Here is a 56,818-nt window from a genome sequence, read left to right as displayed (position 1 = left end):
CCGATACCGATGACGTCTGGTGGCGAAACCCGCGCATCGCGCTCGAATCGCCGATTACGTCGGCGTGCCGGTTCGAGAACGAACCGTTCTGGGTCAACGCAGAGGGGTTTCACCTTCCTGCGCCGAACAAGTACCTTGAATCGATCGACATTTCGAATTTCGAGGCGCGAGCGCGCACCCGTGCAGCCATTATCGTGCCGGTCCATATGGCCTTTGGTCAGATCGGCGCGGTCAGCTTCGATCCCGACGATTCGGAAAAGACCGACCTGTCGGAGGAATTCGCCCGCAACGGCGACAAGTTCGGCATCTATGCCCGCGCGTTCATCGAAAGCTATTCGCGGATCATGGGCGCGATCCAGGCGCTTCCGCCCGGTTCGCGCCTGTCGAAGCGCGAGGTGGAGTGCCTGCGCTGGGCCGCGATCGGCAAGACCGACATGGAAATCTCCATGATCATGTCGCGCAGCCGGGCGACGGTGCGTTTTCACATCCACAATGCCTCGACCAAGCTGAATGCCGTCAACCGGAGCCAGACCGTCTTCAAGGCGGCGCAGCTCGGTTACATCTCGCTCGGCTGATTTTTACGTCATGCGCACATTTACCCGCCTCGCCGCCACGCGCGGCGGGTGGCCGCGTGCGCGCGCAACGCGCGTTCAAGGCGCGACCTGCGACAAGTGCCTAGCGTTTTTAGGAGCCTGCGCAGACCGGCCGATTGCGCTTTAACCGTGGAGACACAAATCGACTCAAGCCGGTAACCATGCCGGCGCCGGAGGGGACACACATGAAAGCGATCGCCGAGGGCCTGTTCACGGACGAGCCCGATCCGCGCCTTGTTGGCGGGAAGGATCGCGAAAGCGGCCGGATCGTGTTTCCCTGTCCGGAAAACGATCGCTTCGAACCCGTGCCGCTTTCGCGGACCGGTACCTTGTGGAGCTATACGATCCAGCGGTTCCGTCCCAAGAGCCCGCCCTACACCGGGCCGGAGGCGTTCACCCCGTTCCCCGTCGCCTATGTCGAGCTGCCGGGCGAAACCATTGTCGAGGCGCGGCTGGTCGACGTCGATTTCGGCGATATCGCAATCGGGATGCCGCTCGTGTTCACACCGACCCCTCTTGACCCGCAAGCGGCCGATCCGGTCATGATCCCGGCATTTCGTCCGGCGGAGGCAGCGTAATGCGCGACGTTTTCATCCTGGGCATAGGCATCCACCCCTTCGGCCGGACCGAGGGCATGACCGGCGTGGACCAGGGCGTCTATGCCGTGCGGCAGGCGCTGTCCGATGCGGGGCTGGAGTGGAAGGACATCCAGTTCGCCTATGGCGCGTCCGATGCGGCTGGCAATCCTGACACGATGGTCGATCAGCTTGGCCTGACGGGTGTTCAGTTCATCAACGTGCGCAATGGCTGCGCGGCGGGCGGATCGGCGCTGTTCTCGGCGCAGATGGCGATCAAGTCGGGCGAATGCGACATCGGCCTTGCCGTCGGTTTCGACAAGCATCCGCGCGGCGCGTTCGATGCCAAGCCGTCCGAATACAACCTGCCCGAATGGTACGGCGATGCCGGATACATGGTGACGACGCAGTTCTTCGCGAACAAGATCATGCGCTACATGCACCTTAACGGGATCAGCCGCGAAACGCTGGGCCGCGTCGCCGAAAAGGCGTTCCGCAACGGTGAGAAAGCACCCCACGCATGGCGCCGCCAGCCGGTGCCGCTGGACGAAATTCTCGACGCTCCGATGGTGTCGGACCCCTATTCGAAATACATGTTCTGCTCCCCCGCCGAAGGGGGCGTCGCGCTTATCCTCGGCAGCGAGAAAAAGGCCCGCGAACTGGGCGTGCCGCTGGTCCGGCTGAAGGCCGCGACGATGCGCACCCGCCCGCCGGGCAGCTTCGAGGTCTTTGCCCCGTCCGTCGATATCGAACGCGGCGGCAGCGCGACCAACATCGCCAGCCGCGATGCCTTCGCGATTGCCGGAGTCGGCCCCAAGGACATCGACGTCGCCCAGCTTCAGGATACCGAGGCGGGCGCGGAACTGATGCACATGGCCGAAAACGGGTTTTGCGCCGATGGCGACCAGGAAAAGTGGCTGGCCGAAGGGCTGACCGAAATTGGCGGCAAGCTGCCGGTCAACACCGATGGCGGCTGCCTTGCCTGCGGCGAACCGATCGGTGCGTCGGGTCTGCGACAGGTTTACGAAAACGTGGTTCAGCTGCGCGGGCAGGGCGGGGCGCGACAAGTGCCGGGCGATCCGAAGACCGCTTACAGTCATGTCTATGGTGCACCCGGCGTATCCGCGGTGACCATTCTGGAGCGTTGAGATGGATATCGAGCTGACCCCGGAAGAGGAAAGCTTCCGCGAGGAAGTCCGGGACTTCCTCAATGCGAACCTCACCGACCGCATCCGCGAAGGTGCAGCCAGTTCGCCGACCGTGTTCGTCGAACCCGACATAGGGCAGGACTGGAACGCGGTGCTGAACGAACAGGGCTGGCTGGGGTATCAGTGGCCGAAGGAAGACGGCGGCACGGGCTGGACCCCGGTGCAGCGGTACATCTTCGAAAAGGAATGCGCGCTGGCCGGGGCGCCGAACCTGACCGTGCTGGGCCTGAAGCTCGTCGCGCCGGTGATTTTCAATTTCGGCACGCAAGAGCAGAAGGACAAGTACCTGCCCCGCATCCTGGCGGGTGAGGATTACTGGTGCCAGGGCTTTTCCGAACCGAACGCGGGATCCGATCTCGCCTCGCTCCAGACCCGCGCGGTCAGGCAGGGCGACAAGTACGTACTCAACGGATCGAAGATCTGGACCACGCACGCGCACTGGGCGAACAAGATGTTCGTGCTGGCCCGCACCGATGCCACGGTCAAGAAACAGGCCGGCATCAGCTTCTTCCTAGTCGACATGGACCAGCCGGGCATCTCGGTCCGCCCGATCCTGACGCTGGCCGGCGATCACGAAGTGAACCAGGTCTTCATGGAAGACGTGGAAGTCCCCGCCGACGACCTTGTCGGTGAAGAGGGGCAGGGCTGGACCATCGCCAAGTTCTTGCTGGAAAACGAACGCGGCGGTTCGTGCCACGCGCCCAAGCTGCTGTTCGATCTCGACCAGATCGAGACGATGGCGACGGACGTGCCTGACGGGCGCGGCGGCAAGCTGGCCGACGATCTCGACTGGCGCCGCCGCCTTGCAAAGCTGCGCCTGCGCATCCAGTCTCTCGAAGTGATCGAGCTGAAGATCCTGTCGCGCATCGCCAAGGGGCAGAAGCCGGGGCCGCAGACTTCGCTGACCAAGCTTCTGGCATCGAACCTGCGGCAGGACGTTGACCTTCTGGCCGTCGACCTGTTCGGTCCGGCGGGCCTGCAACTGCCGACCGCGCGCCCGCTGTATGGCGAAAACGCACCGGCTCCGTTCCGCTGCGAAAAGGCGCAGGTCGCCGCAGCTCGCTATCTTAACAGCCGTGCGTGGACGATCTTCGGCGGCACCGACGAAGTCCAGCGCACGATCATCGCCAAGACCGTGCTTGGCCTCTAAAAGAATTCCATACTCGGGAGAGAGACATGCAACTCAGCCGTGAAGACTTGCTGGAGGCCTATCGCAGGATGAAAATCATCCGCGATTTCGAGGACTTCCTCCACGAAGAGATCGCCAAGGGCGAAATCGCGGGCTTTACCCACCTCTATGCGGGGCAGGAAGCCGTCGCCGTGGGCGTCTGCGAACACCTGACCGACAATGACAAGATCGTCTCGACCCACCGCGGCCACGGCCACTGCCTTGCCAAGGGCTGCGACGTCGAAGCCATGATGAAGGAAATCTGGGGTAGCCGCGAAGGCCTGTGCAAGGGCAAGGGCGGTTCGATGCATATCGCCGACGTCGATAAGGGCATGCTGGGCGCCAACGGCATCGTCGGCGCAGGCGCGCCGATCGCGGTAGGCGCCGCCATCGCCGCGAAGATCGACGGCAAGGACGAAAACGGCAAGCTGCGTGTCGCCATTGCGTTTTCGGGCGACGGTGCCTGCAACCAGGGTACGACGTTCGAGGCGATGAACATGGCCGTCGTCACGCACGCCCCGGCAATCTTCGTGTTCGAGAACAACCATTATTCCGAACATACCGGCTTTGAATATGCGGTCGGCACCGACAAGGACATCGCCAGCCGCGCCGAGGCCTTCGGCATGAAGGTCTGGCGCGCCGACGGCACCGATTTCAGCGCGGTCCACGACACCATGAGCGAGGTTCTGGAATATGTCCGCGCGGGCAACGGCCCCGCCGCGGTCGAGTTCGATACCGAGCGTTTCTACGGCCACTTCGAAGGCGATCCGCAGCGTTACCGCGCCAAGGGCGAACTGGACCGCATCCGGGCAGAGCGCGACTGCATCAAGAAATTCCGCGAGACGGTGACCGAGGCGAAGCTGCTCGAAGGCGAGGAGCTCGACAAGATCGACGCCGAAGTCGCCACCCGGATCGAGAAGGCCGTCGAAGCGGCCCGCAAGGCCGAGCGGCCCACCGCCGAAGACGTCCTCGTCGACGTTTACATCGATTATTGAGCGGGAGAGCGAAACAATGGCTATCAAAATGTATCGCGACGCCGTTCGTGACACCATCTTCGAAGAAATGAAACGCGACTCCGACGTCGTCGTCCTTGGCGAAGACGTCGTTGGCGGCATGGGCACCGCAGGCGGACCCGAGGCGATCGGCGGTATCTGGTCGACCAGCGGCGGTTTCTACGAGGCGTTCGGCCCCGACCGCGTAATCGACACGCCGATTTCGGAAAGCGCCATCGTCGGCGCGGCGGGCGGGCTTGCGCTGTCGGGCAAGCGTCCGATCGCGGAACTGATGTTCGCCGACTTCATCGGCGTCAGCCTCGACCAGATCTGGAACCAGATCGCCAAGTTCCGCTACATGTTCGGCGGCAAGACCAAGTGCCCGGCGATCATCCGCTGCATCTATGGTGCAGGCTATAACGCGGCGGCACAGCACAGCCAGAGCCCGCATGCCATCCTGACCGGGATGCCGGGCCTCAAGGTCGTCATGCCGTCCACGCCTGCGGACGTGGCAGGCCTGATGCGCCAGGCGATCCGTGACGATGACCCGGTCATCTTCATGGAACACAAGGCGCTTTACGGCATCAAGGGCGAAGTGCCCGACGATCTGGATTATACCATCCCCTTCGGCCACGCGCGCCTGACACGGGCCGGACAGGACGTGACCATCCTTGCCACCGGCATGATGGTCGGCATGGCCGAGCGGGCTGCCGACAAGCTGGCTGAAGACGGCATCGGCGCGGACGTCATCGACCTTCGCACCACCAGCCCGCTGGACGAGGAAGCGATCCTCGATTCGGTCGAAGTGACCGGGCGGCTGGTGATCGTGGACGAAGCTCCGCCGCGTTGCAGCCTTGCGACCGATCTTGCCGCGATTGTCGCGAACAAGGCCTTCGCCAGCCTGAAGGCACCGATCGAGATGGTGACCGCGCCGCACACCCCGATCCCGTTCGCGCGGGAACTGGAAAGCGCATATTTGCCGAACCCCGACAAGATCGAGGCCGCCGTGCGCAAGGCCTTGGCCTACAATTAAAGGAGGCACGGATAATGTCTAAGATACGTGCTTTCACGATGCCGAAATGGGGCATCGAAATGACGGAAGGGACCATCGCCGAATGGAAGTTCGGCGAGGGCGACAGCTTTTCCAAGGGCGACCTGATCTGCCTTATCGAAACGGACAAGATCACTAACGAGGTCGAGGCCGAATACGACGCGACCGTTCGCAAGATCGTCGTGCCCAGCAGCGATCAGCCCGAACCGGTCGGCGCGCTTCTGGCCGTGTTCGACGACGGTTCCGCCAGCGATGACGACATCGCCAGGTTCGTGAACGACTTCGTCCCCGCACAGGGCGGCGTTGCCGAGGGCAAGCAGAAGAAGAAAGAGGGCGAACCCAAGGAAGCCGCGATCGAAGGGCACGAGGACAAGCCCAAGGCGGTCACGATCGACACCAACCGCCCGATCAGCCCCGAGGCGCTGAAACTGGCCGAGGCCGAAGGCGTCGACATTTCGGACATCGAAGGTTCGGGCCGCGAAGGCCGCATCACATTCCAGGACGTGCAGCAGGCGCTGCGCGGACCTTCGACGGCATCACCCAAGGGTACGGCTGTTCTTCCGGAAGAAACCGACGTCTTCGCATCGCCGCTGGCGCGCCGCATCGCGGCGATTCACGGGATCGAGCTTGGCTCGATCAAGGGCACCGGCGCGCGCGGGCGCATCTCGAAGAAGGACGTTCTCGCCAAGGTGCCGGAAGACACCGGTTCTTCCGCTCCCGCATCGTTCGGCGCGCCTTTCGAGGCCGTGGCGAACGAGGCGAAGGTCATCCCCTTCGACAAGATCCGCAAGGTCGTCGCCAAGCGGCTGACCGCCGCCAAGCAGAACATCCCGCACTTCTACCTTCGCGTCAGCGTCAGGGCGGACAAGATGCTGGAACTGCGCAAGACGGCGAACCTTGTCCTTGGCACCAAGGCATCGGTCAACGACTACATCGTCATGGGGGCGGCCAAGGCGCTGGCCAAACATCCCGAAGTCAACGTGCAATTGCATGGCGAGGAGATCCATTCCTTCGCGCATGCTGACGTTGCCGTGGCCGTGGCCAGTCCCAAGGGCCTTGTCACGCCGATCGTCCGGCAGGCGAACCGCATGCGGATCGACCAGATCGCGGCGAAGACCAAGGAGCTGATCGGCAAGGCCGGCGAGGGCAAGCTAGGCTTTGAGGAAATGGACGGCGGCACGTTCACCGTCTCCAACCTAGGCATGTTCGGGATCGAGAATTTCGACGCCATCATCAATCCGCCGCAGGGCGCGATCCTTGCCGTTGGCGGGGCGGAGCGCCGCGCGGTCGAAACCGATGACGGCGGGATCGAGTTCGCGACGATGATCTCGTTCACCTTGTCGGTCGACCACCGCGCAATCGACGGTGCGCTGGGCGCGCAGTTCCTCTCCACGTTCAAGGGGCTTCTCGAAAACCCCGAAGAACTCTTCGCATAAGGGAGGCTGCCATGCCCAAGGCCAACACAATCGCGGGTATCGGCCCGATCATGCAGAACGCCTACCTGCCGGAGGATTTCGACGCGGCGCTGAAGTACTGGACCGAGACAATGGGTGTCGGTCCTTTCTTCCTGCTCGAAAACATCCGGCTGGGCGACATGAAGTGCATGGGCGAACCGACGGACGCGGTCTTCACCGTTGCCATCGCCTACTGGAACGACATGCAGATCGAACTGGTGCGCCCCGACAACGATGCCCCCGCGCACTACACCGGCAAGTACAAGGTGCATGATCGCATGCATCACACCTGCCAGGTGGTCGAGGACATCGAGGTCGCCCGCAAGGCTGTCGAGGACGCAGGCGCGACGATCGTGGTCGAAGGCAAGGTCGGCGAGACCGGCTATGTCATCTATGCCGATCCCGGCTTTGGCGCAGGCGGCCTCGTGGAATTCGTCCAGCTTGCCGAAGGTGGGCCTGAATTCTTCGCGATGATGAAGGATGCGGCGGAAAACTGGGACGGCAGCGACCCGGTCCGCAAGCTGGGCTGATCAGGCCGCAGAGCCAGAAACCAAAAGAGCCGCCGGGATGACCGGCGGCTCTTCTCGTATCAGGTGCAGCGGTCCATCGCTTCTGCCGCCAGTCGGGCAAGCCGGGGGAAGGCCTCGGCGCGTTCCTTCGCCTGTGCGTTGGCGGCGGTGCCGCGGATAACGCGGCCCTTGATGCCGTGGAAGATCGCGGCTAACCGGAAGAACTGGAACGCGATGTAGAAGTCCCAGTTCGGAATGCTGTCACGCCCCATGCGCTTGCAATAGGCGGCAACGTATTCATCCTCGCTCGGAATGTTCAACGCGGCAAGGTCCGCCCCTTCGAGGCCCGCCACGATGTCGGGCGGCATGCGGTACATCATCGCGTGATAGGCAAAGTCGGCGAGCGGGTGGCCCAGCGTCGACAGTTCCCAGTCCAGCACTGCCAGAACGCGCGGTTCGGTCGGGTGGAAGATCATGTTGTCGCAGCGCATGTCGCCGTGGACGACGGTGGTCTCGTCACCATCCGGGATGTTTTCGGGCAGCCAGGCGACAAGGCGGTCCATGTCGTCGTTGCGGCCCGCTTCTTCGTCGGCAAGATACTGCTTGGACCAGCGGCCGATCTGGCGCGCGAAGTAGTTGCCCGGCTTGCCATAGTCGCCAAGGCCGACGGCCTCGTAATCGACGCTGTGGAGGTCGGCCATGACCTTGTTCATCGCATCGAAGTAGGCAGGCCGGTCCTCGCGGGATACTTCGGGGAAAGTCGCGTCCCAGAAGATGCGCCCTTCCACCATGCTCATCACGAAGAACCAGGTGCCGATGACATCGTCGTCGGTACAGATGCCGTAGACCTTGGGCACAGGAAAGCCTGCCTTGCCGAGGCCGGTCATGACCTTCGCCTCACGCTCCACCGCGTGTGCGCCTTTCAGCAGCTGGCCCGGTGGTTTGCGGCGCAGGACGTATTTCGCGCCCGGCGTGCTCAGCTTGTAGGTCGGGTTCGACTGCCCGCCCTTGAACTGTTCAATCGTCAGGGGGCCGGCAAAGCCTTCGACATTGTCTTCCATCCACGCGGTCAGGCTGTCTAAATCGACCTCGTAGCCCTCGCGAACCGGGGTGGTGCCGGTATTGGCCTCGGTGATGTCGTCAACCATGGCTCAATCCGCCTGCGCGTCGCGCCATTCGCGCTTGATCTTCTTGGCAAGCGACCATTTGTGGACCTCCGTCGGGCCGTCGTAGATACGGAAAGCGCGCACTTCGCGGAAGACCTGTTCGACGATCGTCTTGTCGGTCACGCCTGTGCCGCCCATGACCTGCACGCAGTTGTCGGCGATGCGCATCAGCGCTTCGGATACCGCGACCTTGGCCATGCTACTTTCCGTGGTGCCCAGATCGCCGGTGTCGAGCACGCTGGCGCACCAGTGGATCATCAGTTCGGCCTGCTGGATGTCGATCTTGTTCTGCGCCAGCATGAAGCCCACGCCTTCGTGATCGATCAGCGTCTTCCTGAACGCCTCGCGGCGGCAGGCGTAGTCGGTGGCGATTTCCTGCGCCCGGATGCACGCGCCAAGCCAGCGCATGCAGTGCGACAGGCGGGCGGGCGACAGGCGGACCTGAGCGTACTTGAACCCTTCGCCCGGCTGGCCCAGCAACTGGTCGGCCGGAACGCGCAGGTTCTCGATCTCGACCGTGGCGTGGCTGCCGGGCATCGAGGTGTCGATGGTGTTGGGCACGTCGACGATGCGGATGGCAGGATCGGGCAGATCGACCAGAAACATGCAAGCGCCGCCTTTGGAATCCTCTTCCTCGGACGCAGCCATGACGATGCCGACCTTCGCTCCGTCGGCGCCGGTGATGAAGGTCTTCTTGCCGTTGATGACCCAGTGATTGCCGTCCTTGCGGCAGGTCGTCTTCATCATCGAAGGATCGGAGCCCGCGCCGCCCCAATCGGCAGGTTCTGTCATGAAGAACGCACTGCGCGCATGGCCCGAGATCATGTTCTTCAGGAACCGGTCCTTCAGCTCGGGCGAACCGACGTGGCCAAGAAGGTACATGTTCCCCTCGTCAGGCGCCATCGTGTTGCAGGCCAGCGGGCCCAAGGGCGAAAGGCCGGACTTGATGAGAACGAGTGCCGTCTCGACCTGAGTAAGATGCGATCCATCGTCGAGGATATGCGGTGTCATCACGCCCGCCGCACGCGCCTTTTCGCGCATCTCGTCGACCATTTCATCCAGCGGCGCGCCATGATGGTCGCGCCGTGGGTCCTTTTCATAAGGTATCACGACTTCGCGAACGAAAGTCTCCACCTTGTCTGCGATAGCTTTTGCCCGATCGGTCATTCGTTTTCCCGCTTATAAAGTGCTGAGGAGGTGACCGCCATCGACCTCGATGACGGAGCCGGTCATGTATTGCGATGAATCCGAAGCGAGCAGCAGCAAGGGACCATCGAGATCGTCCAGATTGCCAAGCCTGCGCATCGAGATGCGTTTCACCATGGCCTGCCCGGCGCTGCTTTCGAAGAATTCGGCATTCATTTCGGTCTTGAAGTAACCCGGCGCGATGGCGTTCACCCTGATGCCGTAGCGCGCGAGTTCAAGCGCGGAGACCTTGGTCAGTTGCAGGGCTGCGGCTTTCGAAGCGGCATAAGTCGACACCATGCCGCCCTGCCGGATTCCGAGGATCGAGCCGATATTGATGATCGATCCGCCTGTGCCGCGCGCTTTCATCGCGCGTGCTACGGCCTGGGTCATCAGGAAGACGCCCTTGGCATTGGTGTCGACTACCGCATCCCAATCGTCCTCGCTCATGTCGAGCATGGCGCTTTCGCGCGTGATCCCGGCATTGTTCACGAGGATGTCGACCTGCGAGACGGCATCCGAGATGGACTCGATGCTCGCCGGATTGGTCACGTCGAGGCTGATCGCCTCGGCCCGCCCGCCCGCATCGTTTATGTCCTGGGCGAGAGCGGCCAGCGCCTCGATCCGTCTTGCGCCGATGAAGACCTTGGCACCAGCCTTGGCCAGCACCGTCGCGAAATGCGCGCCCAGCCCGCTTGATGCACCCGTGACGAGAGCCACCTTTCCGTGCAGATCGGCATTTATCTTCGTCATGGATCTCTCTGGCGACCTCTCTGGTATTTCTGGTAGAGTTATGGAACAAGATTGTGGAACAATCAAGGTGCAGGCGTTTATGAGCTTTCTGGACGAAGATGCGCAGGACACGGCCGGTTCCGAACCGGCCGGATCGTCACGCCGGGTCTACATCGGGATTATCAACGAGCTGGAGGCGCGGCGGCTGGTGCCGGGGCAGCGGTTAGCCGAAACCGATCTTGCGCGCCGATTCGAAGTCGGGCGGAACGCCGTGCGCGAGGCTATTCAGCATCTTGCCGCGCGCGGGGTGGTGGACCTCAGCGCCAATCGCTCTCCGGCTATCCGGCAATTGAGCGTGGAACAAAGCCTTGACGTTCTCGAAGTGGCTTGTGCCATGACGCAGCTGCTGGCTTGCAAGGCGGCGGAACGGTTCGATCCGCAGTGCCATGGTCAACAGCTCGACCGGGCATTGGCGGAACTGCAGGACACGGCCCGGCATGACGAGGGCGGGGCGTTTAATCGCGCCCGCCGGCAATTCTATCGCCTGCTCCTGTCGATTGCGGGCAACCACGAACTTCAGCGGCTTTTCCCAGCAGTTGGGATGCATATCATTCATGCGCAGTACGCGTCGCAGCGACTGCAGGATATCCGGCTTGCCGACTACATGCTGATCGCTGCCGCCGTGGCGGAAAACGACATCGACGCTGCACGGACCGCCGCGATCGGGCACACCCGGAACGTGCGCGCCCTGATCGAGAATTCGCAGCTCTAGTGGTAATTCCGGTGGCGTGAAGTCTGGCTGCCTGTGCGGCGGCGTTGGACGGGCTCCGTCCTTTCGACTGCGGTATTATACCGAGCAAGCGGCCATTTAAGGCAGATTCTGGCGAGCCGGTATCGGACTTTGCCTTGCGGGCGCTGATGGAAAGCCTTTAGCTCATGGTGTTCCACGCGATTTCGGCGGGCGATGTCTCGTCCCTTGCGAAATGCGCGCTTCGATAGCTGACCAAGGCAGAGCCACGATGACGACCACCTGCGACAAGTTCTACATCGACGGTGAATGGGTCGCCCCTGCCGCGCCGGGCAAAGTCCAGCCGGTCATCAGCCCCGTCAGCGAAGAGCAGATCGGCACGGTCAGCATGGGCGGGACCGAAGATGTCGAACGGGCGGTATCGGCCGCGCGCCGTGCCTTTCCGACGTTTTCGGCGACCTCTCCCGAAGAACGGGCGCAGATGCTGCAAAAGGTTCTCGCGCTGCTGGAGGAAAGGGCCGAGGATTTCGCACAGGCGATCACGCGCGAGATGGGTAGCGCGATTGCCTTTTCCCGCGCCGGGCAGGTGCCGTTCGGCATCGCGCACGTTCGCGCCGCGATCGAGGTCCTGGCCGATTTCCCGTTCCTTCGCCAGGAAGGGACGACGGCCATCGCGCGTGAACCGATCGGCGTGTGCGGGTTGATTACGCCCTGGAACTGGCCGCTTTACCAGGTCACGGCCAAAGTCGCCCCGGCACTGGCGACCGGCTGCACCATGGTGCTCAAGCCCAGCGAGCTTTCGCCGTTCAGCGCGCAGATGTTCGCGCAAGTCATCGATGACGCCGGCATTCCCGCCGGGGTCTTCAACATGATCATGGGTGGCGGCCCGGATGTCGGCGCCGCGCTTTCGAGCCACCCCGAAGTGGACATGGTGTCCATCACCGGATCGACGCGCGCGGGGATACAGGTGGCGCAGGCCGCCGCGCCGACCGTAAAGCGCGTGACGCAGGAACTGGGCGGAAAATCGCCCAACATCCTTCTGGACGATGCCGATTTCGCGCGCGTGGTTCCGCTTGGCGTCGGGGCTGCACTGCGCAACGTGGGGCAATCGTGCAGCGCGCCGACGCGCATGCTGGTGCCCAAAGAACGTCTTGCCGAAGTCGAGGAAATCGCGGCCGCTGCCGCGCAGGCGATGATCGTCGGCGACCCCGCGGACGAGGAAACGGTGCTCGGCCCTCTCGCCAACCGGCCGCAGTTCGACAAGGTCCAGTCTCTGATCGAAGTCGGCATCGCCGAAGGCGCGCGCCCGATCTGCGGCGGTCCCGGCCGGCCCGAGGGGCTGGAGCGTGGGTTCTTTGCCAAGGCGACCGTGTTCAGCGACGTGACCCAGGACCTGCGCATCGCGCGCGAGGAAATCTTCGGCCCTGTTCTCGTGCTCATCGGCTACGAGGACGAGGCAGACGCGGTCCGCATCGCGAACGACACCTGTTACGGCCTTGGCTCTCATGTGCAGTCGGCCGATCTGGAACGTGCGCGCCGCGTCGCAAGGCAGATCAGGGCCGGGCAAGTCCATATCAATCAACCCGCGTGGAGCGCGCACGCGGCCTTTGGCGGTTACAAGCAATCGGGCAATGGCCGCGAATATGGCGCGTTCGGTTTCGAGGAATACCTCGAGACAAAGGCCATGCTCGGCTATTTTCCCGAATGATCCGCCCGTCCGAAATTTACAGAACGAAGGAACCCTCACAGTGACCGAAACAGCGATACTCGAAACGGGGCGGGACGGGCAGGCCGCTGCGTCGATCAACGATCTGGAAACGCCCTGCCTCGTTCTCGACGTCGACAAGATGGACCGGAACGTGGCCCGCCTGCGCTCGCGGCTTGAGGGGTTCGGAGTATCGCTGCGCCCGCACCTGAAGACCGCCAAGTCGATCGAAGTGGCGCGCCGGGTGATGACATCGAACGAAGGCCCGGCCACGGTATCGACCCTTCGCGAGGCGGAGTTTTTCGCCGCCGCCGGGGTCAAGGACATCATTTACGCAGTGGGTATTGCCCCTGCAAAGCTGCCCAAGATCGCCGAATTGCGGCGCACCGGGTGCGATCTTGCCATCGTGCTGGACACGGTAGAGCAGGCCCGCGCCGTCGCGGACTTTTCGCGTGAGGCAGGCATGGCCATCCCCGCGTTGATCGAGATCGACTGCGACGGGCACCGCTCGGGCGTCCTGCCGCGCGATCGGCAGCGTCTCGTCGATATCGCCGCGGCCCTGACCGACGGGGCTGAGCTTCGCGGCGTCCTTACCCATGCCGGTGCCAGCTATGGCGCGCGGGGGGTAGAGGAACTGCGGCGCGCCGCCGAAGAGGAACGGCAGGCCGTCGTCGACGCCGCCACGATCCTGCGGGAGGCAGGCCACGAATGCCCTGTCGTCAGCATCGGGTCGACGCCGACGGCGCACCATGCCCAGAACCTTGATGGCGTCACCGAAGTGCGCGCCGGTGTTTTCGTGTTCTTCGATCTCGTCATGGCGGGCATCGGCATCTGCGATATCGACGATATCGCCGTCTCTGTGCTGGGCACGGTCATCGGCCACCAGGAAGAGAAAGGCTGGATCCTGATCGATGCGGGTTGGATGGCGATGTCACGCGACCGCGGCACGGCAAAACAGGACGTCGATCAGGGCTATGGCCTGGTCTGCGACATCGAGGGCAAGCCTTACGGCGACCTCATCCTTGCCGATGCGAACCAGGAACACGGCATCATCGCGGTTCGCGAAGGTTCCGATGCGAAGCTTCCCGACCTGAAGATCGGCGACCGGGTCCGCATCCTGCCCAATCACGCCTGCGCAACCGGCGCGCAGCATTCGTCCTATCACGTGGTGCGCGGCGGCAGCGATGCCGTCGAGGCCGAGTGGCCGCGTTTCGGAGGTTGGTGATGGCGACGAAGCACACGATTATCTCGACCGACAAGGCGCCCGCTCCGGCAGGGGCCTATTCGCAGGCGGTTCGCACGGGTCAGACCCTGTATATCTCGGGCCAGCTTCCGATCAGGGCCGACAAGGTGCCGCTGGACGACATGGCGCTGGAAGCACAGGCGCGGCAGGCCCTTGCGAACATGCTGGCGATCCTCGAGGCAGCCGGCGGATCGCCTGCGGACCTCGTGCGCGTCACCGCCTATATCGTAGGGGTCGAGAACTGGCCCAAGTTCAACGGCGTCTATGGCGAGATGCTGGGCGATGCACGCCCCGCGCGAACCGTGGTTCCGGTGCCGGAACTCCACTACGGTTATCTCGTCGAGGTGGACGCGATCGCGACACTTCCCGAAGGGATCTGATCGCGGGCTTCCCTGCAAGGGATCGGGGCGGAAAGGATCGGGTAGGGGCGGTAGATACTGCTCTTGCCCGCCTCGATTTTGAAACAATGCGCCAGTTTCTTCGCAAACTCGCCAATTGTATCGATCATCATGTGCGACATTATGCCTGCGACGTAATATCACCAGACGGAGGCGGATCATGGCAAGCAGTGCAACAATGCCGACAGCGCCGGCAGACTATGTCCCATCGGTGCAGACACCTGCGAAGGTGAAGTCCCGCCTTGCCAATATCGACGCCCTTCGCGGCTTCGTCATGGTCCTCATGCTGCTGGATCATCTGCGCGAAACCTGGTTCGTCAATTACATGGTCGCCGATCCGATCGACGCGGCGACCGTGATCCCCGCGATGGGTTTTGCCCGCTTTGCCGTCAGTTTCTGTGCCCCGATCTTCGTGGCGCTGACGGGGATGGGTGTCTACCTCTACAGCCTCAATCACACGGTGCAGGAAACGACATCGTACCTGGTAAAGCGCGGTGCGCTGCTGATCGTGATCGAGCTGGTCTATCTCTCTCCGCTCTACTGGGGAATCGTGCCGCAGCCGACGTTCTGGCTGCAGGTGATCTGGGCCATCGGCATCTGTATGATCGCGCTCGCCGCCCTGATGCGGCTGCCGCGCCCGGCGCTGATCGCGTTCGGCCTTGCCATCGTCTGCCTGCACAACCTGCTCGACCCGTTCCGGATGAGCGCGGACAACCCGCTCTTCCCGCTCTGGGCGATCCTGTATCAGCGCGACGTGATCCAGTTGCCCTTCGGCTTCGTCGCCAAGACGACGTACCCGATCCTGCCCTGGCTGGGTGTCATTTCGCTCGGCTATGCCGCAGGGGCCTGGTTCCGCCCGGACTATTCGGCAGAAAAGCGCAATCGCAACTTGCTGATGCTGGGTTTCGGCATGATCGCGGCCTTCATCCTGCTGCGCCTGCTCAACGTCTATGGCGACAAGCCCTGGTTCATGACCGAAGGCAATTCGGTGCGCAGCGTCATCAGCTTCATTTCGATGACGAAGTATCCGCCCTCGCTGCTGTTCCTGCTGCCCACGCTGGGCGGCGGCGCGCTGCTGCTGGTGTGGTTTGAAAAGATCGATGGCAGCATGTTGATCCGCACGCTGGCGCCCTTTGGCGCGGCTCCGATGTTCTTCTACCTGCTGCACCTCACCGTGCTGCGCATTCTCTATCACAGTGCGCTGGCGTTCTATGGCCCGAACAACGGCAACGCCTACATGTTCGACAACTACCACTGGGTGTTCCTGTGGTACCCGATCATGCTGGTCGTGCTCTACTTCCCGACCGTCTGGTACGCCGGGTTGAAGCGTCGCCGCCGCGATATCGCCTGGCTCAAGTATTTCTGACGACATGGCGCGCGCCTGCCCGGCGCGCGCCGACTTTTTCGCGGCCCGGTGTGATCTTCACCGATCCATCAGCACCGCGCGCCTGCCATGCCTTCACAGGAGATAAGTGTGACCACGACCACCGATTGTCCGACTTTCGTAGACCTGATCGCCCGTTCCAGCGGGACGGCACCAGCCGCCGATCCGTTCAACAGCGGTGCGCGCACCCTTGATGTAAAGGCCGGTCCCTGCCGCGTCATGGCGATCGCGCTCGATGCGGGCAGCGGCGAATCCGATGCCCTGGATGCCGATACTTTCGTGCTGGTGACGGACGGCGCGGTGCGCCTTTCCGGCGCCGACGGGACGGTCGATCTGGCCAAGGGCGAAAGCGCGGTCATCGCGCGCGGCACGCCGTTTTCGTGGGAGGCACAGGTGCCGGTCTCGATCATCGGCATGGCCTATCCCGATGGCGAGGGCGGGGCGGCGCAGATCATGGCGATCGACAACGACGCCGTGCTCAATCCGTCGAACCCGCCGTCGGATGAAGTCCTGATTTCCGAAAGGCCCTCTTGCCGTTCGAACAACCATTTCCTGTCCGCCGATGGCCAGTTCAGCTGCGGCGTGTGGGATTCAACGCCCTACACACGCAAGCCGATCTTTTTCCGCCACACCGAACTCATGCACTTGCTGGACGGTGAGATCGTCTTCGTCGACGCGGCGGGCACGTCGGCAACGTTCCGGAAAGGCGATACCCTGATTATCGAACAGGGCGCTGAAGTTTCCTGGGACAGCCAGGTCGACGTCGGCAAGATCTACGCGACGTTCAAACCCGCGGCCTGAGCCGCGTCGGTTCGGACCAAGCCGAACAGGCATCAGCCAGGGGCGCCGCCAAGCGTCCCTGGCTTTTTCGTGTCAGAGACCGCCGATTTCGAGCGGAGAGCCGTCGACCAGGCGCGACAGGCGGAAGGGTGTCGGGTCGACGCAGGGTTCGTCGTCCACCAGCAACTGGGACGCCAGCATGCCGATTCCCGGCCCCATGCCGAAACCATGGCCCGAACAACCCGCGGCCAGGACAAGGCCCTCGACCTGATCGACCTTGGAAATGACCGGGACCGCATCGGGCGAACAATCGACCAGCGCGCCCCACGCGCCTTCCATCTCGACATCGGCGAGCTGCGGAAACGTGGCGCGTACGTTCGCCATGATCTTGCGGACCAGCCATTGCTGCGGCGCGGGGTCGAGCACGCGGGTGCGTTCGAAGACCGTCTCGTCGTTGCGTAGCAGGGAGAGCAGCGATTCCGGCCCGGTCACGAACGAAGGGCCGACAGCCAGCCGGACGTTCTTCAGCCGCTTCATGAACTGGGGCAGGAATTCGCGCGAATAGCGCATGCCCTGCGGCGTCAGGTCGATGGTTGCCTTGCCGCTGATCGCCATTGTGTAACTGCCGTCCAGACGACGCGTCATCGCGAAATCGGGCGCATAGAGGCACGAGCCGACATCCTCGGTCGGCTTGGTGCGGATCGCCGTCTGACGCACGCCCGCCTGCGGAAAGCTGATGCCATGCGGGCGCAGGAAGCGCGATGCCCAGGCACCGGCCGCGCACAATACGGCGTTCGCCTTGATCAGGCCCTTTTCGGTGTGAACGCCGGTGATCCGGCCATTGGTGATGTCGAGCGAGCGCGCGGCGCAGTTCTGATGGATCGTCGCGCCATGCTTTCGCGCGCCAAGCGCGATGGCGGGGGCCGCAAGCGCGGGTTCGGCCTTGCCGTCGTTGGGCGAGGAAACGCCGCCGATCCATTTGCGCGGACCTTCGGGAATGTATTGCCGGATTTCCTCCGCGCTCAGGATTCGGGTTTCGACACCGTTTTCCAGGCCGAACGGGGTCCACTCGGCCCAGGCGGCAAGCTGTGCCTCGTTGTCGGTCGCGTAATAAAGGCCGCAGCGGCGAAAGCCGACGTCGTCGTCCAGTTCGGCCGAAAATTCATCCCACAGCCGCATCGCCACGGATGAAATCGCCATTTCGCGATAGTCGCGATTCTGCTGGCGGCACCAGCCCCAGTTGCGGCTGGATTGTTCGCAGGCCACGTGCCCCTTTTCGATCAGCGCGACCGAATGGCCGCCCCGCGCAAGGAAATATGCCGCCGAAACACCGACTATGCCGCCGCCGACGATGACGACGTCGACGGATTCGGGAAGGTGTTCGTCGCTGGCAATGCGTTCGACATAAGGTGACATCGTCTCTGGCCTCGACCAATCGTTCAGTACGGTTCATCGGACATTCCACCATCGCCCCGGCAGGTTATGTCGAAGATGCTCCGAAATACGTCGATTTCATGCGATTTGGTGCCCAGATCCGGTCATCGGCAAGGGGCAGGCCCTCTTTCGGCCCGTGTGATACGCCCATTTCCCCCGCGCGTGGGGGAAGGGGGAATGATGGCGCCTACCCTCAAATTCTCACGGGAAAAGCTGCGTCGGCGGCTGGCGCGAGGAGGGCGGATCGTCGCGGAAATGCCAAGCAGTGAACACATTACAATATTTCCTGCTGCGGCGCTGCGCAGATTTGATGAATATGGCGACCGGGAACCATCACACTTGCAAGGTGGATAGAGCAGCCGGTCGCCAGGCCGTGGCCCTTGCGCAATCGTGCAGGGGCGTTGGACGGGCGAACGACAAGCCGGGACCGTGAGCCCGGTGGATCGCCAAGCAGAGGGATTTTGGCCGAATGGTTGAAAACGCGGAGCCAACGACAACCGGCGACCTTGCCCTGTCCGTGCGCGATCTTACCGTCGCGCTGCCGAAGGGCATGGACCGGCTCTACGCGGTCGAGAACGTCTCCTTCGATCTTCAGCGCGGCAAGATCCTGTGCATCATCGGGGAATCGGGTTCCGGCAAGTCGGTCTCGGCCAATGCCATCATGGGGCTGCTGCCCAATGCGCTGCGCGTGCAGTCGGGCAGCATCGTGCTTGACGGCGTCGACGTCACAACTTCGCCGCCGCATGTCCTGCGCGATCTGCGCGGCCGGGTCGCTTCGATGATCTTCCAGGACCCGCTTTCCGCGCTCAACCCCCTGATGACCGTGGGTGCGCAGATCGAGGAAGTGATGGCGGCGCACGATGTCGGCACACCGCAATCGCGGGCCGAGAAGGCATTGTCGTTGCTGCGCGAGGTGAACCTGCCCGATCCCGAGGTGATGATTCACCAGTACCCGTTCCGCCTTTCCGGCGGACAGCGCCAGCGCGTGATGATCGCGATGGCGCTGGCTCTGGAACCGGCGGTGCTGATCGCGGACGAGCCGACCACCGCGCTCGACGTGACGACGCAGGCACAGATTCTCGAACTCATTCGCGAAATCCAGCAGCGCAAGGGCATGAGCGTGATGTTCATCACCCATGACTTCGGCGTCGTCGCCCAGATCGCGGACGATGTCGTGGTGATGGAAAAGGGCCACATCGTTGAACGGGGCAGCGCGCAGCAGGTGCTGAACGCGCCCGAACATCCCTATACCAAACAGCTGATCGCCGCCGTCCCGAAGATGCGCCGCGACGACCGCGAAACCGACGCGCCGGCAACGGGCGTTTCGCAATTGCTGGAAGTCGAAGGGCTGACCAAGACTTATCGGACCGCGCGCGGCATGTTCCAGCCGCCCCGCATCGTGAAGGCGGTGAACGACATTTCCTTCGATCTTGCGCCGGGACGCACGCTGGGCGTCGTCGGGGAATCGGGTTCGGGCAAGTCGTCGCTGGGCCGCGTGCTGATGAAGCTGCTCGACAACGAAGGCGGCTCGATCCGTTTCGAGGGGCAGGAGATCGCGGGCCTTTCGGAAAAAGCGTTCAAGCCGCTGCGCACGAAAATCCAGATGATCTTCCAGGACCCGTTCGCATCGCTGAACCCGCGCGCGACCATCGGTTACAGCCTGACGGTCGGACCGATCGCGCACGGCATGTCCAAGGCCGAGGCGCGGGAACAGGCGAAAGCGCTGCTCGAACGCGTCGGCCTTAACGCCAGCGCCTACGACCGGTATCCGCACGAGTTTTCCGGCGGCCAGCGTCAGCGTGTCGGCATTGCCCGCGCGTTGATGTTCAGGCCCAAGCTGCTCATCGCGGACGAGGCTGTGTCGGCGCTCGACGTGTCGATCCAGGCCCAGATCCTGGAACTGCTTCAGGAAATCCAGCGTGAAACCGGCGTGGCGATGATCTTCATCACCCACGACTTGCGCGTGGCAAGCCAGATCTGTGACGAAATCGCGGTCATGCAGAAGGGCCAGATCGTCGAATACGGGCCGCCTTCGCAGATCTTCATCGCGCCCCGATCCGAATACACACGCGAACTGGTGGCCGCCATTCCGGGCCGCGCCAGCGACCTTGCAGAAGCCGCGCAGGCAGGAAGCGTTCGATGACCGATACGAGCATGAAACAAGGGATCGGCCGGCGCGGCGTGCTGGCGGCGCTGGCCGTGGGCGGCGGCGGGATCATCGCGTATAATCTGCTGGGCAAGCCGGACGCGGATACCGCATCGGACGGGACGAATGCCGCGCGCGTGTCGCGGCGCGACCTTGATGAAGTCGTCGTCGGCCTGTCGCAGGAACCGACCGTTTTCAACCCGTTGATGGTCCATTCCGAGGCCGACGACGGGGTTCTGTTTTCCGTCTTCGACGCGCTCGTTCGGATGGACCCGCAGGGTCGTCTTCAGCCCAATCTGGCGGCGGAAGTTCCCAGCCTTGAAAACGGCGGCATTTCCGCCGACGGCCTCAACTGGCGGATCAAGCTGCGCGATGACGTGCGCTGGCACGATGGCCGTCCGTTTACGGCAGAGGACGTGAAGTTCACGCTGGAGCTGATTGTCAATCCCGATTTCCGCGCCTGGCGCACGTCGGGCCACTCGCTGGTGCGCGACATCACGGTCGTTTCGCCGACCGAGATCACCTGGCGCATGGAAGAGCCGTTTGCGCCCTACCTGTCGTTCCTGTGCGAAACCTTCATCGTGCCGCGTCACGTATTCGATGGGGCGGACGACCTCAATTCCATCCCCTTCAATCAGCATCCTGTGGGCACCGGTGCGTTCAAGTGGGGCGTGCGTGTTCCGGGCGATCACCTGGAACTCGTCGCCAACGAGGAATACTTTGGCGAGGGCCCGTATCTCGACCGCCTGATCTTCAAGTACATTCCCGACATCACCGTGCTCTACACCCAGTTCAAGAGCGGCGGGATCGATATGGTGGGCCAAGTCTACATCTCGCCCGACAACTACAAGGAAGCGAGCAAGCTTCCGGGCAAGGTGGTCGAGCCTGTCCTGTCGTCATCGGTCGAATCGTTCTACCTCAACCTCGGCCGGCCGCAGTTCCGCGAACTGGCCGTGCGCCGCGCGCTCTATCACGCGCTGGACCGGCGCTCGATCATCGATTCGCTTTACGACGGCGTACCCGAGGCGACCGAGACCTTCATGCCGAAGCAGTCGTTCTTCTATAATCCGAACCTGCCCGAACATCGCTTCGACCTTGCCGAGGCGCGCCGACTTCTGGACGAGGCAGGCTGGGTTCCGGGCAGCGATGGCATCCGCGCCAAGAACGGGGTGCGCCTGTCGTTCGAAAACTCGACGACGTCGGGCGACCACTTGCGCGAAATGGCGCAGCAATACATCCAGCAGACCTTCCGCGAGATCGGGGTCGAGATCACCATCGCGAACCTGCCATCTGCAGTGATGTGGGGCGATTTCTGGACGCAGTCGGAATTCGATTCCGTGCTCGTCGGCAGTACCTACCTGATCGGCGGAGATCCCGACGCGACCAACCGCCTGCACAGCCGGTCGATCAATGTTCAGGGCGGCAGCGGATCGAACAACGCACAGTACAAAAACGCGCGGGTCGACGCCTTGCTCGACAAGGGAGCACGCACTTTCGATCAGGAAGAACGCCGCGCGATCTATTTCGAGGTGCAGGAAATCGTGCGTCACGACCTGCCGCTGCTGCCGATCTTCCAATACCGCAACGTGTTCGGGCGCGATGCCGACATCAAGGGCTTTGAGGCCAACAGCAATACACGCACCGAATCGTGGCACGCCGCGGGCTGGTATCTGGCCGACGGCAACCGCAAGCCCGATGGCGACGCGGCCGCGCCCTCCAGCCAGACCAAGAAGGAGGGTTGAATGCTGCGCTTCCTGCTCAATCGCCTCGTGCAGATCGTCATCCTTCTGGTGATCGTCTCACTGATCGGATTCTTCATCCTGAACCTCATCCCCGGCGGCCCCTTGGCGCAATATGCGCTGGACCCCGGCATGACGGCGGACGACATGGAGCGTCTGAAGGAACAGCTTGGGCTCAACCGCCCGATCTGGGTCCAGTACCTCGACTGGGCCTGGCGCCTGGTTCAGGGCGACTGGGGGCATTCCTTCCGTGACGGTGCATCGGTGCTCGACGTGATTGCCCGGCACGTTCCGGCGACCTTGCTGCTGATGGGATCATCGACCGTGATTGCGATCGGTATCGGCACCTGGGTCGGCATTCGCGGGGCGACGCACCGTTATTCCACATTCGACAACGTGGCGACGATCGCCGCGATGGTCGCGCTGTCGATCCCGACGTTCTGGTTCGGCCTTGTCGGCATCTACATATTCTCGCTGCAGCTCGGCTGGCTGCCGGCGGGCAACATGTATTCTGTCGGTGACCAGTCGGTGCTGGACTACCTGCACCACCTGATCATGCCGAGCATCGTGCTGGCGCTGGTCCATATCGCGATCTGGAGCCGGTACATGCGCACCGCGACGCTGGACGTGATGAACCAGGATTTCGTCAAGACCGCGCGTGCCAAGGGGTTGAGCGAGCGGCGCATCCTGATGAAGCACATCGTCGGTAATGCGCTGCTGCCGATGATAACGCTGGCCGGGATGCAGCTTCCTGCCCTTTTGACGGGCGCGCTGGTGACCGAAACGGTGTTCACCTGGCCGGGCATGGGCCGCCTGTTCCTCGATTCTGTCAGTTACGGTGATTATCCCGTGGTCATGGGCCTGCTGATGTTTTCGGCCGTCCTCGTCATCTTCGGCAACCTCCTGGCCGACATCGCGGTCGCGATCGTCGATCCGCGCATCCGGTTGAGCTGATCATGAGCGCACAGACCATCACCACGCCCCCTCCCGAAAGGAACGAGCCGATGACCGCCGTTGCAGCCCCTGAGCAACAGGCCCGTTGGTGGGAAAGCCGTACGGCGCGCAAGTTCGCGAACCATCGCCTTGCGCTTCTGGGCCTTGCGATGATCACGATCCTGACGCTTGCCTGTTTCCTCGGGCCGGTGTTCCTGTCGCACGATCCGCTGTGGATCGATCTTGGCGTGCGGTTCACCCCGCCGCTGACCGACGGGTTCCTGTTCGGAACCGATCCGCTGGGCCGCGACATGCTGGCCCGGTTGCTCATGGCGGGCAGTGTTTCGCTGCTCGTCGCGTTTTCGGCGATGTTCATGTCGACGCTGCTGGGCACGTTCGTCGGGCTTGTCGCGGGATACCGGGGCGGCTGGATCGGTGCTGCGCTGATGCGCATGGTCGATGGCTTCCTGGCGTTTCCCTCGATCTTCCTGCTGCTCGCGCTTGCAGCCGCACTGAAGCCCACGCCCACGATGGTCACGATCATCATCGCCATTACCGGCTGGATGGAAGTGGCCCGCATCGTCGAAGCCGAAGTGCGATCGTTGCGCGAACGCGAATTCGTACAGGCAGGACGCATGCTCGGCCTTGGCAACTGGCACATCATGGTGCGCGAAATCCTGCCCAACGCGATGGGCCCGATCATCGTTGCGGCAACGCTTACCGTGGCCCGCGCCATCCTGCTCGAAGCCTACATCAGCTTCCTGGGCTATGGCATTCAGCCCCCGCTGCCCAGCTGGGGCAACATGCTGGGCGGCGCACAGCAGTACCTCGCCACCGCACCGTGGCTGGCGATCATCCCCGGTGTCGCGATCACGATCGCGGTGACCAGCTTCAACTTCGTCGGCGACGGCCTGCGCGACGCGCTGGACGTGCGCGACGACAAGGCCTGAGGGCTTCGGGCCCGAGCAGATCGGGCCCGATCCCAGCCGCAACCCGAATTCAAGGCGACCCATGACCCAATCCACGCCCTCCGCCCCCGTCTCCAACAAGGTCGTTCCGATGACGGCCGCGCACCTGCCGCAGGCGCTTGCGCTGTCGCAGGCAGTGAAGTGGCCCTACCGTCTGGAAGACTGGCAAGTCGCCTTCGAACTCGGCAATGCCTACGCGGTCGAACAGGATGGCGAACTTGTCGCCACGGCGCTGTGGTGGCCTTATGAACCGGACTATGCCTCGACCGGGATGATCATCGTTGCCGACAAGGCGCAGCGCCAGGGCATCGGCGCATTGCTTATGAAGGCGATGCTGGACGATGCCGCCGGGCGGAACATCATCCTCAATTCCACGGCCGAGGGCGAGGTGCTCTACACCCGCAACGGTTTCGTACCCTATGACGCGGTGCTGCAATTCCAGGACGTCCTGGCCGCGGCACCCGCGACCGATGCTTCTGTTCCGCTTCGCGCGATGACGGCGGCGGACCGCGATGCCGTTCTGGCGATCGATCGCGAAGGGTCCGGAATGGGCCGTAGCGCGATGGTCGACCGGCTTTGCGCCGATGGCGACGTTCTGGTCGTGGACCGGGACGGCGCGGTCAGCGGCTATGGCATCGTGCGCCGGTGGGGCCGCGGGGTCGTGGTCGGCCCGGTTATCGCCCGCGACGAAACCGATGCGAAGGCGCTGATCGGCGCGCTTGCGGCGGACCATGTCGGCACATTCGTCCGCATCGACGTGACCGAAAGCTGCGGTCTGGGTTCCTGGCTGGAAACGCTGGGCCTGCCGCAGGTTGGCCGGGTCATCACGATGGCGCGCGGGCAACGCCCGCAGCCCGGTCCGGCGGCGACTCTGTTCGCGCTATCCAACCAGTCGCTGGGATAGCCGCATTTCCTGCCGCCCGGCGGGCGATGTTCCGAAAAGGGGGCGAAAAAGGCGAGAATGTTCTTCGGGCACCCCTATCGACAGGTGAAAAGCCGGTAACAGCCCGAATAATCTACGGCTCAGTTCAAAACGCGAAAGGTAAACAGGTCGATGTTCAGGCCCAAGTATATAACCTTCGACTGCTACGGCACGATTATCAACTTTGCCATGGGCCCCACGGCTCGTGAAGTTTTTGCCGATCGTGTCAGCGCGGAAGAGATGGATGCATTCGTCGAATCCTTCCGTGGATACCGGTTGGATGAAGTCCTCGGGGCGTGGAAGCCGTTCTACGATGTCGTCGCCAACGCGGTGGCGCGCACCTGCAAGAAGCACGGCGTGACCTGCACCAAGGAAGACTTCGACGTGTTCTACAACGCGATCCCGACGTGGCAGCCGCATAGCGACGCTCCGGGGCCGCTGGCCCGCGTGGCGGAAAAGATCCCGCTCGTCATCCTCTCGAACTCGATGATCGACCTCATCCCGCACAGCGTGAAGAACATCGGCGTGCCGTTCCACGCGGCGCTGACCGCCGAAGAAGCGCAGTGCTACAAGCCGCGGATGGGCGCGTTCGAATTCATGTTCGACAAGCTTGGCTGCGGCCCGGAAGACATCATGCACGTGTCGTCCAGCCCGCGTTACGACCTGATGACGGCCTATGACCTTGGCATCGCCACGAAGGTCATGGTGACTCGCGGGCACGAGCCCAAGGTCGACGGCTACGACCTCAACTTCATCAAGGATTTCAGCGAACTGCCGGGGCTGGTCGGTCTCTGATCCACCTTCTCGGCTGGACCCGGTAACAACGGCGGGCGGCACTTGTGCAAGGCAGGTGCCGCCCGTTTCGTTTTGGCCGTTTCGTTTTCGTGGTGGCTCTAAACGGCGCCCGCCGGATTGCTGAGGCCGATGATCGCGACGAGGGCGAAGATCCCCACGGCGCAGGACGCCTCGAGCAAGAGCGAGGTGCCCAGCCGCCCGGCGGAACCCGGCGCGCCCGCTTCGTAAGCAGGGGTCAGTTTCCAGCGGTTGACCGCTGCAAAGGCCAGCATGGCGGCGAACAGGCCCAGCTTGACGATCAGCAAGAACGACCATGTGCTGGACCATGCAAATCCGTGCTGTGCGATTAGCCAGCCGTTGACCGTGCCGGTCACGGCCAGGGTGGCGACGATCACGGTCCCCGTGGCGGCAAAGGCGCGAAGGCGGGAGACCAATGTCACTCGTCCCGCGCCGGAGCGGATGAGCGATGCCAGGAACACGATCAGCGCGCCGAACCAGACCGCCGCGGCCAGCAGGTGGATCGCGTCGAACAGGCGCTGGACATGGCCCGTCATGCCTTCGGCCGCGCCGGGGTGCCCGGTCCAGACCCCGGCGATCGGAATTGCCGCCGCGATCAGGCCCAGGATCAGCGTTCGCGGCAGGAACGCCGCGGCCAGCAAGACGCCGATAGCGGCGGCCAGCCTTACGTCTAACACCGTGCCTATCGGAGTCGCCCCCGCGACGGCGGAGAACATTTCATAATCGAGGTCGCCCAGCGGCAGTGCGGCCATCGCCGCGACACTGGCGGCGGCCCACCATGCCGCGATGGCGGCCGCCGCGATCGCGCCTGCCGCCATGGCAAGGCGCAGTCCCTTGCCAGCCTCGACAGTGCCTGAAATGCGCAAGTAGAGGGGGATCCCGGCCAGTCCCAGCGCCACGACATAAAGCGCGGCGCGAGCCAGAACGACGTTCGTATCATCCATACCGAGACCCCCGACCCATTACTTCACCTTGAAGCTGTACTTGCCCTCGATGCGATGCTGATCGGCGGCAACCGCATGCCACTTCAGATCGTAAGTGCCCGCCGGAAGCGCGCGGGGCAGGACCACCGTCATTGTCTTGTCGGTCACTTCGGTCTTGAAACCCTTTACCGGCATCGGCTTGTGGTTCGCCATTCCGGGCATGCCGGTCATCGTGATTTCAACGCCGGAGATCGGCCCGACCAGCGTTTCGGAGAACGTGAGCGTTAGCTTTGTCGGCTTTGCAACGGTCGATTCCGCCTTGGGGTCGGCGGCGACCAGTCGCGGGTGGGCATAGGCCGAAACCGGGGCGGCAAGCGCGGCCAGCATGGTAAGGGCAGAGATGATGGACTTCATCGGATATTCCTTCGTCAGCGGTTCCGGCGGTACGATCTGGGCCGGCCATGCTTGATGATACGCGGTGCAAGGCGCTATCCCTTGAAATACTTTCGGGCTTCCGGCGGGCCGCCTGCATGAGGGATCGGGGTGCGGCGTGCGTATGACTGGATGAATATGACAGAGATGACAGAGAGCCAGGACAATGGATAGGATCGATACCATGCTCGCATCGCTGCGCGACGAGAGCGTTCCGGCCGGGCTGTCGCAGATCGACGGCGCGGTCATGGACGGCCTCGGCACGGTGCAGGAGCAGGCCTTTTCGCGCCGCGCGCTGACGCTGGCTGCCTGTATCGCGGCCAGCGCGGGTCTTGCACTTGGCCTTGATGGCGGATCGCCGGCGGCGGCCGAACCGTTGCTGGCGATGCCGGTGTCCGCGCCCTCGCACCTGCTGAACGGTTGATGCGCGGCCTGTCGCGTTATGTCACGGTAGCGCTCGTCGCGGTCGTCGCGGCGCTTGCCGCGCTGTGGATCGCGCAAGGCCTGCCGCGCGAAGAGGCAGCGAACGGCGGCCGCCTGCACGCGATCATGCACGAACAGCTGGACCTCGACCCCGGACAGGAAAAACAGATCCACGCGCTGGAGACGAGTTTCGCGCAGAAGCGCGAGACGCTGGAGGCCGAACTGGCCGCGGCAAACCGCGATCTGGCCAAGGCGGTGGCGAACGAACACGCCTATGGCCCCGCGGTGGAGCGCGCGGTCGATCGATCGCACATGGCGATGGGCGAACTGCAGAAGGCGACGCTCAGCCATGTCTTTGCGATGCGGGCCATCCTGCGTCCAGACCAGGCGCAGGTATACGACGAAGCCGTGGCCGAGGCCCTGACCCAACCCGCGCAAGACTAACGCCATCGTGGCCGATCCGCCCGAAGATACGCCGCCCGCATATGCCGACGACGGCGAAGCGGCGGCGGCAGCCATGCGCGGGCAGCAGGCGGCCTATAGCTGGCTGATGGACCGTCATCGCACAGCCGTCTTCCGGTTTGCCCGCGGACAGGTCGGTGACGAGGACGAGGCGCTCGACATCACGCAGGAATGTTTCGTGGCCGCCTTTGCCGCCCTGCGCCGATACGATCCGTCGCGGTCGTTTCGCACGTGGCTGCTGGCCATCGCGGTCAACAAGTGCCGCGACTGGGCCAGACGGCGGGCCGTCCGGCGCTTTTTCACCTTTGCGGCACCGCTGAACGAGGCCATGCCGGTCGCCGACACCGCGCCCGACCCGGAAAGCGCGGCGGCGTCGAACGAGGGCGTCAGGCGCATCCGCGAGGCACTGGCCGCATTGCCTGCAAACCTTCGCGAACCGCTCGTCCTCTGTACGATAGAGGGGATGAGCCAGGCCGAGGCCGCCGAGGTACTGGGCATCAACCGCAAGGCGGTCGAAACGCGCATCTATCGCGCCCGTGCGAAGCTTTCCGAAACGATCGGCTGAAGAATGATGTCGCATCGGTGAGGGATCGCGACCGAAGGCCCGTATAGAAGGGCATGACCTGCCCCGATTCCCTCAGCCGCCGCCGTTTCATCGCTGGTTCGGGCGCGCTTGCCGCCGCGCTTGGCAGCGGCGCGTTGTTTCCCGCATGGGCCCGCAACGGCACGCACGGCATGACCGCGACCAATATGCCTGAAGTGCTTTCGGGTGAGGATATTGCGCTTACCATCGGGAACAGCCGTTTTTCGACCGCGGGCCGCACGGGCCATGCCATCACCGTCAACGGAACGCTGCCTGCGCCGCTGATCCGCCTGCGCGAGGGGCAGAACGTGCGGCTGGCGGTGACCAACACGCTGGACGAACAATCCTCGATCCACTGGCATGGGCTGCTGCTGCCCTTCGATATGGACGGAGTGCCCGGGGTCAGCTTTCCGGGCATCGATGCGGGCGAAACCTTCGTCTACGATTTCCCGCTGATCCAGTCGGGTACTTACTGGTATCACAGCCATTCGGGCATGCAGGAAGCGATGGGGCTTTACGGGCCCATTGTCGTCGATCCGGCCGATGGCGCGCGCGATTATGACCGCGAACACGTCCTTGTCCTGTCCGATTTTTCGACCATGCATCCGCACGAACAGCTCCGCCGGCTGAAAGTGATGGGCGGATATTTCAATCAGCAGCGCCAGACCATCGCCGGCCTTTTGGCGGGCGAGGGGCAGGACCTGGCTGAACGGCTGGAATGGGCGCAGATGCGCATGGACCCGACCGACATTTCCGACGTCACAGGCGATACCTACACTTATCTGGTCAACGGCCATTCGAGCATGGAGAACTGGACCGGCATATTCCGGCCGGGTGAGCGGGTGAAGCTGCGCATCATCAACGCATCGTCGATGACGAATTTCAATTTCCGCCTGCCCGACCTGCCGATGACGGTGGTTGCCGCCGATGGGCTGGCGGTAAAGCCGGTCGAGACCGACGAATTGCAGATCGCCATTGCCGAGACCTACGACGTCGTCGTCACCCCGCGCGAGGAAGCGCACGGCATCATCGCCGAGGCCATCGACCGCAGCGGGCAGGTCCGTGGCACCCTGGCCACCCGCGTGGGACTGGCCGCACCGATCCCCGAAATCCGCAAGCGCCCGCTGCTGACGATGCGCGACATGGGGATGGACATGTCCGGCATGGACATGGGCGATACGCTCGACCTCAGCCAGCCCGACAGCGGGGCGATGGATCATTCGTCGATGTCGATGCGCGACCCCTCGGTCGCGCCCGAAGTGAAGATGGGGCCGGGCGTCGCCTCGCTTTCGCCGATGCCGGTCGACCGGCTGGGCGATATTCCCACCGGGCTGGAAGACGTGGGCCACCGCGTGCTGACATATGCGCAGCTGCGTTCCGCAGAGCCCAATCCCGATCCGCGCGTGCCAAGCCGCGAGGTCGACCTGCACCTCACCGCGAACATGGAACGGTACATGTGGTCGATCAACGGTGAGGATTTCAGCAATAGCCCGCCGCCGATCCCGTTCCGGTTGAACGAAAGGGTCCGCGTCAACCTCATCAACGATACGATGATGCCGCACCCGATCCACCTGCACGGCCATTTCTTCGAACTGGTCTCGGGCGAACCGGGCGACCGCGTGCTGAAGCATACCGTGAACGTGCTTCCGGGCGGCAAGGCATCGTTCGACCTGACGGCTGATGCGGTGGGCGACTGGGCATTTCACTGCCACATGCTGCTGCACATGCATTCCGGGATGATGCGTGTCGTCACCGTCCGCGACGAGGGGGGAGATGGCTGATGCGCCTGATCGCAACGCTCGCCAGCGCCAGCCTTGCCGCTATCGCCGCTCCGGCGACGGCGCAGGACCACTCGACGATGGATCACGGCGAGATGGACCACTCGCAAATGGACCATGGCGAGATGGATCACTCGACGATGGACCACGGTGAGATGGATCACTCGACGATGGATCACGGTGCCCTCGATCTATCCGCGATGGATCGCACAAATCCGGCGGACGAAACCGTGGAAAGCGTCGATCACGGCGCGATGGATCATTCCATGCATCACGGCATGGAAATGCCGACCGTTCCCGACCAGCCGGGCGACGCGCCCGCGCCGCTGCCTCCGACCGATCATGCCGCCGATGCGATCTTCGGGGCCGACGTCATGGCCGCATCGCGCGATCACCTTTACAGCGACATGGAATTCACCCGCCTCTTCATCGGGTTCGATCTGCTCGAATATCGGGTGGCAGACGGGCCGGACGGTTACGTGGTCGAGGGCAGTGCCTGGTATGGCGGCGACATCGACCGGGCCGTCCTGACATGGTCGGGCGAAGGCGAGTTCGGCGAAGCGCCCGAAACGGCCGAGCTGCAGGCCTATTGGCGCCACGCGTTGAACCCGTGGTTCAACCTTCAGCTTGGTGCGCGCCACGACATCCGGCCCGACCCGGAACGCACGTATGCCCTGATCGGGATAGAGGGTCTTGCGCCCTACTGGATCGAGGCGGATGCGCAGGCCTTCGTCTCCGACAAGGGTGACGTCCATCTGCGCGGCAAGGCGATGCACGACATGCGCATCACGCAGCGGCTAGTTTTCGAACCGGAGGTCGAGGTCGACGTCGCTTTGCAGGACGTGCCCGAACTGGGCATCGGCGCAGGGTTGGATTCGTTCGAACTGTCGGGCCGCTTGCGGTATGAGATCGAACGCAATTTCGCGCCCTATGTCGGTGTGTCTTGGGAACGCAAGGTCGGCGGCAGCGCCGATTTCGCCCGCGAAGAGGGTGAGAATCCTTCGCGCGTCACACTTCTTGCAGGGCTGCGTTTCTGGTTCTGAACGAAGTATCGGAAGCAGGCGCGATCCCGGCACAAAAATGTGGTCACAAGATCGAGAAACGGTAACATCTGCCCGACGGCTATGCCAATTTGGGCGGATGAGGAACATCTGCATCGCATTGTCCGCCGCCCTTTGTGTCCAGGCCGCACCGGCCATGGCCCAGGCGATTTCGGTCGAAGTCGACCGTTTCGAATTGCAGGCGGGGGAGGGGGACGATCCTTTCCTCTTCGATTCCACCGCCTCGATCGGCTCGGACAGCGTTGCCGCGGTATTCAAGGCCGAAGGCGGGCATGAGGACAGCCGTCTCGACGTGCAGGAAGTCGAAAGCAAGGCGATGATCGCCTTCATGCCGACGGATGGCACGACCCTTATGGCAGGTGTCAGGCACGACTTTCGCCGTGGAAGCGACCTGACCTTTGCGACCCTTGCGATCGAGCAGTCGCTCGGTTCGCTGCTCGAAGGGGAGCACTATCTCTTCCTGTCCGAAGACGGTGATGTGACCGGCGCGGCGCAGGTTCTGGCGGGGCTTCCGGTCATGCCGTCGCTGACGCTCGAGCCGCGTTTTGTGGTCAGCTGGTCGGCACAGGAAATCGCCGAAGAGGACACCGGAAGCGGCGTCACCGACGTCGAACTTTCAGTGCGCCTGCGACAGGCCATCGGGCCGATCTTCAACGTCTATGTCGGCGCGATGCATGAACGTCTTGTCGGCAATACCCGCGACATTGCCCGTGCCAACGGGGATCGCGCAAACGTCACGCGCGCCCTTGTCGGTGCGGGCCTATCGTTCTGAGCGACGCTCCCGATCGACAAAACTGAGGTTCATGCCGAATTGGCGGGCGAAACGACAGATCATGTTGCGCGGCAGATGGCATCGGCCATCACATTGTCATGCCTGACGGCTCTACCAACCGCGAGAATTCGGATTCGCCATGAACCCTGAGATCAAACGCATAGCCAGTGACGAAACCCTTCCCGAGGCGGCGGATGTCGTCGTCGTCGGGGGCGGGATTATCGGTACCTGTGCGGCGTACTACCTGGCCCGGCGCGGTCATTCGGTGGCGCTTCTCGAAAAGGGCTATCTCGGCTGCGAACAGTCCAGCCGGACCTGGGGCTGGTGTCGCCAGCAGAACCGCGACCGCCGCGAAATGCCGCTTGCCGGATTGTCGTTGCGGTTGTGGGACGCTTTCAACGAAGAGATCGGGCAGGACGTCGGCTTCCGGCGCACGGGCCTGATCTACGCGACCGATGACGAAAAGCAGCTTGCCGAATGGGCCGCGTGGCGCCCCATAGCGGAGGAGTTCGAGGTCAACACTTATATGCTCACCGCCAGCCAGGCGGCAGAGCGCATCCCGGAAAACCGCCGCAAGTGGGTTGGCGGCCTGCATTCGGTAGAGGATGGCAGGGGCGCGCCGGAATTGGCCGTGCCGGTCATCGGCGAAGGTGCGCGCAAGTTCGGCGCCACCATCCACCAGGGCTGTGCCGCCCGCGGCGTGGAGACGACCAATGGCCGCGTTTCGGCCGTCGTGACCGAGCAGGGCACGATCCGCACCCAGGCCGTCGTCTGCGCGGGCGGGGCATGGGCTTCGCGGTTCGTCCGCCCGCTGGGCATCCGTTTTCCGCAGGCCTGCGTGCGGCAGACCGCGCTGCGCACCAGGCCGACCGAAAACGTGGGCGAAGTGCTCTATTGCCCGGATTTCGCGATGACGCGCCGGTTGGACGGAAGCTACACCATCGCCATCAGCGGCAAGGCCACGCTGGAGATCACGCCCAAGGGCATCCGCTTCGCGCGCGAATTCATGCCCCAGTTCATCAAGCGCCTGAAATCGGTGGAACTGGCCGTGGGCAAGTCGTTCTTCACCGGCCCGGATTCGCTCAAGGCGGTGTTGAGCGACGATCCGACCATCTTCGAGAAGTGCCGGGTTCTCTCTCCCGAGCCGAAGGAAAAGCTGGTCCGGACCATGATGACCAATGTTCAGGAAACGTTTCCCGAACTGGCCGATCTGACCATCGATCACGCATGGGGCGCCTATATCGATTCGACGCCCGATGCCGTGCCGGTTATCTCCAGGACCGAAGTTGGCGGACTGGTAATCGCCGCGGGCAGTTCGGGGCATGGATTTGGCCTTGGCCCCGGTTACGCGACGCTGGCCGCCGATCTTGTCACCGATGAAACGCCATGTGTCGATCCGACCGATCTCAGGCTTTCGCGGTTCGAGGACGGCTCTGCGATCGAAGTGGGCTCGCTCTGATCGTCACGGCCCGGCGGATCGGGTATAAGATGGGCGAATGGGCCCGTTGAAAGAGAACGCTATGCAGCACCAGACCGAAATCGACGCGATCGCGCGGATCGTACCGGACATGAAAGCGATCAGGCGGGACCTGCACAGGCACCCCGAACTGGCCTACGAGGAACATCGCACGGCCGGCATCGTCGCGGACGAGCTGCGCAAGATCGCCGGTATCGAGGTCACCGAACAGGTCGGCGGTACTGGCGTCGTGGGCACTTTGCGGCGCGGCAGCTCTGGCCGGTCCATCGGTCTGCGGGCGGACATGGATGCGCTGGGTTTTCATGAAGAGACCGGTCTCGATTATGCCAGCGTCAATCCGGGCAAGTTTCACGGCTGCGGCCACGACGGGCATACCGCGATGTTGCTGGGCGCGGCGCTCCATGTCGCCAACGACGTCGATTTCGACGGGACCGTCCATTTCATCTTCCAGCCAGCCGAAGAGGGCATGGCCGGTGCGCGGCGCATGATTGTCGAAGGCCTGTTTGACCGCTTCCCCTGTGACGAGGTCTATGCCCTGCACAACTGGCCCGACCTGCCGGCGGGTCAGTTCCAGACGCGTGCCGGACCGATCATGGCAGCGGCGGACAAGTTCACGATCAGCGTCAAGGGCAAGGGCGGCCACGCGGCGCTTCCCCACCAGACGCCCGATGCCCTGCTGGCGGCGTCCGACCTGGTGCTGCAGCTCAACACGATCGTGTCCCGGCGCGTCCGCGCGTTTGAGGCGGCGGTCGTATCCGTCACGATGGTACAGGGCGGAACGACGCATAACATCCTGCCGGCCGAAGTCCGCATCATCGGCACGGCCCGGACATTCGCGCCGGACATCCGCGATACGATCGAGCAGGCGGTTCGCGACATGACCGGCGGCATCGCGCAAAGCCATGGCGTGACCGTCGAGCTGGATTACGACCGGTATTATCCGGCGACCGTCAACGATGCCGCCTGCGCGGAAAAGGCGCTGAACGCGGCGAAGGCCGTTGCCGGTCTGGAGGCGAGCATGGCGCCTGAGGCGGCGTTCACGTCCGAAGACTTCTCGTTCATGCTGGAAGCCTTGCCAGGCGCCTATTGCTGGCTGGGCCAGGGCAGCGAGGGCGGATCGCCTGCGCTGCACAATCCGCACTACGATTTCAACGACGCGGTTCTGGGCAACGGTATCGCCTGGTTCGCGCAAGTCGTGCGGCAGAACCTTGGTCCGTCGGCGGAATAGGCCCTATTCGCCGAACAGGTTCTCGATCGGGAACTGGTGCTTGATGAACGGGCTCTTGATGACGACGTAGCTGAAGTACTTGCCGATGCCGTAATCGCTTTCGAGCATGCCTTCGATGATCGAGTGGTAATGGGCGACCCCGCGGGTGACGAATTTCAGCAGGTAGTCGTAGCCGCCCGACACGAGGTGGCATTCCACGATTTCGTCGAGCTTGATGATACGGCTTTCGAACCGGCTGAAATCGCCGCGGCGGTGTTCGTTAAGGGTAACTTCGGTGAACACCGTCAGGAATTCACCGAATTTCTTCAGATCGATATGTGCGCCGTAGCCGGAGATGTATCCGGCCTTTTCCAGCCGCTTCACACGGGTGAGGCAGGGGCTGGGCGACAGGCCGACCGCGTCGGAAAGTTCGACATTCGTGATGCGACCCGATTCCTGGAGCCTTGCCAGGATCTTCAGATCGATACGATCGAGTTTCGGGCCGAACGACATTTCGCTCTCCTCAAGCAAGGGCCCGTCGAATCTCGGGCAATTCGAGTAGTTGGTCGAGCGATTTCTCTACACGGGCAAAGATATCATCCATCTCTGCATCGGAACAGCATAGCGCAGGCGCAAATCCGATCACGCCCTGTGGGAAACAGCGTACCACGACCCCGTTTTCCCAAGTAATCTGCGAAAGCTTCGGCCCGATCTGAAGCGCGGGATCGAACAGCGTCTTGGCGGACTTGTCGGCCACCAGCTCGATCGCGCCCAGCATGCCGCGCCCCCGCGAGTCGCCGACCAGCGGATGATCGGCCATCCGGTCGAGATGGTGCATGAACCGCTTGCCGGTCTGCACTCCGTTCGCAAGAAGGCCGTCTTCGTAAAGGCGGATAACCTCCAGCGCGACGGCGGCGCTGACCGGATGGCCCGAATACGTGAAGCCGTGGCCCACCGGTACATCAGGTGCGGTGCTGTCGGCGATGGACTGGTAGACATGGTCCGCCATCAGCATCGCGCCCATCGGCACGTAGCCCGACGTCAGCCCCTTGGCCAAAGTCATGAAATCGGGCGACACGCCTTCTGCTTCGCAGGCGAACATCGGGCCGGTGCGGCCAAAGCCAGTAATGACTTCGTCGACCAGCATCAGGATGCCCAGCCGGGTGCAAGTTTCGCGAATGGCCTTCAGCCAGCCGACCGGCGGCACGATGACCCCGCCCGATCCCTGGATCGGTTCGCAGAAGAACGCGGCGACATTTTCTGCGCCCAGTTCGGCGACTTTGGCTTCCAGTGCCTTTACCGTGGAATCGATCACGGCGGCATCGTCGTTCCCTTCGGGATGACGATAGGGGTAGGGCGATGCGATGTGGTGCTGCCACGGGCGGGGCAGGTCGAACCCGCGGTGGAAGATCGGCAGCGCGGTCATGCCCGCGCCGGTCGAGCTGGAGCCGTGGTAGCCCCATTCGAGCGAGATGAACTGCTTCTTGTTCGGCTTGCCGATCGCGTTGAAGTAATGCGTGATATAGCGGATGGCGCTGTCCACCGCATCGGACCCGCCCAGCGTGAAATAGACGTGGTCGAGCCCTTCGGGCGCAAGCTGTGCCAGTTTGCCGGCAAGGCGGATGGGGGCTTCTGCGCCGAAGGAGAAATAACCCGTCGCATAGGGCAGTTCGCGCAATTGCGCGGTCGCGGCCTCGACGATGCTGTCTTGGCCATAGCCCGCGTTCACGCACCACAGGCCCGCAAATGCGTCGAGGACGTCGCGCCCGTCGCTGTCGGTCAGCCACATGCCCTTGCCGCCGGTGAGCATCCGCACACCGTGCTGCTCGTGGCCGCGCAGGGCGGTGACGGGATGGATGAGGTGGTCGCGGTCGATATCGACGAGATCGCGATTATCGAGCGACGGCGGTGCGGAAGAAGTGACCTGGTTCATGCGGCCATCGTAATGCCGGGATCACCGCCCGTTTTGCCGAAATTCACCGCTTTGTGGCGGGTGGAAAGACCGCGATCCGTGATCCGGCGGCATTTTCTGCCGCCGGATCGAAAGTGCACTCGTCAGATGCCTGCGGCGATCGCCTTGCCGCACGTGACGGTATCGGCCTTGCCCTTGAGGTCAGCGGTACGGCCGGTCTCGCTCGCCAGCACGTCTTCGACCGACGCCATGATCGAGGCGGCGGCCGCATCTTCGCCCAGATGTTCCAGCATCATCGCCGCCGACCAGATCTGACCGACCGGGTTGGCAATTCCCTTGCCCGCGATATCGGGTGCCGAACCGTGGACGGGTTCGAACAGGGAAGGGTGCTTGCCGTCCGGATTGATATTGGCCGACGGCGCGACACCGATCGTGCCGGCACAGGCCGGGCCGAGGTCCGACAGGATGTCGCCGAACAGGTTCGAGGCGACGACAACGTCGAAACGCTGGGGATTCATCACGAACTGCGCGGTCAGGATGTCGATGTGGTACTTGTCGTGCGTCACGTCGGGATATTCGGCGCCGATGGCTTCGACCCGCTGGTCCCAGAACGGCATGGTGATCGCGATGCCGTTCGATTTGGTCGCGCTGGTGACGTGGCGCCGCTCGCGCTTGGTCGCCAGGTCGAAGGCAAAACGCAGCACGCGGTCGACACCGTGACGCGTCATCACCGTTTCCTGGATCACGATTTCGCGTTCGGTACCGGGGAACATGTGGCCGCCGACAGAGCTGTATTCGCCTTCGGTATTTTCTCGCACGACCCAGAAATCGATGTCGCCGGGACCGCGCCCCGCCAGCGGGCAGGGCACGCCCGGCATCAGGCGCACCGGACGCAAGTTGACGTATTGATCGTATTCGCGGCGGAACTGCAGGATCGACTGCCACAGCGATATGTGATCGGGCACCGTATCGGGCCAGCCGACCGCGCCGAAGAAGATCGCGTCGACATCGCCGATCTGGTCCTTCCAGTCGTCGGGCATCATCTGGCCATGCTTTGCGTAATATTCGGCGCAGGAAAAATCGTGCCACTGAAGGTCCATCGAGAAGCCGTGGCGCGCCGATGCCGCCTCCAGCGCACGGATGCCTTCGGGCATGACTTCCTTGCCGATCCCGTCTCCGGGTATCACGGCGATACGATAGTTGCGGTTGTCGGTCATCGTTGCGCGCTCACTGTTCTTGTCTTGTTGATCGGGTACATCTGGTTCAGGCGCCGAGCGCACCGATGTGGAAGGCCTTGGTTTCAAGGTATTCGTTGATCCCGTCGCGTCCGCCCTCGCGGCCAAGGCCCGATTGCTTGATGCCGCCGAACGGGGCCATTTCCATCGCGATGGACCCGGTGTTAAGCGCGACCATGCCGGTCTCAAGCTGCTCTGCAACGCGGAACGCACGGCCGATGTCGCGGGTGTAGAAATAGCTGGCGAGGCCATACTGCGTATCGTTGGCGAGCGCGATGCCGTCTTCTTCGCTTTCGAAGCGGAAAACGGGGGCGAGGGGGCCGAAGGTTTCCTCTGTCGCGAAACGCATGTCGCTGGTGGCACCGGTCAGCACGACCGGGCGAACGAAACGGTCGCCTTCGCGGCCCTGTCCGCTGGCAACGACGCGTGCACCCTTGTCGAGGGCGTCGGCGAGGTGGCCTGCAACCTTTTCGACCGCGCTGTCGTTGATAAGCGGCCCGGTCGTGGCACCATCTTCCATGCCGGGCGCAACGTTAAGCTTGGCGACTTCTGCGCCCAGGCGTTCGACGAAGGCGTCGTGGATGCCCGCTTGGACGATGATCCGGTTCGCGCAAACGCAGGTCTGGCCCGCGTTGCGGAACTTGCTTGCCATGGCCGCCGGAACCGCGACGTCAAGATCGGCATCGTCGAACACGATCAGCGGCGCGTTGCCGCCCAGTTCGAGGCTGAGGCGCTTGATGGTGTCCGCGCTCTGCTGCATCAACAGCGAACCCACCCGTGTCGAACCGGTAAAGGACAGCTTTCGCACGTCTGGGCTGGCCGTGATCGCGCGGCCGATGTCCTGCGGCATGCCGGTGACGACATGGAACACACCGGCGGGGATCCCTGCACGCAGGGCGAGTTCGGCGAGCGCCAAGGCCGAAAAGGGCGTCATTTCCGACGGCTTCACGACGACCGGGCAACCCGCGGCCAGGGCAGGCGCGCACTTGCGCGTAATCATCGCCGACGGGAAGTTCCACGGCGTGATGGCCGCCGATACACCGACCGGTTCGACCATGACGACGATCCGGCGATCGCGTTCGGGCGAGGGGATATTGTGCCCGCCGACGCGGCGGCCTTCTTCGGCGAACCACTTGATGAAGCTTGCCGCATAGCGGATCTCGCCCGCTGCCTCGGCCAGAGGCTTGCCCTGTTCGGCGGTCATGATGCGGGCAAGATCGTCCACGTTTTCAAGCACAAGGGCATGCCAGCGTTCGAGCAGGGTGCAGCGTTCGCCCGCGGTCATTGCCCGCCATGCCGGCCATGCCGCGACGGCGGCGGCGATCGCGGCTTCCGTTTCGGCCGTGCCGCAACCCGGCACCGTACCCACCGGCGCGCCGGTTGCGGGATCGATGACGGTGATGCTGTCCTTCGCGGACGTCATCCAGTCGCCATCGATCAGGGCCGCTTCGCGCAGCAGGGTACGATCGGAAAGTTCAAGTGTCATGATTGTGGTCTCTGTTATCCGTATGTCTGCGCCGCGATGGCGAACATGGTCGGGCTTTCGGGAAGGATCGGCGGGGTGCCGCGCACCATCATCGTGGCGGTATCCACTTTGGGAAGGCCGACCGAATCCAGCCATTTGGACATGCCGTGTCCTTCGACGACGTCGATGCGGCAAAAGTGTCCGGCCCTTTCGCCCAGCAACTGGGTGGCAAGCAGCTTGGCACCTTCGAAATCGGGGGCGATGATCGGTGCGATGACTCTGCCGCGGCCGAACCGGCGCGAAAGGGCAAAGCCGACCGGATCGTGATCGTGGCACAGCACATTGCCGGCACAATCCCGTACGAAGGCGCTGAACAGGACCGATCGGTCGATGCCCGTGGCCGTGTTGTAGATCTGGGCAAGATCGGGTTCGGACTTGCCCATCGGGCGCACCCGCTCTCCGTCGCGGGGAACTGCCAGCGGCATGCTGGGCGCGGGGCCCTGGTGCTGATGGATGATGTTGTAAGGCGTGAAGCCCAGCGAATAGTAGAGCGACATGCGTTCGGGCGTGCCGCAGATAAGGATGTTTACGCCAGGGCCGAGCCGGTCGAGCATCGCGATCATCAAGGTGCGCGCGATGTTGCTGCCCCTGAGGTCCGCCGCTTCGATCAGCATGCCGAGCGATGCGTAGTTGTCGCGGTACCGGAAGGCCAGGATCGTGCCGACGACACGATCGTCCTGCATGGCGACGATGCCTTCGCCCAGCTCGTAGAACAGTTCCCAGTCTTCAAGCCGCTGCGGCCACGACTTCTCTTCCGAAAGCGCATTTGCAGCGACAAGATGTTCTGCCCTCAGTTCCTTGAGGACGATTTTTGCCTGGGTCTGACTTGCCACTGCGACGGCTCCACATGTGTCGAACGGAGTTCGGCCTGTCGAGGCCCCCGGATAGAGACCCCTGACTTGCCTATAATTCACCCCTTGGCATGAATTACTGCTTTCGGCGTTCAAACGGGATATTATTGCGTTGTTCCGATCAGGCCCGCCGTGGACGGCTCAGACGCGTATTTTTCGGTCAATAACCGCGGGCGCGATCGACCTCTCCGTCAAGCGGTTCGCCTGCCAGTTCGCGGCGCAGGTTCGCGACGAGCGAGTGCACGGCCGTGTCCTTGCGCGTGACCCCGGCGACGTGGGGGGTCAGGAAGATGGCCGGGTGGGCATAGAAGGGATGGTCCGGGGCAAGCGGTTCGGGCTTTGCCACGTCGAGAAAGGCATAGCGCAGCTGCCCTTCGTCCAGCGCGGCGACGAGATCGTCCTGAACCAGATGGCCACCGCGCGCCACGTTGATGAGCGATGCACCCTGTTTCATCCGCGCGAAAAGATCGCGGTTCAGCATGCCGCGCGTCTCGTCGGTCAGGGGCAGCAGGCAAATCACGATGTCGCACTGGGCCAGGAAGGCATCGAATTCGTTTTCACCGGCAAAACATGCCGCGCCCTCCACATCAGCCTTGCTGCGGCTCCACCCCAGGACCCTGAAACCCAGTGGTGCCAGTTTGGCGATTGCCGCGCGGCCCAACTGGCCAAGCCCCATCACGCCGACGGTGCGTTCCGAGGACAGCAGGACGTCCTGCGGTTTCCAGACACCTTCGCGCTGATTGGCAAGATAGAACGGCAGATCACGATGAAGCGCGAGGGTAGCCATCGCGACATAGTCGGCCATCGTGTTGGTAATGCCCGTTTCGATCATGCGCACGACCCGCACGTGCGGCGGCAATTGCGAAAGATCGAGCTGGTCGACGCCCGCGCCGATGCTGAACAGCACTTCGAGGTTGGTCAGCCGCGCGATCAGCGCCGGATCGAGGGTCCATGCGATAAGGTAGCGAATGTCGGCGGGATCGCCGATCTCCGGTTCGCAGCGAAAGTCGAGTTCGGGCACTTCACGCGATACGATCTCCTGCCACAGCACGCCGCGTTCCGGATCGCCGGTATGGAGGATTGCAGTCATGCTCTGGATTTCCTGTTTGTGCGGGCGCGCCACCATTGCAGCGGCCCCGAAATGGCGAGGAAAAGAAGCGCCGCGGCCAGCGCGAGGATGAGATAGCGCCCCAACGGGCCGATGATCGTGCCGGTGTGCAGCGGGTAAGTGACGGTCCACAGCGCATCGTTCGCTTCTGTCGGCATCGCGCTGATCGCGTCGGGGGCGGCGGGGTCGACGGTCACGGTATCGACCGCCCATGGCCCGTCACGCGGGGCACGAAAATTCACGGCGAGCGAACCGTCGGGACGAAAGCGGATGTCGCGTAGCTGGCCTTGCGGAAATTCGGCCTGCGCCATGGCGATACCGGTATCGATCCGTTCCGCCGAATACGGGTAACTTGCCGCCGGGGCGGGGGCCGCGGTCCAGAGGCTGGAGATCGCAAGACCGGGAACCGCGGTCAGCACGCCGGTCACGGCGACGACGATCAGCCCGATTGCCGTGATCGCCCCGGTCGATCGGTGCCACATCTGCAGCTTCAGCCGCTGCGGCGTGCGGGCCGGAATCTTCAGGGATTTGAGTGCCCGGTTTCTACCCGGCCACCAGTGCCACAGCCCGGTCAGGGCCAGGATCGCCAGCGCGGTCCCGTAGATGCAGACGAGCAGCATGCCTGCCTGACCGGCGTTGAGCTGATAGTGAAGATTGAGCGCTGCCTGAAGCGGAAAGCGCCAGACGCCCCCTTCGGCGATCACTGCCGCATTGCCCGGATCGATCATCGCGTAGGACGTCGTGCCGTCGCTGCTCGAAAGATGCGCGAATGCCGCGCTATCGGGATGGCCGGGTAGGAAAATGCGGGTCGGGGTGACGCCGGGGCGAATATCGCGAGCGGCGGCGTAAAGCGCGGAAACGGATACCGTTTCGCCTTGCGGCGTGCTGCGCCCCGGTTCGATCACTGCGCCAAGTTCGGACCGGAAGAGAAGCGCCGAACCCGTCAGCGCCTGCAACAGGAGAAACGGCGCAAAGACAAGCGCGATCCAGCGATGGAAGGACAGGACTTTCTTTGATGCCATGTCCCGGATCGATGCCACGCCGTTTGTTGGGAAAAAAGGGGTGCGAAGCTGCCGGTTCATAGAACGATGAACCGACAGCTTCGCGAGGGACCACTTTAGAAGGAGAATTCAACCGTGCCGGTCACCGCACGCGGTGCACCGGGGGTGACCCACCAACGGTGGTAGGAGTTGGGGTAGTACTGCTTGTCGAGCAGGTTGGTGACGTTGACGCTGAGCCGGACCGCTTCGGACGGTGCGTAGGCAGCAAGCGCGCGAACGATCGTGTAACCCGGCAGGTAGAAATCGCTGCCCGTTTCGCCCAGCCGCTTGCTGACGTAGTTGAGGCCTGCGCCGAGCGTGACCGCGCCCGATGTACCGAGATCGAATTCCTTGGTCACCAGCAGGTTCGCCTGGTGCTTTGGAATGTTGATCAGGCGGTCGCCCGGATTGATCTGCAAGCCGAAGCCGGCGGGATCGAGGATGGAAGCGTCCCACGCGGCATCGGTATAGGAGTAGTTGGCGATGACCATCAATCCGCTGTCGAGCGCAGCCGTCACGTCGGCTTCGACACCGCGGCTCTTGGCCGAACCCGCCGTGATCGAGAAGCCCGTCCCGTTGGAGGTCAGGATGTTGGTCTTCTTCATGTCGTAGACGGCAAGCGTCGCATTCACGGCGTTGTCGATCGAAGTGAAGCGAAGACCGGCCTCGTAGGACTGGCTGGTTTCCGGCGCGAAGGAGCTGCCGTCTTCGGCCACGCCGCTGTTCGGGCGGAAGCCTTCGCCATAGGCGCCATAGACGCTCAGCGTGTCGGTCAGCTCATACAGGGCGCCGACAGTGGGGCTGAAGCGTTCACGGGTAAAGCCGGTCGGACCCGATAGCGAGAAGTGATCGAAGCGGCCGCCAAGGCGAACCTTGAAGCGTTCGGTGACGTCGATCTGGTCCTGGAAATAGACGCCATAGGCCTTCTGCGTCTGCTGCGTGTCCTGGATCTGGATATCCGGGGTCGGCGTGTTGCCATAGACCGGATTGAAGATGTCGATCGCGTTATATGCGCTCGTGACCGGATCGCCCGGGGTATAGGCGGGCGGACGGACGCGGAACTGGATGAGGTCGAGCTTGAACTTGTCCCAATCGACGCCGACCAGGATGTGGTGGGTCAGGGGACCGGTATAAAGCTTGCCAGACAGTTCGCCGCGAAGCGTCGCGTTCGTCGCGTCGTAATCCTTGTAACGACGCTGGCGAGCCAGGAGATTGCCCGTGGAGTCGAGCGTCTGGCGGCCGCCGGCCAGTTCCGGATCGCTCGAAAAGCCCTGAAGGCTGGATTCGCGATAACCGGCGCCGAACAGGAAGAACCAGTCGCGCGACAGCTGCTGCTGGAACTGGAACTGGTGGCCCAGAACGTCGACTTCGGTGTCGCCGTCGCCCGGTTCGCCCAGGAAGCGCGAGTTGGGGATCAGGCCCAGCTCGCCGTTCACGGCCACGACACCGCGATCGAACGGCACGTTGTTGTCGACGTATTCAAGCTCGTAGCTCAGCTTGGTTGCGCTGGTCGGCGAGAACAGGATCGAAGGCGTGGCGACGATCTTGTCGGAATTGACCGTGTCGCGGAACGATCCGGCATCCTGTGCGGCGCCGTTGAGGCGGATGGCAAGCGTGTCGCTGACGACGAGGTTGTAGTCGCCTTCGACGCGGTAGGTGTCGAAGCTGCCTGCGGAAACCGAGAAGCTGCCGAACGTTTCGGCAAGGTCCGCCTTCTTGGTGATGATGTTGATGGTGCCGCCCGGTTCGCCGCGCCCGAAGACTGCGCCGTTCGGGCCCTTCAGGATTTCGATCCGTTCGACGTTCGATGCATCGCGCGGACCGGCATAGCCGCGACCGCCGTTGAACCCATTGACCAGGAAGCCCGAGGGGAAGTTTTCGTCACCGGCAAAGCCGCGGATGGCGAAGGAGTCCCAAAGACCGCCGAAGTTGTTCTGCTGGGCGATGCCGCTGGCAAGACTGAGGCTTTCGGTCAGCCCGGTAATCGCCAGCTCGTCAAGCACGCTACCGTCGAGCGTCTGGACGGTCTGGGGCAGTTCTTCGAGCGGAACGTCGCCGCGATACTGCTGACGCAGCCCGGTAACGATAATCGTATTGTCGCTGGTCACGCCTTCGCCGTCTTGCGCCGAAGCAGCGACGGGAAAAGCGATTGCAGTAGTGCTGGTAATAAGCGCGGTAAGCAGCGCGGATTTACGTCCCGACATTGGAAGACCCCTCAAATGAAGTTTAACGTTCAAGACCCTGAATTCATTTTCGGCCAGTTCAGCCCGTCTGCCGCATGGCGGCATTCGATGCCGGTTGACCAGACCACCCCTCTTTTTGCCTCTCACTGTTTGTGATCGAACTTTATTATTCTTCGAGCCTAGGCACCAAAGTCGGAAACAAATCGCCGAAACGCAGGCCGTGAACGGTTGATAATGACGAATCGATGACGAAATCCGCGATTTATACCGGCCGCGTAAAAGGCGGCGTTTGATGGTCGCGATCGCGGGAAATTTCCGACATTTGCATCCCTTGGGCTGAAAAGGCCCTATATCCTGTGGCGAGCTGCTGATATCTGCTGACCGGCACCGCGCGACCTCGGCCAGGACGGCCCGTCACGCGGCGATCGGACGGCATCATCAGGGCTTGTAGAGATCTTCGTAGTGGCCCGAAATCTTCAGTTCGACCGTGACCGGCTTGTCAGTCAGATTGCGCCAGTACCATCCGTGGATGCCGTCAAAAGGCGCGACGAAAGTGCCTGCCTGTGACGTGGTTTCGGCCTGTTCCCAGTAGCTGGTGAAATCGTCCGGCCCGGCATTCGGCGGATCGCCATGCATATCGACCATGACCGCGCCGTCGGACTTCCAGTCGAAGGAATAACCGTCGCCCGCCTTCATGCGCGCTTTCATCTCAGTCCCGCGATAGGGCGGCAGCACGATCTTCTGCGCGTCTTCGCGCCAGGCCGACTTGGCTTGCGCCGCAGCTTCGGCCGGGCCGGCGGGGGCCTGTGCTTCTTCGTCGACCTTTGCCGTGGTGTCGATCGTTTCTGTGGGCGCGTCCCCGGCGCTCATCCCCGCGATGCCGAGGGCCTTGCCCACCCCTGTCGGATCGTCGCCCGTCTCGGCCGGAATTACGAAAAGAACCGTGACGGCGGCGGCAACGACCAGCGCCGAGATCGATGCCTTGGCCAGCGTCGCCGGAGAGGCGTGCGCCGTTGGGGGAGAGGCGGCGGAACTGTGGATCGGACTGTTCATCTTAAGCCCCTTGCGTGAAATAGCCGGTCATTTGATAGCCGACGAGAATGAAGCCCGCTGACATGAGCGCGGCATTGGCAATGACGGCGGTGCGTTGGAACGAGGGCGACAGACGCCAGATGTTCATCACGATCAGGATGATCGCCAGAGCCAGGAGCTGGCCCAGTTCCACGCCTACATTGAAGGCCAGCAGGTTCGGGATCAGGCCGTCCGGCGAAAGCGTCAGGTCCTGAAGCTTGGTCGCAAGGCCGAACCCGTGAAACAGGCCGAAGATGAAGACCGCTTTCCTGGGATCCGGGCGCCAGCCGAAGAGCGTGGTGAACCCGTCCAGGTTGTCAAAAGCCTTGTAGGCGACCGACAGGCCGATGATCGCATCGACGATGAAGGGGTTGGCGTTAATGTTGAAGATCGTGCCGATCAGCAGGGTCGTGCTGTGCCCGATGGCGAACAGCGTGACGTAGATGGCGACGTCTTTCATCCGGTAGAGGAAGAATACTACACCTGCGAGGAAAAGCAGGTGATCGTAGCCTGTCACCATGTGCTTGGCGCCCAGGTACATGTAGGGCGCGATATTGATGCCGGTCGAGCCTTCGATAAAGGCTTGGTCGCCTTCGGCCACGCCGTGCGCGCGCGCCGCCGCTGCAATGGCCAGGCAGACGAGGGCGGCAAGAAGGGTCAAAAAAACCCGGACCGCTCTGAATGAGCGGCCCGGGCAAGGGTGGTTAGTTGAGCCTGTCATGCGGCCCGCCATCATCAGTAGCGGAAGGTCGCGAAGGACTTGATGCCCGTGCTCTTGTCGAGCACCGCGACCACCACCTTGGTGCCTGCCGCGGCTTTCACTCCGGCAGCCGTGAGGCGGTTGCCCGACGCGGGCTTCAGTTCGGCGGTGAACTTCTTGCCTGCCGCAGGCGTCACGATCAGGTTGGCATCGAAAGAGGCGGCGGGAAGCTCTGCATGGCCGTCGTTGAAGTAGACATCCATGCCTTGCGATGTCTTGACCAGTTCGACCACGGTTTCGCCCGCCATTTCCACGACCATGCCGCCGTGCATCGGTTCAACGCTACCGTGTGCAAGGGCCGGGGTCGCGAATGCCAGCATAACTGTTGCGGTTCCGGCGATGAGAAATTTCTTCATGTTTCAGACCTTTCTGAAAGATTGCCTCGGTTGAAGACGATTATTCAGGCAGGTGGGGCAGCGTGAACGACAGGGTCGCGCGCTGTTCCATGCGGTCGTACTTTTCCGGTTTGTCGGGAGCGGTGAAGAGAATGCCCGTCACGACATTGTGCCCCTGGTTGCGAACGCGGATCGTCGTCGTGCCGTCTGCGCCGGTCATCGCCGGAATCTGGTCCGGATCGGTGACGTAGTCGGTCAGGATGCTGACCCCAGCGGCAGGCTTCCCGTTGTAAAGGGCCTTCACCATTAGCGGCTGGCCCATGTCTTCGGGAACGTCGCCGACGGGCACGATCTGCAGGGCATGACCGGGGATCATCGGAACCTTGGCGTCGAGCGAGAACATGTGCACGGCGTATTTGAAGTTGTGTTCGGAAACCTCGATCTCGCCGTCCACTTCGTCCTTGCCGGTGTTGTACCACTTGCCGTTGGCGTCCTTGGTCCACATGCCATAGTCGACCGCGGCGGCGACGACGTTGATCGGCTCTTCGCTGTTGACCACGGGGATCGGCCCGGCGACGACCAGGGACGTTTCCACCGGATTGCCTTCGGCATCGTAGCCGGTAACCGACGTGACCTTGTCCATGCGGCTGACCATGTCGAGATCGTCTGCACCGACGCCATAGACCAGCGCGGTCTGCTTGGCGCGCTGCGCGAACCAGATGCTGTGCGCCTCTGCCGGGATGGATGCTGCGAAAGTGGCGATACCGGCGATACCGAGAGCGGCGGTCGAAAAGGCTTTTGACTTACGGAACATCTGTACTCTCCAGAGTGCGGAAATAGTGCCCTTACTGTGAGAGGTTCCAACGGGGCGAACTGCCGAAGTTGGTGTCAAACCGCGCCAAAGATGCTGCCTCGGTGCCCAGATTGGAAGATTCGGGCTGCGCGTGGCTTGGGGGCGGTCATCATGAAATGCATCGCCGGGCCGGTTGCCTGAAAACTCGCCAATCGGTCTTTCTTCAATGCCGCGACGGGCCATCCGAAGCGGCTGGTGGCGGCTTCGAGCGGCCATTTCAAACTCCGGCGAACATGCACCTCAAAAAGAATGCAAGCCAAACGCGTCTTTTGTCTGTAAGGGGGCGCGCAACTCGGGGTTTAGACCCGATCGTCCAGGCAGCCGGCTGACGCCCGCAGACGTGGACGGATCGTCCCTTTGAATTCCATACGCCTACAATCTGTCCGTCGCATGCGCGGCGTGGCTTGCCATTCGAGATAGTGATGCCTTTTTCTACGCTTTCGCCTCTTTTCGCCAATGCCCTTGAAGAACGTGGCTACACCGCGTTGACTGCCGTGCAGTCCGCCGTCGTCGCGCCCGAGGCCGATGGCCGCGACCTTGTCGTTTCCGCCCAGACCGGTTCGGGCAAGACGGTGGCTTTTGGCCTCGCCTTTGCCGATACGCTGCTGCGCGGCGAAGCACAGCTTCCGCCTTCGGGCGCGCCACTGGCGCTGGTCATCGCGCCGACCCGCGAACTGGCCTTGCAGGTCAGCCGCGAACTCACCTGGCTCTACAAGCAGGCCGGTGCGTGGATCGCGACTTGCGTTGGCGGGATGGACCCGTCGAAGGAACGCCGTAGCCTGCAGCGCGGCGCCCATATCGTCGTCGGCACGCCGGGACGCCTGCGCGATCATCTCGAACGCGGGGCGCTGGACCTTTCGGCGCTGCGCGTCGCGGTTCTCGACGAAGCGGACGAAATGCTCGACATGGGCTTTCGCGAAGATCTTGAGGAAATCCTCGACGCGACGCCCGACAATCGCCGCACGCTGCTGTTTTCCGCCACGATGCCTAAGCCGATCGAGGCGCTGGCCCGGCGCTATCAGAATAACGCCCTGCGCATCTCCACCGTCGGGGACGACCGTGGTCACGGCGACATCACCTATCAGGCCGTGACCGTCGCCCCGGCAGAGATCGAGGCCTCGGTGGTGAACCTGCTGCGCTTCCACGAGGCGGAAACCGCGATCCTGTTCTGCGCCACGCGTGACAACGTGCGCCGCCTACATGCAACCCTGCAGGAACGCGGATTTGCCGTCGTCGCGCTGTCGGGTGAACATTCGCAGTCCGAACGTAACCAGGCACTTCAGGCGCTGCGCGATCGCCGTGCCCGCGTCTGCGTCGCCACTGACGTCGCCGCCCGCGGCATCGACCTGCCTTCGCTCAGCCTTGTGGTTCACGTCGAGATTCCGCGCGATGCCGAAACGCTTCAGCACCGTTCGGGCCGGACGGGCCGTGCGGGCAAAAAGGGTACGGCGGTCCTCATCGTTCCCTATCCGCGCCGCCGCCGTGTCGAAAGCATGCTGCGCGGCGCGAAGATCGAGGCCGACTGGATCGAGGCGCCTTCGCGCGACGCGATCCGGGCACAGGACCGCGAACGCCTTCTGGGCGCGCTGTTGCAGCCGGCTGAATTCGACGAAGAGGATCGCAAGCTTGCCGAGAGGCTTCTGGCCGAGCGTTCGCCGCAGGACGTGGCTGCCGCGCTGGTCCGTTCGTTCCGCGCCAAGCTTCCCGAACCCGAAGAGCTGATGGAGAACACGCCCGAGGCGCGCCGTGCCGCCCAGAAGGAGCGCCATCGCCCCGGTTTCGAGGACGTGGCCTGGTTCCGTATGGACATCGGCCGCCGCCAGAACGCAGATGCGCGCTGGATCCTGCCGCTGCTGTGCCGCCGCGGGCACATTACCCGCGCCGAAGTGGGCGCGATCCGCATCGGACAGTACGAAACGCATTTCCAGGTTCCGACCGCAATTGCCGACAAGTTTGCCGCAACGCTGCTGCGCACCGCGAACGAGGACGATGACCGCGGCATCGTGACCATCGAGCCTTCGGAAGGCCCGCGCGAAGGTGGCGGAGGCCATCACGGTGGAGGGGGTGCGAAACCGATGGTCCACCGCGCAAAGCCTGGGCGCTCTGGTCCCCCGAAGGGCAAGCCCCATGGCGGGAAGGGCAAGCCCTTTGCCGGCAAGGGCAAGCCCGGCGGGCCCGGAAAGCCCGGCGGCCCGGGCAAGTTCAAGCCGAAAGGTCGCAAGGGCCGTCCGGCCTGAAGCTCTTAGTCGGGGAAGGGGCTCAGGCCCCGCCCTTGCTTAGCTGTTCGGCGGCTTCGGCTTCTATCTGGATGAGTTCGCCTATCGTCTTTTCCAGGGCGACTTGCTGCGCCTTGAGGTCGACGATCTTTTCGCGCACGCGGGTCAGCAGGTGACTTATCTGGTCATGCTGTGTCGGATCGCGGTCATATAAGTCCAGAAACTCGCGAATTTCGCGGATGCTGAAGCCCAGTCGCTTGCCGCGCAGGATCAGTTGCATGCGCCCCATGTCGCGGCGCGAATAGATGCGCGTGCCGCTTACACGCTGCGGACTGATCAGGCCGTTGTCTTCGTAAAAGCGCAAGGCGCGCTGCGTAACGCCGAGCATTTCGGCAACTTCCTGAATGCCTTTGTGCATCGGGCCGGGGTCATGGTCGTCCATCTGATTCACGGCTTCCTCACGCGACTGTCTTCCCATGGTTCTTATCTATCCCGGACCCGGGCGCGACCTTGCGCGTTTCCAAAGCGCAAACTGACGCTTACGTCAATTCCGGCACCTCAAATCCGGGACACGGTGATCCGCATAGCCGAGATTCCGGTTGACGTATAGGGGAGGTATTTTACTATTACGATATAAAGCGGCCGAACGCCGCGCCAACGACGTTTCGGAGAGACAGGATTTCCATGAACGACATCGTCATTGCGGGTTACGCCCGTTCGCCCTTCCACCTCGCAGGCAAGGGCGCTCTTGCCCGTGTCCGGCCCGACGACATGGCCGCGCAGGTCGTGCGCGCACTGGTCGAACGGACCGGCGTGAAGGCCGATGACCTGGAGGATCTCCTGCTCGGCTGCGCCTTCCCGGAAGGGGAGCAGGGCTTCAACGTTGCGCGCCTTGTCGGGCTTCTGGCCGGTCTGCCGCAGTCGGTCGCGGGCATGACGCTGAACCGGTTCTGCGGTTCGTCGATGAGTGCGATCCACTATGCCGCGGGCCAGATCGCCATGGGCGCAGGCGATGCCTTCATCTGCGGCGGCGTCGAATCGATGAGCCGCGTGCCGATGATGGGCTTTAACCCGATGCCGAACCCGAAGCTGGCCAAGGAGACCGAGGCCTATATCTCGATGGGAACGACGGCAGAGAACGTGGCGAAGGAATGGAACATCAGCCGCGAGGAGCAGGAAGCTTTCGCGGTGCGTAGCCAGCAGAAGACCGCCGCTGCCGTCGCCGCGGGCAAGCTGGCCGGCGAAATCGTCGCTATCGACACCGGCAAGGGCATGGTCGAGGCCGACGGAACGCCGCGCCCCGAAACCACTGCGGATACGCTGGCCAGCCTGAAGACCGCGTTCGATGCGAACGGCACCGTTACGGCGGGCACGTCCTCGCCCCTCACCGACGGTGCGACGGCGGTGCTGGTGACCAGCGCGGACTATGCCGCCGCCAATGGCCTGACGGTCATGGCCAAAGTGCGTTCGGTCGCGGTTTCGGGCTGCAAGCCGGAGATCATGGGCATCGGGCCCATCGGCGCATCGCGCAAGGCGATGGAGCGGGCGGGCATTACTGCCACCGATCTCGACGTGGTCGAGCTGAACGAAGCTTTCGCCAGCCAGTCGATCGCGGTCATTCGCGACCTCGGCCTCGACGAGGCGAAGGTCAATCTCGACGGCGGCGCGATCGCCATCGGCCACCCGCTGGGCGCGACGGGCGCGCGCATCACCGGCAAGGCGGCGCAGTTGCTGCAGCGTGAAGGCGGCAAGTTCGCGCTGGCCACGCAGTGCATCGGCGGCGGTCAGGGCATCGCCACGGTTCTGGAGGCGGTGTGATGACGATGGCTCCCGTCAGGAAAGTCTGCGTCATCGGCGCGGGCACGATGGGTGCGGGGATCGCGGCACAAGTCGCCAACGGCGGCGTGCCGGTCCTCCTGCTCGATATCGTGCGTGACGAGAATGACCGCAATTCGGTCGCTGAAGGCGCGGTAAAACGCATGCTCAAGACCGACCCGGCGCCCTTCATGTCGAAACGCGCGGCCCGGCTGGTCGAAACGGGCAATATCGAAGACCACCTCGACAAGGTCGCCGAGTGCGACTGGGTGATCGAGGCCGTGGTCGAGAAGCTTTCGATCAAGCAGTCGCTTTACGAAAAGCTGGAAAAGGTCCGCACGCCGGGCACGGCGGTCACGTCCAACACGTCGACCATCCCGCTCGAAAACCTGATCGAAGGGCGTTCGGACGCGTTCCGCCGCGACTTCTTCATCACCCACTTCTTCAACCCGCCGCGCTATATGCGGCTGCTGGAATTGGTGACCGGTCCCGCGACCGACATGGACCTTGCCGCCCGCATCCGCGACTTCGCGGACCGTGTGCTGGGCAAGACCGTGGTCGATGCGAAGGACACGCCCGGCTTTATCGCGAACCGTGTCGGCACGTTCTGGATTCAGGCGGCGATCAACGCGGCGATGGATCTTGGCCTGACGGTCGAGGAAGCCGACGCTATCGCGGGCCGCCCGATGGGTGTGCCCAAGACCGGCGTGTTCGGTCTGGTCGATCTCGTCGGCGTGGACCTCATGCCCTATCTTCAGGAGAGCCTGACCTCGACCCTGCCGCAGGACGATCCCTATCAGGCGATCGCGCGCGACATCCCGCTGATCAACAAGATGATCGAGGAAGGCTATACCGGCCGTAAGGGGAAGGGCGGGTTCTACCGCCTCAACCGCGAAGGCGGGAAGAAACTGAAGGAAGCGGTCGACCTTTCGTCGGGCCACTATCGCAAGAGCGTGAAGCCCGCCTCTCTGCCGCGTGCGGTGAAGAGCGGCGATCTGGGCGCGCTGATCGCATCCGATGACAAATATGGCTCCTATGCGTGGGCGATCCTTGGCCAGACGCTTTCTTATGCCGCCAGCCTCGTGCCCGATGCGGCGGACGACATCGTCGCCATCGATGAGGCGATGAAGCTCGGTTACAATTGGAAGTACGGGCCATTCGAACTGATCGACAGGATCGGCGCGGCAAAGTTGGTCGAGCGGCTTAAGGCCGAAGGCTCGCCAGTTCCCTCGATCCTCGAGATGGCGGGCGATGCGACATTCTACCGGGTCGAGGACGGCAAGCGGCAGTATCTCGGCCTTGACGGCGAGTACCACGATGTCGTGCGCCCCGAAGGCGTCGAACTGCTTGCCGATGTGAAGCTGTCGGCAGAGCCGCTGATGAAGAATGCATCCGCCGCGCTGTGGGACGTTGGCGACGGTGTCGTTTGCCTTGAATTCACCGGCAAGATGAACGCGCTCGACGGCGAGGTCATGAAGCTGATCGGCAAGGCGATCCCGCTCGTGGCTGAAAAGTACAAGGCCATGGTCGTCTATAACGAGGGCAGCCAGTTCTCGACCGGCGCGAATCTGGGTCTTGCGCTCTTTGCCGTGAACATCGCGGCATGGGGCGAGATCGAGAAGCTCGTCGCCGGCGGACAGGAAACCTACAAGGCGCTGAAATACGCACCGTTCCCGGTGGTCGGCGCGCCTTCGGGCATGGCGCTGGGCGGCGGGTGCGAGATCCTGCTCCACTGCGACGCGGTTCAGGCCCATGCCGAAAGCTATATCGGCCTTGTCGAATGCGGCGTCGGCCTGATCCCCGGCTGGGGCGGCTGCGGAGAGATGCTGGCACGCTGGCGCGACATGGGCGCTTTGCCCAAGGGCCCGATGCCCCCGGTTGCCAAGGTGTTCGAGATCGTCTCGACCGCCACGGTGGCAAAATCCGCGGCAGAGGCGAAGGAACTCGGCTTCCTGCGCAAGGACGATAGCGTCACGATGAACCGCGATCGCCTGCTGGCCGATGCCAAGCAGCGCGCGCTGTCGATGGTCGATGGCTACACTCCGCCCGAGGCACCGACGTTCAACTTGCCCGGCCCCACCGGTAAAGTCGCGCTCGACCTCGCGGTCGAGGGTTTTAAGGCGCAGGGCAAGGCGACCGATTACGACGGCGTCGTTGCATCGCACCTCGCCACCGTTCTGACGGGCGGCGATACCGACGCGGCCGACACGGTTACCGAAGAGCAGATGCTGCAGCTTGAGCGCGAGGCTTTCATGGCGCTGGTCCGCAATCCGCGCAGCCAGGCCCGGGTCGAACATATGCTCGAAACCGGCAAGCCGCTGCGCAACTGATTTGAAAGGCACGATCGATGCAAGTCTATGAAGCACCGCTGCGCGACATGCGTTTCGTGTTGGAAGAGCTCTGGCATGACGACGGGTTCGGCAATATCCCCGCGCTGGAGGAATTCGATTCCGACCTGATGAACGCGGTCCTCGAACAGGCGGCGAAGTTCAGCCAGGAAGTCCTGCTTCCGCTCAACCGTTCCGGTGACGAGGAAGGTTGCCAGCACGAAAACGGCGTCGTGCGCACGCCTGCAGGGTTCAAGGAAGCCTATCAGCAGTTCACGCAGGACGGCTGGGCGGCCCTGTCGTCCGATCCCGAATGGGGCGGACAGGGGCTTCCCGAACGGTTGAGCAAGCTGGTCGAGGAGATGACCTGTTCCACCAACCTGTCGTTCGGCATGTATCCGGGCCTCACCCACGGCGGCGTCGGCGCGATTGCCAAGCACGCGACCGATGACCTGAAGAACACCTACCTGCCCAAGATGGTCAGCGGCGAATGGTCGGGCACGATGTGCCTTACCGAACCGCACTGCGGCACCGATCTCGGCTTGCTGCGCACCCGTGCGGTCCCGGCTGGCGATGGCACTTACAAGGTGTCGGGTTCGAAGATCTTCATCTCGGCGGGTGAACATGACCTGACCGACAATATCATCCACCTCGTCCTCGCCCGGCTTCCCGATGCGCCCGAAGGGGTGAAGGGCATCTCGCTTTTCGTCGTGCCGAAGTTCATACCCAGGGACGATGGCACACCCGGTCCGTCGAACGGCGTTTCCTGCCCCGCGATCGAGCACAAGATGGGCATCAAGGCGTCTGCGACCTGTCAGATGCTGTTCGAGGAATCGACCGGCTGGCTGGTGGGAGAGCCGAACAAGGGCATGGCCGCGATGTTCACGATGATGAACAACGCGCGGCTGGGCGTCGGCATTCAGGGGCTCGGCATTGGTGAGGCAGCTTATCAGTCGGCCGTCTGGTACGCGAAGGACCGCGTGCAGGGCCGCTCGCTGGCAGGGCCGAAATATCCCGATCAGCCCGCCGATCCGATCATCGTCCACCCGGATGTTCGCCGTATGCTGATGACGATGCGCGCCAACAACGAAGGCTGCCGTGCGCTGGGCGCATGGGTCGCCCGTGCGCTGGACGCGGAAAGACATGCCGATGATCCCGAAGTGCGTCAGCGGGCCGAGGATTTTGTCGCGCTGATGACGCCGATCGTGAAGGCGCTGTTCACCGATCTGGGGCACGAGAACGCGAACCTCGCAATCCAGATCTACGGCGGGCACGGCTATATCCGTGAAAGCGGGGTGGAACAGTACGCCCGCGATGCGCGCATTGCGATGCTCTATGAAGGTACGAACGGCATCCAGGCGCTGGACCTCGTCGGGCGCAAGCTGGGCGCGCATTTGGGGCGTTACCTGAAAAGCTTCTTCCACCCGGTTTCCGAATTCATCGAGGCGAACAAGGGCGACGGTCCCATGAAGCCGATGATCGACGGGTTGGAAAAGGCGTTCGGCGCCTTGCAGCTTTCCACCGCGACCATCGCCCAGAAGGGCATGGCCGATCCGGAAGAGGCGGGCGCCGCGGCAACCGAGTACCTCAGGCTCTTCGGCCTTGTCGCCATGGGCTACTGCTTTGCCCGCTCTACCCTGCTCTCCGGCATGAAGCTGGCCTTCGGGGCAGAGGACAAGGCGTTCTATAATGCCAAGATCAAGACGGCGACGTTCTACTTCGAACGCATCCTGCCGCAGGTTTCGGCACACTTCCTCGCCATCAAGGCGGGCAAGAAGTCGATGATGGCCCTGGCTGACGACGCGTTCTGATTCTTTCGGCGCAGGGGCGTTAACGCGTTCCTGCGCCGACAACCGGTGACGCCCGTGCGCGCCGGTGATAAGGGGCGGGGCATGACCCGATCCCCCATTCTCGTGATCACCACCGGTGGCACAATCGACAAGCAGTATTTCGACGCGCTGAGCGAGTACAAGATCGGCGAAAGCGTGATCGAACAGCTTCTCGCGACTGCGCGAGTGACGCATCCCTTCCGCGTCGTCGAACTGATGCGCAAGGACAGCCTCGAGCTGACCGACGCTGACCGTGATCTGATCGCGGCGACCATCGCGGCGGCGCCTGAAAAGCGGATCGTCATAACGCATGGCACCGACACCATGACCGATACGGCGAAGTCACTATCCCATCTGGACGACCGGACCATTGTGCTCGCCGGCGCGCTGGCACCGGCGCGGTTCAAGGAAAGCGACGCCTCCTTCAACCTCGGTATGGCCTTCGCCTGCTGCCAGGCAGCGCAGCCGGGCGTATGGATCACGATGAACGGCACGGTGTTCGACGGCCTGGCTGTGCGCAAGGACCGTGCAGCAGGCTCTTTCGTTTCGATCTGAACTAATTTCCCGGTGCGGGAAGGGCTGAAGCGGCGGATTTCGGCCATTCTTTTGATCGGGCCTGAAAAAAATTCGCCTGAAGGCAAACTTTTTGCCGAACGGCTGTTGACCGAATCAAGAGCCCCACATATATGCCGCTCCACCGACGGGGACGACGCTTTAACGGCTCGCTTTCATCGGTCGCCAACTTAGCTGGACGACATAGTCCCCCGGAAGGAAGTTTCGGGGAACGATAGTTG

General features: G+C 63.3%; 52 protein-coding genes (1 of these 52 cut by a window edge). 33 read left to right on the top strand and 19 right to left on the bottom strand.

Annotated elements, in window-relative coordinates; genetic code table 11:
• The 8 genes from FAX90_RS15230 to FAX90_RS15195 form a co-directional block, all read left to right on the top strand.
• On the top strand, positions 1–575 hold the 3' portion of the coding sequence (locus tag FAX90_RS15230; RefSeq protein ID WP_144098288.1) for a helix-turn-helix transcriptional regulator. Its footprint begins 196 nt before the window's first position; the window shows 575 of its 771 coding nt (coding positions 197–771); its start codon lies beyond the left edge, outside the window; it ends in the stop codon at positions 573–575.
• 203 nt (positions 576–778) lie between these two features.
• Positions 779–1,171, top strand: coding sequence for a Zn-ribbon domain-containing OB-fold protein (locus tag FAX90_RS15225; RefSeq protein ID WP_144098287.1), 393 nt, complete (start codon positions 779–781; stop codon positions 1,169–1,171).
• A complete protein-coding gene (locus FAX90_RS15220) occupies positions 1,171–2,316 on the top strand; it encodes a thiolase family protein (protein WP_144098286.1) in 1,146 nt (381 codons plus the stop codon). Before FAX90_RS15225 ends, FAX90_RS15220 begins: the two co-directional genes overlap by 1 nt.
• 1 nt (position 2,317) lies before the next feature.
• Complete coding sequence (locus FAX90_RS15215) at positions 2,318–3,526, top strand: acyl-CoA dehydrogenase family protein (RefSeq protein ID WP_144098285.1); 1,209 nt, start codon at positions 2,318–2,320, stop codon at positions 3,524–3,526.
• 26 nt (positions 3,527–3,552) lie between these two features.
• The gene (locus FAX90_RS15210; RefSeq protein WP_144098284.1) at positions 3,553–4,539 is read left to right on the top strand and encodes a thiamine pyrophosphate-dependent dehydrogenase E1 component subunit alpha; all 987 of its coding nucleotides are present in this window, start codon (positions 3,553–3,555) and stop codon (positions 4,537–4,539) included.
• Positions 4,540–4,555: 16 nt separating this feature from the next.
• Entirely contained in the window at positions 4,556–5,569 is a 1,014-nt protein-coding gene (locus FAX90_RS15205) for an alpha-ketoacid dehydrogenase subunit beta (protein WP_144098283.1), read from the top strand.
• Between the two features lie 14 nt (positions 5,570–5,583).
• Positions 5,584–7,023 (top strand): 2-oxo acid dehydrogenase subunit E2, encoded by a 1,440-nt coding sequence (locus FAX90_RS15200; protein ID WP_144098282.1) that lies wholly within the window; start codon positions 5,584–5,586, stop codon positions 7,021–7,023.
• Positions 7,024–7,034: 11 nt separating this feature from the next.
• Positions 7,035–7,571, top strand: coding sequence for a VOC family protein (locus FAX90_RS15195; RefSeq protein WP_144098281.1), 537 nt, complete (start codon positions 7,035–7,037; stop codon positions 7,569–7,571).
• 59 nt (positions 7,572–7,630) lie between these two features.
• Here FAX90_RS15195 and FAX90_RS15190 read toward each other — a convergent pair whose 3' ends face one another.
• The 3 genes from FAX90_RS15190 to FAX90_RS15180 are packed head-to-tail and all read right to left on the bottom strand — an operon-like array spanning position 7,631 to position 10,654.
• Positions 7,631–8,698: a phosphotransferase gene (locus FAX90_RS15190; RefSeq protein ID WP_144098280.1), complete on the bottom strand. Its 1,068-nt coding sequence runs from the start codon at positions 8,696–8,698 to the stop codon at positions 7,631–7,633.
• Positions 8,699–8,701: 3 nt separating this feature from the next.
• Positions 8,702–9,883 carry an acyl-CoA dehydrogenase family protein gene (locus tag FAX90_RS15185; RefSeq protein ID WP_144098279.1) on the bottom strand — a complete coding sequence of 394 codons (1,182 nt, stop codon included), beginning with the start codon at positions 9,881–9,883 and terminating at the stop codon, positions 8,702–8,704.
• A gap of 12 nt (positions 9,884–9,895) precedes the next feature.
• Positions 9,896–10,654 (bottom strand): SDR family NAD(P)-dependent oxidoreductase, encoded by a 759-nt coding sequence (locus FAX90_RS15180; protein ID WP_144098278.1) that lies wholly within the window; start codon positions 10,652–10,654, stop codon positions 9,896–9,898.
• Between FAX90_RS15180 and FAX90_RS15175 the strand changes: the two genes are divergently transcribed.
• From FAX90_RS15175 to FAX90_RS15150, 6 genes are all read left to right on the top strand, one after another.
• Positions 10,653–11,405, top strand: coding sequence for a GntR family transcriptional regulator (locus FAX90_RS15175; RefSeq protein ID WP_240704941.1), 753 nt, complete (start codon positions 10,653–10,655; stop codon positions 11,403–11,405). The genes FAX90_RS15180 and FAX90_RS15175 overlap by 2 nt on opposite strands.
• Before the next feature lie 247 nt (positions 11,406–11,652).
• Positions 11,653–13,089 carry an aldehyde dehydrogenase family protein gene (locus FAX90_RS15170; RefSeq protein WP_144098277.1) on the top strand — a complete coding sequence of 479 codons (1,437 nt, stop codon included), beginning with the start codon at positions 11,653–11,655 and terminating at the stop codon, positions 13,087–13,089.
• A 139-nt stretch (positions 13,090–13,228) separates the two neighbouring features.
• On the top strand, positions 13,229–14,311 hold the full coding sequence (locus tag FAX90_RS15165; protein WP_205700713.1) for an alanine racemase: 1,083 nt from the start codon (positions 13,229–13,231) through the stop codon (positions 14,309–14,311).
• The gene (locus FAX90_RS15160) at positions 14,311–14,709 is read left to right on the top strand and encodes a RidA family protein (RefSeq protein WP_144098275.1); all 399 of its coding nucleotides are present in this window, start codon (positions 14,311–14,313) and stop codon (positions 14,707–14,709) included. Before FAX90_RS15165 ends, FAX90_RS15160 begins: the two co-directional genes overlap by 1 nt.
• Before the next feature lie 178 nt (positions 14,710–14,887).
• Positions 14,888–16,093, top strand: coding sequence for an acetyltransferase domain-containing protein (locus FAX90_RS15155; RefSeq protein ID WP_338080297.1), 1,206 nt, complete (start codon positions 14,888–14,890; stop codon positions 16,091–16,093).
• A gap of 108 nt (positions 16,094–16,201) precedes the next feature.
• A complete protein-coding gene (locus FAX90_RS15150) occupies positions 16,202–16,912 on the top strand; it encodes a cupin domain-containing protein (protein ID WP_144098274.1) in 711 nt (236 codons plus the stop codon).
• 72 nt (positions 16,913–16,984) lie between these two features.
• Here FAX90_RS15150 and FAX90_RS15145 read toward each other — a convergent pair whose 3' ends face one another.
• On the bottom strand, positions 16,985–18,307 hold the full coding sequence (locus tag FAX90_RS15145) for an NAD(P)/FAD-dependent oxidoreductase (RefSeq protein ID WP_144098273.1): 1,323 nt from the start codon (positions 18,305–18,307) through the stop codon (positions 16,985–16,987).
• 487 nt (positions 18,308–18,794) lie between these two features.
• Here FAX90_RS15145 and FAX90_RS15140 point away from each other — a divergent pair, with 487 nt between their 5' ends.
• The 6 genes from FAX90_RS15140 (at position 18,795) to FAX90_RS15115 (ending at position 25,828) form a co-directional block, all read left to right on the top strand.
• Entirely contained in the window at positions 18,795–20,468 is a 1,674-nt protein-coding gene (locus FAX90_RS15140) for an ABC transporter ATP-binding protein (protein ID WP_144098272.1), read from the top strand.
• Complete coding sequence (locus FAX90_RS15135; protein ID WP_144098271.1) at positions 20,465–22,213, top strand: peptide ABC transporter substrate-binding protein; 1,749 nt, start codon at positions 20,465–20,467, stop codon at positions 22,211–22,213. The genes FAX90_RS15140 and FAX90_RS15135 overlap by 4 nt, the downstream gene beginning before the upstream one ends.
• The gene (locus tag FAX90_RS15130) at positions 22,214–23,164 is read left to right on the top strand and encodes an ABC transporter permease (protein ID WP_144098270.1); all 951 of its coding nucleotides are present in this window, start codon (positions 22,214–22,216) and stop codon (positions 23,162–23,164) included.
• 2 nt (positions 23,165–23,166) lie between these two features.
• Entirely contained in the window at positions 23,167–24,093 is a 927-nt protein-coding gene (locus FAX90_RS15125) for an ABC transporter permease (protein WP_205700706.1), read from the top strand.
• 61 nt (positions 24,094–24,154) lie between these two features.
• A complete protein-coding gene (locus FAX90_RS15120; RefSeq protein WP_144098269.1) occupies positions 24,155–25,015 on the top strand; it encodes a GNAT family N-acetyltransferase in 861 nt (286 codons plus the stop codon).
• 150 nt (positions 25,016–25,165) lie between these two features.
• Positions 25,166–25,828: a haloacid dehalogenase type II gene (locus tag FAX90_RS15115; RefSeq protein ID WP_144098268.1), complete on the top strand. Its 663-nt coding sequence runs from the start codon at positions 25,166–25,168 to the stop codon at positions 25,826–25,828.
• Between the two features lie 98 nt (positions 25,829–25,926).
• Here FAX90_RS15115 and FAX90_RS15110 read toward each other — a convergent pair whose 3' ends face one another.
• Together FAX90_RS15110 and copC are read right to left on the bottom strand one after the other, a co-directional pair.
• Complete coding sequence (locus FAX90_RS15110) at positions 25,927–26,790, bottom strand: CopD family protein (RefSeq protein WP_144098267.1); 864 nt, start codon at positions 26,788–26,790, stop codon at positions 25,927–25,929.
• 18 nt (positions 26,791–26,808) lie between these two features.
• Positions 26,809–27,183 (bottom strand): copper homeostasis periplasmic binding protein CopC, encoded by a 375-nt coding sequence (gene copC, locus FAX90_RS15105; RefSeq protein WP_144098266.1) that lies wholly within the window; start codon positions 27,181–27,183, stop codon positions 26,809–26,811.
• Positions 27,184–27,367: 184 nt separating this feature from the next.
• Between copC and FAX90_RS15100 the strand changes: the two genes are divergently transcribed.
• From FAX90_RS15100 to FAX90_RS15065, 8 genes are all read left to right on the top strand, one after another.
• Positions 27,368–27,625: a hypothetical protein gene (locus tag FAX90_RS15100; protein ID WP_144098265.1), complete on the top strand. Its 258-nt coding sequence runs from the start codon at positions 27,368–27,370 to the stop codon at positions 27,623–27,625.
• A complete protein-coding gene (locus tag FAX90_RS15095; protein WP_144098264.1) occupies positions 27,625–28,068 on the top strand; it encodes a Spy/CpxP family protein refolding chaperone in 444 nt (147 codons plus the stop codon). Before FAX90_RS15100 ends, FAX90_RS15095 begins: the two co-directional genes overlap by 1 nt.
• A gap of 4 nt (positions 28,069–28,072) precedes the next feature.
• Complete coding sequence (locus FAX90_RS15090) at positions 28,073–28,651, top strand: RNA polymerase sigma factor (RefSeq protein ID WP_420810983.1); 579 nt, start codon at positions 28,073–28,075, stop codon at positions 28,649–28,651.
• 53 nt (positions 28,652–28,704) lie between these two features.
• Positions 28,705–30,450 carry a copper resistance system multicopper oxidase gene (locus FAX90_RS15085; protein ID WP_144098263.1) on the top strand — a complete coding sequence of 582 codons (1,746 nt, stop codon included), beginning with the start codon at positions 28,705–28,707 and terminating at the stop codon, positions 30,448–30,450.
• Positions 30,450–31,490 (top strand): copper resistance protein B, encoded by a 1,041-nt coding sequence (locus FAX90_RS15080; protein WP_144098262.1) that lies wholly within the window; start codon positions 30,450–30,452, stop codon positions 31,488–31,490. Before FAX90_RS15085 ends, FAX90_RS15080 begins: the two co-directional genes overlap by 1 nt.
• Positions 31,491–31,644: 154 nt before the next feature.
• The gene (locus FAX90_RS15075; RefSeq protein ID WP_170235006.1) at positions 31,645–32,280 is read left to right on the top strand and encodes a copper resistance protein B; all 636 of its coding nucleotides are present in this window, start codon (positions 31,645–31,647) and stop codon (positions 32,278–32,280) included.
• 139 nt (positions 32,281–32,419) lie between these two features.
• A complete protein-coding gene (locus tag FAX90_RS15070; protein WP_144098260.1) occupies positions 32,420–33,739 on the top strand; it encodes an NAD(P)/FAD-dependent oxidoreductase in 1,320 nt (439 codons plus the stop codon).
• A 61-nt stretch (positions 33,740–33,800) separates the two neighbouring features.
• A complete protein-coding gene (locus FAX90_RS15065; RefSeq protein WP_144098259.1) occupies positions 33,801–34,985 on the top strand; it encodes a M20 aminoacylase family protein in 1,185 nt (394 codons plus the stop codon).
• A 3-nt stretch (positions 34,986–34,988) separates the two neighbouring features.
• Here the strand turns inward: FAX90_RS15065 and FAX90_RS15060 are convergent, their stop codons facing one another.
• The 12 genes from FAX90_RS15060 to FAX90_RS15005 all read right to left on the bottom strand — a co-directional run bounded on the left by FAX90_RS15060 (position 34,989) and on the right by FAX90_RS15005 (position 47,798).
• Positions 34,989–35,477 carry an Lrp/AsnC family transcriptional regulator gene (locus FAX90_RS15060; RefSeq protein WP_144098258.1) on the bottom strand — a complete coding sequence of 163 codons (489 nt, stop codon included), beginning with the start codon at positions 35,475–35,477 and terminating at the stop codon, positions 34,989–34,991.
• A 10-nt stretch (positions 35,478–35,487) separates the two neighbouring features.
• On the bottom strand, positions 35,488–36,897 hold the full coding sequence (locus FAX90_RS15055; protein WP_144098257.1) for an aspartate aminotransferase family protein: 1,410 nt from the start codon (positions 36,895–36,897) through the stop codon (positions 35,488–35,490).
• Positions 36,898–37,019: 122 nt separating this feature from the next.
• Positions 37,020–38,093 carry a tartrate dehydrogenase gene (locus FAX90_RS15050; RefSeq protein WP_144098256.1) on the bottom strand — a complete coding sequence of 358 codons (1,074 nt, stop codon included), beginning with the start codon at positions 38,091–38,093 and terminating at the stop codon, positions 37,020–37,022.
• A gap of 46 nt (positions 38,094–38,139) precedes the next feature.
• Positions 38,140–39,597, bottom strand: a complete 1,458-nt coding sequence (locus tag FAX90_RS15045; RefSeq protein ID WP_144098255.1) for an NAD-dependent succinate-semialdehyde dehydrogenase — start codon at positions 39,595–39,597, stop codon at positions 38,140–38,142.
• A gap of 14 nt (positions 39,598–39,611) precedes the next feature.
• On the bottom strand, positions 39,612–40,469 hold the full coding sequence (locus FAX90_RS15040) for a GNAT family N-acetyltransferase (protein WP_144098254.1): 858 nt from the start codon (positions 40,467–40,469) through the stop codon (positions 39,612–39,614).
• Between the two features lie 178 nt (positions 40,470–40,647).
• Complete coding sequence (locus FAX90_RS15035; protein WP_144098253.1) at positions 40,648–41,577, bottom strand: 2-hydroxyacid dehydrogenase; 930 nt, start codon at positions 41,575–41,577, stop codon at positions 40,648–40,650.
• Entirely contained in the window at positions 41,574–42,617 is a 1,044-nt protein-coding gene (locus FAX90_RS15030; RefSeq protein WP_170235005.1) for a PepSY-associated TM helix domain-containing protein, read from the bottom strand. The genes FAX90_RS15035 and FAX90_RS15030 overlap by 4 nt, the downstream gene beginning before the upstream one ends.
• A 95-nt stretch (positions 42,618–42,712) precedes the next feature.
• Positions 42,713–44,839: a TonB-dependent siderophore receptor gene (locus tag FAX90_RS15025; protein WP_144098251.1), complete on the bottom strand. Its 2,127-nt coding sequence runs from the start codon at positions 44,837–44,839 to the stop codon at positions 42,713–42,715.
• Between the two features lie 417 nt (positions 44,840–45,256).
• Positions 45,257–45,871 carry a hypothetical protein gene (locus tag FAX90_RS15020; RefSeq protein WP_144098250.1) on the bottom strand — a complete coding sequence of 205 codons (615 nt, stop codon included), beginning with the start codon at positions 45,869–45,871 and terminating at the stop codon, positions 45,257–45,259.
• A 1-nt stretch (position 45,872) separates the two neighbouring features.
• Positions 45,873–46,625 (bottom strand): HupE/UreJ family protein, encoded by a 753-nt coding sequence (locus FAX90_RS15015; protein WP_240704940.1) that lies wholly within the window; start codon positions 46,623–46,625, stop codon positions 45,873–45,875.
• Positions 46,625–47,005 (bottom strand): hypothetical protein, encoded by a 381-nt coding sequence (locus tag FAX90_RS15010; RefSeq protein WP_144098249.1) that lies wholly within the window; start codon positions 47,003–47,005, stop codon positions 46,625–46,627. Before FAX90_RS15010 ends, FAX90_RS15015 begins: the two co-directional genes overlap by 1 nt.
• A 40-nt stretch (positions 47,006–47,045) precedes the next feature.
• Positions 47,046–47,798 (bottom strand): DUF4198 domain-containing protein, encoded by a 753-nt coding sequence (locus tag FAX90_RS15005; protein ID WP_144098248.1) that lies wholly within the window; start codon positions 47,796–47,798, stop codon positions 47,046–47,048.
• A 461-nt stretch (positions 47,799–48,259) separates the two neighbouring features.
• Between FAX90_RS15005 and FAX90_RS15000 the strand changes: the two genes are divergently transcribed.
• Positions 48,260–50,074, top strand: a complete 1,815-nt coding sequence (locus tag FAX90_RS15000; protein WP_144098247.1) for a DEAD/DEAH box helicase — start codon at positions 48,260–48,262, stop codon at positions 50,072–50,074.
• Positions 50,075–50,096: 22 nt separating this feature from the next.
• Here FAX90_RS15000 and FAX90_RS14995 read toward each other — a convergent pair whose 3' ends face one another.
• Positions 50,097–50,495, bottom strand: a complete 399-nt coding sequence (locus FAX90_RS14995; protein WP_205700711.1) for a MerR family transcriptional regulator — start codon at positions 50,493–50,495, stop codon at positions 50,097–50,099.
• A 242-nt stretch (positions 50,496–50,737) separates the two neighbouring features.
• Here FAX90_RS14995 and FAX90_RS14990 point away from each other — a divergent pair, with 242 nt between their 5' ends.
• From FAX90_RS14990 to FAX90_RS14975, 4 genes are all read left to right on the top strand, one after another.
• On the top strand, positions 50,738–51,871 hold the full coding sequence (locus FAX90_RS14990; protein ID WP_144098245.1) for a thiolase family protein: 1,134 nt from the start codon (positions 50,738–50,740) through the stop codon (positions 51,869–51,871).
• Between the two features lie 5 nt (positions 51,872–51,876).
• Positions 51,877–54,198: a 3-hydroxyacyl-CoA dehydrogenase/enoyl-CoA hydratase family protein gene (locus tag FAX90_RS14985; protein WP_144098415.1), complete on the top strand. Its 2,322-nt coding sequence runs from the start codon at positions 51,877–51,879 to the stop codon at positions 54,196–54,198.
• Positions 54,199–54,215: 17 nt separating this feature from the next.
• Positions 54,216–56,006: an acyl-CoA dehydrogenase C-terminal domain-containing protein gene (locus tag FAX90_RS14980; RefSeq protein ID WP_144098244.1), complete on the top strand. Its 1,791-nt coding sequence runs from the start codon at positions 54,216–54,218 to the stop codon at positions 56,004–56,006.
• A gap of 81 nt (positions 56,007–56,087) precedes the next feature.
• Positions 56,088–56,579: an asparaginase domain-containing protein gene (locus tag FAX90_RS14975; protein ID WP_144098243.1), complete on the top strand. Its 492-nt coding sequence runs from the start codon at positions 56,088–56,090 to the stop codon at positions 56,577–56,579.
• Positions 56,580–56,818 lie beyond the last annotated feature (239 nt).

The sequence above is a fragment of the Croceicoccus sediminis genome, assembly GCF_007570835.1.
GTDB lineage: Bacteria > Pseudomonadota > Alphaproteobacteria > Sphingomonadales > Sphingomonadaceae > Croceicoccus > Croceicoccus sediminis.
The sequence above is the reverse complement of the archived record's forward strand: the minus strand, read 5'-3'. Positions and strand labels throughout refer to the sequence as shown.

What these genes read in the sequence shown, in the direction of transcription:
- FAX90_RS15085 (WP_144098263.1), top strand. Translation starts at nt 28,705, where the DNA reads ATGACCTGCCCCGATTCCCTCAGCCGCCGCCGTTTCATCGCTGGTTCG.
- FAX90_RS15220 (WP_144098286.1), top strand. Translation starts at nt 1,171, where the DNA reads ATGCGCGACGTTTTCATCCTGGGCATAGGCATCCACCCCTTCGGCCGG.
- FAX90_RS15190 (WP_144098280.1), bottom strand. Translation starts at nt 8,698, where the DNA reads ATGGTTGACGACATCACCGAGGCCAATACCGGCACCACCCCGGTTCGC.
- FAX90_RS15015 (WP_240704940.1), bottom strand. Translation starts at nt 46,625, where the DNA reads ATGATGGCGGGCCGCATGACAGGCTCAACTAACCACCCTTGCCCGGGC.
- FAX90_RS15095 (WP_144098264.1), top strand. Translation starts at nt 27,625, where the DNA reads ATGCGCGGCCTGTCGCGTTATGTCACGGTAGCGCTCGTCGCGGTCGTC.
- FAX90_RS15125 (WP_205700706.1), top strand. Translation starts at nt 23,167, where the DNA reads ATGAGCGCACAGACCATCACCACGCCCCCTCCCGAAAGGAACGAGCCG.
- FAX90_RS15165 (WP_205700713.1), top strand. Translation starts at nt 13,229, where the DNA reads ATGGACCGGAACGTGGCCCGCCTGCGCTCGCGGCTTGAGGGGTTCGGA.
- FAX90_RS15225 (WP_144098287.1), top strand. Translation starts at nt 779, where the DNA reads ATGAAAGCGATCGCCGAGGGCCTGTTCACGGACGAGCCCGATCCGCGC.
- FAX90_RS15185 (WP_144098279.1), bottom strand. Translation starts at nt 9,883, where the DNA reads ATGACCGATCGGGCAAAAGCTATCGCAGACAAGGTGGAGACTTTCGTT.
- FAX90_RS15210 (WP_144098284.1), top strand. Translation starts at nt 3,553, where the DNA reads ATGCAACTCAGCCGTGAAGACTTGCTGGAGGCCTATCGCAGGATGAAA.
- FAX90_RS15050 (WP_144098256.1), bottom strand. Translation starts at nt 38,093, where the DNA reads ATGACCGACAACCGCAACTATCGTATCGCCGTGATACCCGGAGACGGG.
- FAX90_RS14995 (WP_205700711.1), bottom strand. Translation starts at nt 50,495, where the DNA reads ATGGACGACCATGACCCCGGCCCGATGCACAAAGGCATTCAGGAAGTT.
- FAX90_RS15135 (WP_144098271.1), top strand. Translation starts at nt 20,465, where the DNA reads ATGACCGATACGAGCATGAAACAAGGGATCGGCCGGCGCGGCGTGCTG.
- FAX90_RS15055 (WP_144098257.1), bottom strand. Translation starts at nt 36,897, where the DNA reads ATGAACCAGGTCACTTCTTCCGCACCGCCGTCGCTCGATAATCGCGAT.
- FAX90_RS15170 (WP_144098277.1), top strand. Translation starts at nt 11,653, where the DNA reads ATGACGACCACCTGCGACAAGTTCTACATCGACGGTGAATGGGTCGCC.
- FAX90_RS15065 (WP_144098259.1), top strand. Translation starts at nt 33,801, where the DNA reads ATGCAGCACCAGACCGAAATCGACGCGATCGCGCGGATCGTACCGGAC.
- FAX90_RS15180 (WP_144098278.1), bottom strand. Translation starts at nt 10,654, where the DNA reads ATGACGAAGATAAATGCCGATCTGCACGGAAAGGTGGCTCTCGTCACG.
- FAX90_RS15045 (WP_144098255.1), bottom strand. Translation starts at nt 39,597, where the DNA reads ATGACACTTGAACTTTCCGATCGTACCCTGCTGCGCGAAGCGGCCCTG.
- FAX90_RS15030 (WP_170235005.1), bottom strand. Translation starts at nt 42,617, where the DNA reads ATGGCATCAAAGAAAGTCCTGTCCTTCCATCGCTGGATCGCGCTTGTC.
- FAX90_RS15155 (WP_338080297.1), top strand. Translation starts at nt 14,888, where the DNA reads ATGGCAAGCAGTGCAACAATGCCGACAGCGCCGGCAGACTATGTCCCA.
- FAX90_RS15115 (WP_144098268.1), top strand. Translation starts at nt 25,166, where the DNA reads ATGTTCAGGCCCAAGTATATAACCTTCGACTGCTACGGCACGATTATC.
- copC (WP_144098266.1), bottom strand. Translation starts at nt 27,183, where the DNA reads ATGAAGTCCATCATCTCTGCCCTTACCATGCTGGCCGCGCTTGCCGCC.
- FAX90_RS15025 (WP_144098251.1), bottom strand. Translation starts at nt 44,839, where the DNA reads ATGTCGGGACGTAAATCCGCGCTGCTTACCGCGCTTATTACCAGCACT.
- FAX90_RS15160 (WP_144098275.1), top strand. Translation starts at nt 14,311, where the DNA reads ATGGCGACGAAGCACACGATTATCTCGACCGACAAGGCGCCCGCTCCG.
- FAX90_RS15100 (WP_144098265.1), top strand. Translation starts at nt 27,368, where the DNA reads ATGGATAGGATCGATACCATGCTCGCATCGCTGCGCGACGAGAGCGTT.
- FAX90_RS15120 (WP_144098269.1), top strand. Translation starts at nt 24,155, where the DNA reads ATGACCCAATCCACGCCCTCCGCCCCCGTCTCCAACAAGGTCGTTCCG.
- FAX90_RS14985 (WP_144098415.1), top strand. Translation starts at nt 51,877, where the DNA reads ATGGCTCCCGTCAGGAAAGTCTGCGTCATCGGCGCGGGCACGATGGGT.
- FAX90_RS15020 (WP_144098250.1), bottom strand. Translation starts at nt 45,871, where the DNA reads ATGAACAGTCCGATCCACAGTTCCGCCGCCTCTCCCCCAACGGCGCAC.
- FAX90_RS14980 (WP_144098244.1), top strand. Translation starts at nt 54,216, where the DNA reads ATGCAAGTCTATGAAGCACCGCTGCGCGACATGCGTTTCGTGTTGGAA.
- FAX90_RS15035 (WP_144098253.1), bottom strand. Translation starts at nt 41,577, where the DNA reads ATGACTGCAATCCTCCATACCGGCGATCCGGAACGCGGCGTGCTGTGG.
- FAX90_RS14975 (WP_144098243.1), top strand. Translation starts at nt 56,088, where the DNA reads ATGACCCGATCCCCCATTCTCGTGATCACCACCGGTGGCACAATCGAC.
- FAX90_RS15110 (WP_144098267.1), bottom strand. Translation starts at nt 26,790, where the DNA reads ATGGATGATACGAACGTCGTTCTGGCTCGCGCCGCGCTTTATGTCGTG.
- FAX90_RS15070 (WP_144098260.1), top strand. Translation starts at nt 32,420, where the DNA reads ATGAACCCTGAGATCAAACGCATAGCCAGTGACGAAACCCTTCCCGAG.
- FAX90_RS15145 (WP_144098273.1), bottom strand. Translation starts at nt 18,307, where the DNA reads ATGTCACCTTATGTCGAACGCATTGCCAGCGACGAACACCTTCCCGAA.
- FAX90_RS15005 (WP_144098248.1), bottom strand. Translation starts at nt 47,798, where the DNA reads ATGTTCCGTAAGTCAAAAGCCTTTTCGACCGCCGCTCTCGGTATCGCC.
- FAX90_RS15200 (WP_144098282.1), top strand. Translation starts at nt 5,584, where the DNA reads ATGTCTAAGATACGTGCTTTCACGATGCCGAAATGGGGCATCGAAATG.
- FAX90_RS15175 (WP_240704941.1), top strand. Translation starts at nt 10,653, where the DNA reads ATGGATCTCTCTGGCGACCTCTCTGGTATTTCTGGTAGAGTTATGGAA.
- FAX90_RS15205 (WP_144098283.1), top strand. Translation starts at nt 4,556, where the DNA reads ATGGCTATCAAAATGTATCGCGACGCCGTTCGTGACACCATCTTCGAA.
- FAX90_RS15130 (WP_144098270.1), top strand. Translation starts at nt 22,214, where the DNA reads ATGCTGCGCTTCCTGCTCAATCGCCTCGTGCAGATCGTCATCCTTCTG.
- FAX90_RS15195 (WP_144098281.1), top strand. Translation starts at nt 7,035, where the DNA reads ATGCCCAAGGCCAACACAATCGCGGGTATCGGCCCGATCATGCAGAAC.
- FAX90_RS14990 (WP_144098245.1), top strand. Translation starts at nt 50,738, where the DNA reads ATGAACGACATCGTCATTGCGGGTTACGCCCGTTCGCCCTTCCACCTC.
- FAX90_RS15075 (WP_170235006.1), top strand. Translation starts at nt 31,645, where the DNA reads ATGGCCCAGGCGATTTCGGTCGAAGTCGACCGTTTCGAATTGCAGGCG.
- FAX90_RS15000 (WP_144098247.1), top strand. Translation starts at nt 48,260, where the DNA reads ATGCCTTTTTCTACGCTTTCGCCTCTTTTCGCCAATGCCCTTGAAGAA.
- FAX90_RS15010 (WP_144098249.1), bottom strand. Translation starts at nt 47,005, where the DNA reads ATGAAGAAATTTCTCATCGCCGGAACCGCAACAGTTATGCTGGCATTC.
- FAX90_RS15140 (WP_144098272.1), top strand. Translation starts at nt 18,795, where the DNA reads ATGGTTGAAAACGCGGAGCCAACGACAACCGGCGACCTTGCCCTGTCC.
- FAX90_RS15080 (WP_144098262.1), top strand. Translation starts at nt 30,450, where the DNA reads ATGCGCCTGATCGCAACGCTCGCCAGCGCCAGCCTTGCCGCTATCGCC.
- FAX90_RS15060 (WP_144098258.1), bottom strand. Translation starts at nt 35,477, where the DNA reads ATGTCGTTCGGCCCGAAACTCGATCGTATCGATCTGAAGATCCTGGCA.
- FAX90_RS15215 (WP_144098285.1), top strand. Translation starts at nt 2,318, where the DNA reads ATGGATATCGAGCTGACCCCGGAAGAGGAAAGCTTCCGCGAGGAAGTC.